Below are 55318 nucleotides of genomic sequence, written 5' to 3'. Positions count from 1 at the left end.
AATAGACGCTGCGCGTGCGATCCGCCACGGCCGATCATGCGGCTGAACACCAGGATTCGCTTCGTCGTGCTTGTCCTCGCTGGCCGTAGCAGGTTCAATGCGGTTCCCACGGATGGAGATTCTCCATGCCCCGCGTTCTCCCCCTCACCGCCCTGCTGCTGGCCGCATTGGCCAGCGCGCCCGCCTCCGCTTCGATCACGGTGGCCCCGCAGAAGCCATCGGCCACCGCCGATGCAGTACACGCGGCGTACGCCACGCGTTGGGATGAAGCCATCCAGCAGGCACGCGATGGCAACACGCTGGGTGCGCTGATCAGCATGGAGCGGCTGATGGAAGATCCGTTGCTGGACGACTTCGATGCCGAGCATCGCGGCCGCGCCTCGCAGGTCGCCGGCTGGACCGCGCTGATGCAGAAGAAGCCGGACCAGGCCCGCCGCTACCTGCAGCGGGCGCAGGAGGCCCTGCCGGAGGATGCACAGATCCTGCTCACCCAGGTGTCGGTGGAACTGTCGGACAACCAGCCGGCCGCAGCCACCACTTTCCTGGTGAAGGCACTGCAGCACGCCGACGCACCGCTGCCGATCGATCACCACGCCATCAACTACCTGCAGTACCGCCTGCGTGAGCAGCCGCAGAAGCGCATGGACCTGCTGCAGGCGCTGTTTGACAACGGCTGGAAGAGTGGCGGCCTGGAACCCACCGGGCTGTGGCTGGCGCTGGCCACGCTGCAGGCCGACAACGGCCGTGGCGACAGCATTCCGGCCACGCTGGCGCGCATCGACAGCCCGGCCGAGATCATCCGCCTGCGCAGCGACAAGCGCTTTGATCGCTATGTCGATCGCGGTGACGCGCGTTTCGATCCGGTGCAGGCGGCACAGCGCCACCTCGATGAACTGCGTGTTTCCGGCCTGCTCGACCGCGCACTGGACGCGCGCATGGCCGAGTTCAGCACCACCTTGCTGATGCTGGACCGCAACGAGGAAGTGCTGTCGTTGACCGAGGGCATGGCCGGTGCCGCCAGCAACGGCGAATCGCCTGCCGCTGCGGAGGCGGAATGGGTGGCCTGGCTGCTCAACAGCCGGCTCACCGCACTGCGCCGGCTGGGCCGCACCGATGAGGCACTGGCCACGGCGAAACAGGCCGCCCGCATCGGCGCGCTCGGCCCGGATGGTGTCGAGCACCAGATGAATGTCGGCTTCGTGTTCAGTTCGCTGGGGCGCATGCAGGACGCTGCGCAGGCAGTGAATGACATGCCGGGCCTCGCCGGTTACGGCAAGGCCGCACAGGCGCTGCTGCAGTTCGCCGCCGCCCGCGAGCGCGGCGATGCCAAGGCGCGCGATGCAGCACGCGCGGTGATCCTGGCCCAGCGCGACGATGCCCGCCTGTTCCATCGCGAAATGCTGCTGGAGGAAGGCGACCTGGACGGTGCCGCCGCCGTGCTGATCGAACAGCTGCGCTCGCCGGTTGAACGCGGTGAAACCCTGGCCAGCCTGCAGGACATGCGCACCTATCCGTCATTGCCGGGCGATGTGCGCATCGATGCCGCGTGGCGTGCACTCAAGCAGCGTGCCGACGTGCAGGCGGAGGTGGCACGCGTCGGCCGCATCGAGCGCTACGACCTGGTCAGCACTTCCACCTCGCGCTGAGCGGCTTTTTGTGTAGAGCCGAGCCGATGCTCGGCTGCAATTGGCGCAGCCGAGCATCGGCTCGGCTCTACAACGCCACGTGCAGGCAGCACCATCCGCTAGCGCGCCGGCACTTCGGTGCGGATGCCCATCGCTTCGCGGTAGCGCGCGTACAGCGCCATCACCTTGTCCACATAGGCCAGGGTTTCGGCGTAGGGCGGCACGCCCTTGTAGCGGGTGACCGCACCGATGCCCGCGTTGTAGGCAGCCGCCGCCAACGGGCGATCGCCGTTGTAACGGCGCAGCAGCGCGCGCATGTAGCGTGCGCCGCCCTCGATCGACTGCTGCGGCGAGAACGGATCGCGCACGCCATATTCCTGTGCGGTCTCCGGCATCAACTGCATCACGCCCTGTGCGCCCTTGCTGGATACCGCCAGCGCGTCGAAATTGCTTTCGGCATGGGCGATGGCACGCAGCCAGGCATCATCGACGCCGGTGGCCTTGGACGCGGCCTTGAACTGCCTGGCGTGCTGCGCGAGCTGCGGCTTGCCGACCTTGCCCAGGCCCTCGTGCGCCGGCTCGCCCGGCGGCGTGGCCACGGTGAACTTCAGGAATACCCGCGAGCCGGGCAGGTTGCGGGTGGAATAGACCAGCACGCCGTCCTGCTCGCGCTCGTACAGCACACCACTGAACACGCCCATGTTGCCCCACAGGTTCGGGGCCTGGATGGCGTTGTCGTCGATCTCCTTCGGCGTGCACCGCGATCCCGGCTCCGGTGCGGTGGCCAGGCTGACGGTGTTGCCCTGCACGCAGCGATAGACCGTGCGCGCGGCAGCCATCCCGGGCCACAGGATGGGCAGCAGCACCAGTGCAAGCAGGAGAGGTCGATGGAACATGGCGGCCGGATGATCCGGCCGCGCCCGCGAATGTTGGGTGAATGGGCGGTTGGCAGGGCTGCGCCCTGCACCCGTGGTAGTGCCGGCCGCTGGCCGGCAACCTCAACAGCAACAGCCGTTTTCCCGCGAGGAGGCGGGGTGGGTCCCGCGACCTGCCGGGGTCAGATCACGTTGCTGAGCAACGGGATCTGACCCCACTTCGGATCACTTCGCGGCCCTCCGGCGCACCCAATACCCCGCGCCCAGCAGCACGAACCACACCGGGCTGGCGATCAGCGCCTGGCGGGTGTCGCCCTGCAGGCTCAGCAGCACCAGCACGGCGGCGAAGAACACCAGGCAGGCCCAGCACATGGCAACGCCGCCGGGCATCTTGAAGATCGAGGCAGCGTGGCGCTCCGGGTAGCGGCGGCGATAGGCCATGTAGGCCACCAGGATCAGCGACCAGACGAAGATGAACAGCACCGTGGCCAGCGTCGTCACCAGGGTGAAGGCGGTCACCAGGTTCGGAATCAGGTAGATCAGCAGCGTGCCGCCCAGCAGGCACAGGCACGAGAACAGCAGGCCTCGGGCGGGCACGGCAGCGCGTGACAACTTCGACAGCCCGCGCGGGGCGTGACCCTCTTCGGCCAGGCCGTACAGCATGCGGCTGGTGGAGAAGATGCCACTGTTGGCCGAGGACGTGGCCGAGGTCAGCACCACGAAATTGATCAGGCTGGCGGCGGCGGGAATGCCGGCCAGCACGAACAGCTGCACGAACGGGCTCTTGTCCGGCACCACCTGGCGCCACGGGGTGACCGCCATGATCGCGATCAGCGCCAGCACATAGAAGATGATGATGCGCACCGGGATCGAGTTGATTGCCTTGGGCAGGTTGCGCTCGGGATCGGCGGTTTCGGCGGCGGTGGTGCCGACCAGCTCGATGCCGACGAAGGCGAACACCGCAATCTGGAACCCGGCGAAGAAGCCGACCAGGCCCATCGGGAACATGCCGCCGTCATTCCACAGGTTCGACAGCGACGCGGTGTGGCCGCTGGGTGAAGTGAAGCCCCACGCCACCAGCCCGGCGCCGGTGATGATCAGCGCACAGATCGCCACGATCTTGATCAGCGCGAACCAGAATTCCATTTCACCGAACAGCTTCACCGTCACCAGGTTCAACGCCAGCAGCAGCATCACGCAGGCCAGCGCCGGTTTCCAGGCCTCAAGCCCGGGGAACCAGAACTGTGCGTAGGCGGCAATCGCGATCACGTCGGCAATCGCGGTGACGATCCAGCAGAACCAGTAGGTCCATCCACAGAAGAACCCGGCCCACGGGCCGAGCAGGTCGGTGGAGAAGTCGATGAAGGATTTGTACTGCAGGTTGGACAGCAGCAGCTCGCCCATCGCACGCATCACGAAGAACAGCATCGCGCCGATGATCAGGTAGACGAAGACGATGGACGGGCCGGCCAGGCTGATGGTCTTGCCCGAGCCCATGAACAGGCCGGTGCCGATGGCACCGCCGATGGCGATCAGTTGCAGGTGGCGGTTGGACAGGCTGCGGCGCAGGTGCTCGGGGGGCGTGGCGGGCTCGGTCATGGGCGCGGGAAGGGGCGGGCGAAGCGTTCGACGGTAGTCCTCCGCGGCGCCGAGCGCCAGCGCCAGACGGCCCCATTGCGTCAAAGCAGGCCGCTTTCACCACAATGTGACCGAATACCGTATTGATCCCATTCCGCCCGGCCCGGTGCCATGCTCAGATAGCCGCACCTGCCCAAGGACCGGCCCGACCATGCGCCCTGCCCCGCCCGCCCTGCTGGAGCCCCGGCCATGAGCCGCCTGCGCGTCATCATCGGCGGTACCGCACTGGCCCTGCTGGCCGCTGCGGTGCCGATCGCGGTCATGGCCTACGCCACCTGGGACCGCGCGGTCAGCGTCGAACAGCAGCGCCTGCGCGACATCGCCGATCGCACCCTGCGCCGCTCCGACCTGTCCTACCAGGAGGCGCTGGCGGCGCTGAAATCCGCCGAAGCCGGTGCCTACGTGTCCTGCAGCCCCGAGCACATCCGGCGCATGCAGACCCTGGTAATGACCACCCCATCGATTGACCAGATGGGCTACTTCGAAGGAGGCAAGCTGCGCTGCACCTCCTGGGGGCCGTTCCTGTCGGATGTGGATCAGCCCAGGCCGGACCACGTCACCAGCGACGGCGCCGGCATCGCAGTGGACGTGCGCCCGGAAATCAGCGGGCGACGCCAGGTGCTGGCGATCCTGTATGGGTCCTACGACGCTCTGGTGGACCCACGCCGCTTCGTCGATGTCATCGCCGACCCGAATGTGCGGCTGGCACTGGCCAGCCCCGATGGACGCCTGCTGGCCAAACAGCCCGGCCTGGATCCGGACCTGCTGCAGGCACTGCTGCGCGACCCGGGCGAAGGCCTGGACCACACCACGCTGTTCGCTACCGCGCGCAACGAGGAATGGCTGGCCGTCGCCACTACACCGCGCACCGCGCTTGCCGCGGCCTTCCGCCAACAGGCCTGGCTGTACGTGCCGGCGGGCCTGCTGCTGGCCGCCGCCGGGGCCGGCCTGGTGATCTGGCTGTCGCGGCGCCGCCTTTCCCTGCGCGGCGAACTGGCCACCGCCATCCGTCGCCGCGAGCTGTACCTGCATTACCAGCCGATCATCGAACTGGACACCGGCATCTGCGTCGGCGCCGAGGCGCTGGTGCGCTGGCAACGCCCGGATGGCACCCAGGTGCGCCCTGACCTGTTCATTCCACTGGCCGAAGAGGCCGGCATGATCGCCGACGTCACCGACCTGGTGATCGAGAACGTGGTGCGCGACATGCGCGAGCTGCTGGTCGCCGACCGCAGCGCGCACATCGCGATCAACCTCGCCGCCGAAGACATCAGCAGCGGTCGCGCCCTGAAGATGATCTCCCGGCACATGGCCGGCAGCGGCATCCTGCCGCAGCAGATCTGGATGGAGGCCACCGAACGTGGCTTCCTCGATCTGGACCGCGCGCGCACCATGCTCGCCGCCGCCCGCCGCGCCGGCCACAGCGTGGCCATCGATGATTTCGGGGTCGGCTTCTCCAGCCTGCAATACCTGCAGCAGCTGCCACTGGATGCGCTGAAGATCGACAAATCATTCATCGATGCGATCGGTACCGAAAGCGCCACCAGCCCGGTCACGCCGCACATCATCGACATGGCCAAGGAGCTGGGCCTGTGGGTGGTGGCCGAGGGCGTGGAAACCGAAGCGCAGCTGGCCTACCTGCACAGCCGGCATGTGGAATTCGGACAGGGCTGGCTGTTCTCGCGGCCGCTGCCGCGCGATGAGTTCGTCGCCTTCCATCAGAAGCGGCAACAGCAGTACGGCGCTGCACGCGAACACATGCAGAACCCGCGCAGCGTGCCGATCGAGCAGGTACCGCTGGATTAGCAAGGCAAAAGCAAGGCCCACGGTAGTGCCGGCCGCTCGCCGGCACCGCGTCATCACTGATCAATAGCTACGCCCACGCCTTCGGCCGTGCCAGCAACCACGCGGCGGTCACCGCCAGCAACAGCAACGGCAGCCATCCCAGCTGGCGTGGGCCGCTGGCCTGCAGCAGCACCCCGCCTGCCACGCCGCCGGCCGCAATGGCCAGGTTCCAGCCGGTCACCAGCATCGATTGCGCCAGGTCCGCAGCGGCCCCGGCGCGCCGTGCCAAGGCGGTCTGGAACAGGGTCGGCACGGCGCCGAACGCCACGCCCCACAGGATCGTCGCCAGCAGCAGCGCGCTCGCCACGCCTGGCCACACCAGCAAGGCCAGCACCGGAACGATGAAACCGATCACCGCCGCCCACACCAGCGCATGCAGGTAGCGATCCACGCCCCAGCCGGCCATCGCGATGCCAGCAATCGCCGCCATGCCGAAAGCAAGCAACAGCCGGTCCAGCCACGCACCGGCACCCGCGTCGACGGCCAGCGGCTCGATGTAGGTGTACAGCACGTTGTGCGCCAGCACGTACAGCGCCATCACCAGCAGCGCACTGCGTACACCGGGCAGGCGCCACACGGTCGCCAGCGAAGTGCGTTGCCCGGCCCCAGCGGCCGGCAGCGCAGGCAACGCCCAGCGCGCGTAGGCCAGCAGCAGCAGACCCAGCACGCTCATCAACGCGAACGCCCAGCGCCAGCCGATCTGCTGGCCAAGCAGCGTTCCGGCCGGCACCCCCAGCGACAGCGCCAGCGGCGAACCGACCATCGCCACTGCGATGGCCCGTCCCTGCAGCGACGGCACCACCATGCGTGCGGCGTAGCCAGCCACCAGCGACCACAGCAATCCACCGCTCACACCGGCCAGGAAGCGCGCAGCCAGGATCAGCGCGTAACTGCTGCTCAACGCGGTCAGCGTATTGACCACCACGAAGCCGGCGATGGCCGCCAGCAGCAGCGGACGCCGTGGCAGGCGCTGGGTCAGCGCGGTCATCGGCAGTGCTGCCATCACCGAACCCAGCGCATACACGCTCACCAGCTGGCCGACCGCCGCATCACTCACGCCCAGGCTTTCGCCCATCGGCCGCAGCACACCCGCCGGCAGGGTCTCGGTCAACAGGGTGATGAAGCCACCACCGGCCAAGGCAAGCAGGCCCGCCCACGGCAGGCGCGTGGCCTCGCCGGCCGGACTGGCGGCATCGATGGCATGGCCGCTCATCGCGTTGCCCCCAGGTCGGCATAAATCGCATCGCGCAGGTCATCGACGAAAACGCCATCCATCCCTTCGTACAGGGTGTTGGTCAGCGCCACCACGCTCAGCCCACGCGACGGGTCGACGAACCAGCTGTGCCCGTAGACACCGCCCCAGCGCCAGCTGCCTTCGCGCTGTGGTGTGCCGCTGGCGGCGGCATCGCGCAGTACCGCAAAGCCCAGCCCGAAGCCCCAGCCGGCCGGTTCCGGCGGCCCCTGCTCGCCCACCTGCGGGCTGGCCATCTGCGCCGCCAGCGCGGGCGGCAACAGGCCGGAGCGTTGCACGTCGCGCAAAGCCTCCAGCACCGCCATCACCTCATCGGCGGTACCGACCAGGCCGGCGCCGGCCGAAGCGAACCGACTGGCGTCGGTGGCACGCGCGGGACTGAACTCGATGCCCAGCGTTCCCTCGAAAGGTGCGACCACCTCGCCTTCCTGCAGGCGATGCGGTTGCGGCCTGTCGCTCACATACGGCGTGGCCAGCCGCTCTGCATCGCGCGCAACGAACGCGGTGTCGCGCAGGCGCAACGGGGCAGCCAGCAGGCGCTGGAACAGCGCCTGCAGCGTTTCACCGGTCGCGGCTTCGGCCACCGCACCGGCCACGTCCACGCCCAACGAGTAAAGCCACTGGCTGCCCGGTGCGAACAGCAGTGGCACCTGCGCGATGCGGCGCACGTTCTCGGCCAGGGTCAACGGGTTGGCGTCCATGCCATCGCTGACGCCAGCGCGCGCGTAGGGTCCCTCCGCATCCGCCTCCAGGAAGCGATAGCCCAGTCCGCTGCTGTGGCTGAGCAGCTGGCGCAGGCTGATCGGCGGCGTGCTGCCATCGGCCAGCGCCGGGCGGAAGTCCGGCAGCCAGCGCTGCACCGGCGCGTCGAGGTCGAGCACGCCTTCAGCCACCAGGCGCAGGATCACCGTGGCCAGCAACGGCTTGCTGACCGATGCCAGCCGGAACAGCTGATCGCGCTGCATCGGCCTGGCCGACTCGCGATCGGCCAGCCCGCTCGCGCTGGCATGGCGCAGCACGCCGTGCTCGCGCACCAGCACCACCGCACCAACCAGGCGCAACGGATGGACCTGCTGCAGCAGCCGCTGCACCGAAGGCAGCGTCGGTGCAGGTTCAAGGGAAAGAGCGGCATTCATCATGGTGATCCGTGGGGAGAGGCCCGCCACGTTAGGCAGCGCGCGGCGCTGCAAAAAGCCGGTTGCCGCTCCGGGCATCATGGACCGTGCAGTCCGCAATCGGCATCATGCCCGGAACTGCAACGCCGCAAGGGCTGCCCGAGGCCCCGCACCACAGTGTTGCGATGGCCGCGCCGCGTGCCGCGATCACCCGCCCCTACCCTGCCGTTTTCATTGCCGGTACGCCCATGTCAGTCTTGGACAACCTCGCCAACCTGCAGACCTTCGTCCACGCCGCCGACACCCGCAGCTTCGTCGAGACCGGGCGCCTGCAGGGCATCTCCGCATCGGCCGCCGGCAAGTGCGTTGCGCGGCTGGAGCACGCACTGGGCGTGCGCCTGTTCCACCGCAGCACGCGCAGCATCACCCTCACCGCCGAGGGCCAGCTGTTCCTGGCGCGCTGCCGGCGCATCCTCGACGAACGCGATGCCGCGCGCACCGAACTGGCGCAACCGCACGCTGCACCGAGCGGCACGCTGCGGATCAGCCTGCCACTGGTAGGCGACCTCACCCTGCCGTTGATGGCCGAATTCATGGCCGCGTATCCGGACATCCGCCTCGACCTGGATTTCAGCGACCGGCTGGTCGATGTCATCGAGGAAGGTTTCGATGCGGTGCTGCGCGTTGGCGAACCCAGCGACTCGCGGATGAACGCACGCCGGCTGGGGGTATTCCCGCGGCGTGTCGTCGCCTCGCCGGGCTACCTGCAGCGTCGCGGCGTTCCACGCACGCCGGCCGACCTGCTGCAGCACACGTTGCTGCACTACCGCTTCCCCAGCACCGGCAAGCTGGAGCCGTGGCCGATCCACTGGCCCGACCACGAAACACCGCAGGAGCTGCCGGTGCACATGGTGGCCAACACCATCGAGGCGCGAGTGGCGCTGGCGCTGCGCGATACCGGCCTGGCCTTCGTGCCGGTGCACTCGGTACGCGATGCGCTGGCCGACGGCCGCCTGGTCACCGTGCTGGAGGATCATGTGCACTCCTGCGGCACCTTCCACCTGCTGTGGCCGTCGGGCCGACACGTATTGCCGAAGCTGCGGGTGTTCATCGACTTCGTCGGCGCCCGCCTGGACACCGTGCCGTAGCCGCGATCGATCCACCGCATGCCCGGCCCACCGTAGATCCACGCCATGCGTGGATGCTTCTTGTAGAGTCGAGCCATGCTCGGCGGTGCCAACCCGACCATTCAGCCAACCCCGCTATACTGGCCGCTCATTCCTCCCAGAGGCTCGCGACCAATGCGCCATTGATGCCGCCGTCTTCCCAACAGACGGCCTGACTCTTCCCGCCCCTGCGCGCAGGGGAGAACCCGGCAGCCATGGAGGTCGCATGACCACACATTCCCTCACGCTCGATCGCGTGTCGTATCGGCTGGCCGACGGCCGCCCGCTGTTTTCCGATCTGTCGTTTTCCTTCGATCCGGTCGCCACCGGTCTGGTCGGTGCCAATGGCACCGGCAAGAGCGTGCTCGCACGCCTGCTGGCCGGTCGGGTGCGGCCAGAGAACGGGCAGGTGCGCAGCAGCGGCCGCGTGTTCCTGTTGCCGACGCCCGGCTATCCCCCCGCCGGCACGGTCGGTGAACTGGCCGGCGTCGGCGCGGAACTGGCCGCGCTGCAACGCATCGAAGCCGGCAGCGTGGATGAGGCCGACTTCGCCTGCGTCGGCGACCATTGGGATCTGCGCGAGCGCCTGCAGCAGCAATGGCAGGCGCTCCGCCTGCCCGACGATCTCGATCCCGCCCAACCCGCCGCGCGTCTCAGTGGCGGCCAGGCCATGCAGGTGGCGCTGTCCGGCGCCTGGGCCAGCGGCGCCGATTGGCTGATCCTGGACGAACCCAGCAACCACCTCGATGGCCGCCATCGCCAACAGTTGTACGAACGGTTGCAGCAGTGGCGCGGCGGCCTGCTGGTGATCAGCCATGATCGCGAGCTGCTGGCGCAGATGCAGCAGATCGTCGAGCTCGACGCGCGCGGGCTGCATCGCTATGGCGGGCCGTGGCAGCACTACGCCGACGCGCGGGCCGCCGAACGCGAAGCGGCCGCCGCACAGCTCGACCACGCCCGCGCCCAGCACCGGCAGCAACAGCGCAGCGCGCGCGAGCAGCACGAACGCCAGCAGCAGCGCCAGGCACGTGGCAATCGCGATGCGAAGCAGGCCAACCAGGCACCGATCCTGCTTGGCCGGCAGAAACAGCGTGCAGAGGCCAGCCACGGGCGCGCGCAACAGGTACAGGCCGATCGTCTTCAGGCCAGCGCCGACCAGCTGCGCGCAGCGGCTTCGGCAGTTCACGCCGCGCCGGAGCTGGCGCTGTTCGCCGGTGACGGTGAACGCGGCAACGCACGTCTGCTGCAGGCGGAGTCGCTGGTGCTGCCGCAGGGTTGCAGTGCACCGTTGCAATTGGAGATCCGCCGCGGCCAGCGCATCGCCGTGGTCGGTGACAATGGCAGTGGCAAGTCCACGCTCCTGCGCGTGCTGGCCGGCCAGCTGCCTGCACGCAGCGGCATCGTGCAGCGCCATGCACCACTGGCGCTGCTCGACCAGCAGCTGCTGGGATTGTCCGGCGAACGCAGCATTCTCGACACCGTGCAGGCCGCCAACCCGGTGGCGGATGCGGGTGAACTGCGCACACGGCTGGCCCTGCTCGGGCTGGACGCGCAGCGCATCCAGCGGGCAGCCCATAGCCTCAGTGATGGTGAACGGGTGAAGGGCGCCCTGGCCAGCGTGCTGTATGCCGACCCCGCACCGCAGCTGTTGCTGCTGGACGAGCCCGGCAACGCACTGGACCTGAGCGCACTGCAGGCACTGGAAGAACTGCTGGCGGCGTGGCCGGGTGCCCTGATGATGGTCAGCCACGACCGGCACCTGCTGCAGGCGTTGCGGCCGACCCACGTGCTGCAGGTGGGCACCGGGGGTTGGCAGTGGCGTGACGGCTTGTAGATCCACGCCAAGCGTGGACCTGCTGCAGCAGCCGAACGTCGGCTCGGCTCTACAGGATTGTCCGCAACGGATCGCACTGTAGAGTCGAGCCATGCTCGACTCCGCCATGCATCCATCCACGCGTGGCCTATCGACCAGGGGTAGTGCCGGCCGCTGGCCGGCAACCCATGGATCCTCAGTGCACCGTCACCGCTTCCACACCGGGAATGCCTGCGGCAGCTGTTGCCACAGCAGCGGCCCCGCACGCAGTTCCTGATCGTTGAGCAGGCACGCGTCCAGCTCCGCACGCACCGCGCGCTCATCCATGTGCACGCCAATCACCACCAGCTCCTGGCGGCGGTCGCCCCACAGCGGGTGCCACAGCCGCTGCATCGCCGAATGCGCGGCCGCATCCGGGAAGTCTTCCAGACCCGGCAACGGAGCGCTCCAGCAGTCGGCCTGCTGCCGCGCCCAGCCCAGGTCGCTGTACGGCAGTGGCGTGGGCGGCAGCAATGGCGCGGTGTCCTCCAGCCCAGCCCGCACGCGATCACGCGCGGCGTACCAGAACCCCGCCGCCTGCGTCCGCGTCGCGGCGCCCACGGTGTTCAGCTCGCCCACCCAGTCCATCCGGTTGGCCAGCCAGAACCAGCCCTTGCTGCGGATCACGCCGGGCATCCCCGACTGCAGCGCGTGGGCGAAACGCGCGGGATGGAACGGTCGCCGCGAGCGGTAGACGAAACTGGCGATGCCGTACTCCTCGGTTTCGGGCGTGTGTTCGCCACGCAGTTCCTTCACCCAACCCGGCGCACGTTGCGCACGCTCGTAATCGAAGCGGCCGGTGTCCAACAGCTCGGCCAGGGGAACATCACCGAAGCGGGACAGCAGCAGCTTCGCGTCGCGGTTCAGGCCGCGCAACACGGCCAGCGTGTCCTGCAGCACGTCGTCATCCACCTGGTCGACCTTGCTGACCACGATCACGTCGGCGAACTCGACCTGCTCGCACAGCAGGTCGACCACCCCCCGGTCGTCATCCGGCCCGGCCTGCTGGCCGCGCTCGGCCAGGCGCAACGTGGAGCCGAAGTCGGCGAGAAACGCGCTGCCATCCACCACCGTCACCATCGTATCCAGGCGCGCGATGTCGCTCAGACTGAAGCCCTGCTCGTCACGTACCGCGAACGTGGCCGCCACCGGCATCGGCTCGCCGATGCCCGTCGACTCGATCAGCAGGTAGTCATAGCGACCGGCGTCGGCCAGGCGCCGCACTTCCTGCAGCAGGTCATCGCGCAGCGTGCAGCAGATGCAGCCATTGCTGAATTCCACCAGCGTCTCTTCGGTTCGGCGCAGCTCGGCGCCGCCCTCGCGCACCAGCTGTGCATCGATGTTGACCTCGCTCATGTCGTTGACGATGACCGCCACACGCAGGCCCTGGCGGTTACGCAGGATCTGGTTGAGCAGGGTGGTCTTGCCGGCCCCGAGGAAGCCGGACAGCACGGTGACCGGAAGGCGACGGTCGGCGCGGGAAACAGTGTTCATGTCGGAGCAGGTTGGCTGCGGAACGGAAATGTTACTGTATAACACTATCTTCGCAAGGAGCGTCCCCTGATGAAGTCGCCGTCTGCCGCCCTGCTCGATGCCGGCGCGGTCGCCCTGTCCAGCCTGTGCCTGCTGCACTGCCTGGCACTGCCGCTGCTTGCCGCCGCGCTGCCGCTGTTCGGCACGTGGGCCGAAGCGGAATGGGTCCACCTGCTGTTCGTGGCCATCGCCCTGCCGCTGACCGGCTACGCGCTGTGGCGGGCCGAACGCCGTCATCCGCTGCCGGTGCTGGCCTGGGCCACCGCCGGCGCCGGGCTCGGCCTGCTGCTGGCCGGTGCGCTGGCGCTGCCCTCGCACGACTGGGAAACACCGATGACGGTCATCGGCAGCCTGCTGCTGGCTGCCACGCACATCTGGAACGCGCGGCACCGGCATGGGTAGTGCCTGCCGCTGGCCGGCAACTGCGTGAGCTTCGGACGCAACCTGCAGTTGCCGGCCAGCGGCCGGCAACACCCGCTCATTTGCCGTAGCGGCGCAGCAGCTCGACCAGCACCTCGGCCTCGGCCGCCCGCTGCTGTGGGTCTTCGGCGCCGACCACATGCTCCTGCAGGTGCTCGTGCAGCAGCTCCATCAGCAGGCTGTGGGCGGCACCGCGCACGGCGGCGACCTGCACCAGCACGTCCGCACAGTCACCTGCTTCACCCTCGGGCTTGTCCAGCGCCTGCTCCAACGCTGCCACCTGGCCGCCGATACGGCGTACCCGGGTCAGCAGCTGCTTTCGATTCTTGTGTACATGGGCCATGGATGGATCGTATACCCTATGGGGGTATCCTTCCACCCTCTGGTCTTTCCATGCACCTGGATGCCCTCGCCGCCGCCCGTCGCCACGAACACCGCTTCGACGACGGCAACCCGCTGGCCGAACGCAATACCCGCCGCGCCCTGTGGCTCACCGTCAGCATGATGCTGGTGGAGATCGTCGGCGGCTGGTGGTTCAACTCCATGGCCGTGCTCGCCGATGGCTGGCACATGAGCTCGCACGCGCTGGCGCTGGGTCTGTCGGTGTTCGCCTACCGCTGCGCGCGCCGCTACGCGCACGACCCGCGCTTCGCCTTCGGTACCTGGAAGATCGAGATCCTGGCCGGCTATACCAGCGCCATCGCCCTGCTTGGCGTCGCCGCGCTGATGGCGGTGCAATCGCTGGAGCGGCTGTGGGTACCGGCACCGATCCACTACAACGAAGCCATCGCCATTGCTGCGGTCGGGCTGGGCGTCAACCTGCTGTGCGCCTGGTGGCTGCACGACAGCCCGGGCCACGTGCATCACCACCACGGGCATGACCATGGCCATCACCACGGCCACAACCACGATCACACCCATGCGCACGGTCACGACCTCAACCTGCGCTCGGCCTATGTGCACGTGCTGGCCGACGCCGCCACCTCGGTGCTGGCCATAATCGCCCTGCTCGGCGGCAAGCTGCTGGGCCTGACCTGGCTGGACCCGGTGATGGGCCTGGTCGGCGCCGTGCTGGTCACGGTGTGGGCGATCGGCCTGCTGCGCGACAGCGGCCGCATCCTGCTCGACGCGCAGATGGACGCGCCGGTGGTGGCCGAAGTACGCGAGGTGATCGAACAGGGCCCGTGGCCGGCGCGCCTGGCCGACCTGCACGTCTGGCAGGTGGGTCGCGGCAAGTACGCGGTCAGCGCCAGCGTGGTCACCAGTGACGCCACGCTGGATGCCGATACCGTGCGCAACGCGCTGGCGATCCATGAAGAGCTGGTGCACGTAACGGTGGAGATCCACCGCAGCTGATCCTGCGCGAATGCGGTCGAATCTGTAGAGCCGAGCCATGCTCGGCTGTCGCAGGCCATCAGCCGAGCACGGGCTCGGCTCTACAGTCAGAGCTTCAACATCATCCGCAGCAGGTACATCAGCAGCGGCAGCGCGCTCAGCACCGCACCGCCGATACCGATCCACGGCCAGCGCTCGCCGCGCACGCGCGAGGCCACCGCCAGGCCGCAACCCACCAGCGCCGCACCCAGCACGCCCACGCCCAGCCCCGCGGCCATGCCATTGCCACCCGCAGCGACCGCTGCCTGTGCCGCCACGGTGCCTGCCCCCCACCCCGCTGCAATACCCAGCCAACTGACCACGCCGCACCACGGTGCCTTGCCCTGCGCCATCCGAAAAACCCCTGTGTTCTTGCCGAATTTCTGTACGGGCCACGCCCGCATGCCGCCTACACTAGCCGCACCTGCCCTGTAGGGACATCCCATGCGCACGCTCCGCCTGCTGCTGCCCGGTGCCCTCCTGCTGCTCACTGCCTGCGGCGACGATGCACGGCTTCCCTTCTCCGCCGACCCATTGCAGGGCTGCTTCGCCACCAGCGCGCGCAAACCCGCCGACTTCCGCATCGACAAGGAAGGTGGCCAGTACTTCGTTTCCTTCAGCCGTGGCGAGCAGTGGCAGCGCGAACCCAATGCCCTGCACAAGGCCACGTCCAGCGAGATCAGCCGCTACTTCCGCGACGACGCCGACCAGATCGACAGTGCGCTTATCCGCATGGCCGGCGGCTTCGGCATCTTCCACTTCAACAGGGGCGCGACGCTGAAGGGCAAGGCCAGCGACAGCGACTACATGGCGCTGATGCTGATCGGGGCCGGGCCGGTGTATGCGGTGAAGTGCCCGTAATCCGCAACGATTCTGATAGCTGCCTGGAGCGGAGTGGGAACATCCTGTCTTCTTTGAGGATCGATGCGGATGCTGCTGTTCCTGCTGCTTGCGGCGAGCGCCCTGAAGACCCAGGGCGCCTATGACGAAGTCCGGGAACTGCCCGATGGCCAGATCCTGATAATGCGCACTCTGGATTGGGACCTCGGCGATGGCACGAAGGAGCGCGTTACCGTGCATTGGCTGCTGCAGGAGGACGGCCGCATGCGCTACGACTTCGATCGGCAGCCACCGCAAACCCAGGAGGTCCATCGCCGATCGTGCGCGCGGCAGGGCATGCAGCCGTCGCGTGGCGTCGGCATGATCGCGGGGGAAGGGACCACACACGGTTACAGCTGCACCAGCGCTAGCGTCGGGCCCACGCCCGACTCCTCCCTGCCTGCATCCACGCATGGCGTGGACCTGCTTTGACATCGGCTTGGCTCTACAACAGCTGCGGTACCATGCCCTTCCCCCGAACCGCCCCGGTACCCGCCGTGCCCCATTACACCGGCCCCCTGCTGACCCGCGACAGCGCCGATACCCTGCGCCGTGCCCATGACAAGGGCGCCGCCGACTGGCAGGGCTCGCTTGACCTCGGCCGCAGCCAGGACAGCGTGGCGCTGGATGCGGACGGCTTCCACTTCCGGGGCCAGCCCTACCCTTGGCCGGGCAAGCTGAAGGACCGCACGCTGTACTACTGGGATGGCGAGGAATTCGCGCCGATCTCGCGCTACAGCGGCTCGCTGATCAAGCTGGTGCCCACCGAATGGGGCGCACCGACCTTCGAGATCGACGGCATCAAGATGCTGCCGACCTCGAAGCTGTCGCCGTTCGAGGATGCACGCCGCAAGGTGGAGCTGGTCGCCCCGGCCGGCAAGGTCATCCTCGATACCTGCGGTGGCCTGGGCTACTTCGCCGCCTGCGCGCTGGAGGCCGGTGTCGGCCAGATCCGTTCATTCGAGAAGAACGCCGATGTGATGTGGCTGCGCACGCTCAACCCGTGGTCGCCGGATCCAGACTCGGCTGCCGCCGGTGGTCGCCTGCAGTTCAGCCACGGTGACGTCTCGCAGCAGATCGAACGGGTGGCCAGCAACAGTGTCGACGCAATCCTGCACGACCCACCGCGCTTCGGCATCGCCGGCGAGCTGTACTCGCAGGTGTTCTACGACCACCTCGCCCGCGTCATCCGCAAGGGCGGTCGCCTGTTCCATTACACCGGCGCGCCGAACAAGCTGACCAGCGGCCGCGACGTGCCGCGCGAAGTGGCCAAACGCCTGGAAAAGGCTGGTTTCAAGGCGGAACTGGCCCTCGACGGCGTGCTGGCCGTCAAGCGCTGAGCCTCACTCCGAATCAACCTTGGCCAGCTTCATCACCCACGCCGGCACCTCCGGTTCGCCGGCGTAGAAGTCCTTCGGCTTATTCTCCGCCATCGCCCAGCGATGCAGCCAGCTCGGGCCATAGCGGCCGTTGTAGCCTTCCGCACCCCGCGCATACGCCGGGTCACGCATCGCTTCGTCCAGTGAAATGAAGCGATAGCCGCGGCGCTTCGTGGCCGCCACCAGTTCGGCAAGGGTGGCCGCATTGAGCTCGTTGGCGTGCATCAGCCACACCTGCGGCAGCGCGTACCCCAGCAGCGCCTGCGACTGCTTCTCGTAGTAATCCAGCTTGTTCAGCATGTACGGCACGTAGCCCTTGCGCAGCTGCGCCAGCGTCGCGTCGCTCGCCGGCGAATCCGCCTGCTCGTTCATCACGTTGGCATAGGCGAACGCCCACACCCATTCCCCGTTGTCCACCGTCACCGGTGCCACGCGATAGCCATGCTGCTTGAAGAACGCCTCCATCTGCACGCGCTCATCCGCGGTGCGCCCGGCGCGCAGGTAGGGGTGGCGCATCCACTGTGGCGCCTGCCCCTTCTCGGCCAGCAGCGGCCGCAGCACCGTTTCGCCGCGCAGGAAATCCTTCTGGAACGCCGCCACGCCTTTCGCATTCAGATCCATGTGCGAGTACGTGTGGTTGCCCAGCACATAGCCAGCATCGCGCCAGTCGCGCAGCATCTGCACCCGCGCCGGCTGCACCTGTCCATTCACCTCAAGCTTGTTCTCATTGACGAAGCCCACCACCGGCACGCCGGCCTCGCGCAGCTGGGCCATCAACGCTTCGTGCCGCGCCTGCAGATCCGGCGGCACGATCTGGTCCAGCCGTGCCCATGGCAGATCATCGATGGTCACCGCGATACGACGGTCCACCTCGGCGGCGTGTACGGCCAGCGAATACAGCAACAACGGCAACGCACGCAGCAACAAGCGCATCGGGTCTTCCCTGGAGTGGCGAGGCGTCGACTGTAGCGCGATTGCCGCGCGCCGCCGAGCGTGCGCCCTGCATGTCTCGGATCCGGTCGGCCGCAGAGGCCCGTCAGGCCACTGCCGATCGTGCCGCCCGAACCCGCACGATCGCCCGCCACAGGGAGATGCCGCCCACCATCGTCGCCATCAGCAACGCCACCAGCACCAGCGCCAGGTCGTCCGGATTGCGCATCAGCGTTGCGTTCTCACGCGCCAGGATGTGGAACACCACGGACTGCGCCTGCACCAGCGGGGTATCGCCCTCCGCCACCAGGTCCATCAGGCATGCCGTGGGTGACAAGCGCGCCACGCTGTTCCATGCGTTCTCGTACAGGTGCAGCGTCCACCCGGCCAAGCACAGTGCGCCGCCATGCAGCAGCAGCAGCGCCACGTTCGCCGTGCGCAGCCCATCGCGCAGCCACAGCGCGCGGCTCGCGCACACCGCCATCGCACCCAGCAGCGCCAGCACGATGCCCGCCAATGGAATCCAGCTCAATGGCTGCCAGTCGTCCAATGCACCGGCGCGCGCCATCACCTGTTCGGCCATCTGCAACCGCGCCTGCTCGTCCGGGCCACCGCACGCCGCGGTGATCGGCTCCAGCAGCAGGTCGACGCGGCAATGGAAGAACCCGGAAGCCAGTGCAACGGACAGCAACGCGACCAGCTGCAGCATCAGCAGGATCGGCCCCTGCCCACAGATGCGGCGGATTCGGGAGGTGGCAGCGCTCATCGGTTCATCCATGACAGCAAAGAGCCATCCTAACCAAGCAGTTCGCACGTGTCGGCTGGCGGATGCGACACACACTACGCGGCGCCGTTACGATGGCACGGTTGTTTGAATGCGAATTTTCCTTGGTATTCCCGATGGTGATGCTGTACCTGATCGTACGAACGCTGCTGCCCCTGCTGGCATTCGTGCTCGCGTGGTGGCTGCTCGCGCGCCTGATCGACGCGCGCGCCGCCCGGCTGCCACGCGTCCCGTTGAACCTGCCGGCGCACAGCAGCAGCCCGCGCAGGAAGGATCGGCGCATCTACGCGCGCAAGCTGCAGCGCAAGCCGGGGCTGCGCACGGCGACCCGCGCCGCCGCCGCGCCGCGCAGTTGGCGCTTCGCCGCAGCTGTCCTGTCGATAGGCGTGCTGGCCGCCACTGTGGTCGCCATCCCCGATGGCGCGCGCTTCCAGGTGATGGTGGGCAATGTCGTTGGCTACCCGGGAACGATCATCGAGGTGCGGGTTCCCGCAGCAGCACAGCCTGTCGTGCTGCAGGCATGGCGCCCTGTACTGGCACGCCTGGGAAGGCCCGTAGCGATGCGCTATCCGATCGCTCGCACCGGCGGCGAGCATGAAGCCCATGCGGTCGTACCCGTGCAGGTACGGCTGCAGGGTGATCGCCTGCAGGTGGCCATCGCGCTGCCGGTAGACGCTGAAATGCTGCGCGCAGAATTGGCACGGCTGGCCGGGTTGCCAATCGAGGCCATTGACGTACAGCAACGCGAGGTTGCGCCGTGGAGGGAGGCGGACTGGCAGCCACTGCCCGGCCCTTAGAGGAGAGCCCATGCTCCGCTGCCCTTTGCCCCTTCCCCGGCTGGCACGCGCTGCGCGCGCCAGCCGAGCATCGGCTCGGCTCTACATCAAGCCCACACCCAGGTTATGGATCACGACCCACGCGGCAGCTTCGCCGCCCACATGTTGTCCACCAGGTTCGGATAGCGCCGCCCGTTCTCCTCGGCACGTTGCCGTGCCGCCGCCTTCTGCGCATCCGACAGCGGTTGCGACGTCTGGCCCTTGGGGTTGGGCTTCTTCCACGGGGGTGTCTTTGGCTCGCGCATCGCCGCAGCTTACCGCTTCAGGAAGTTCAGCAGCGCCAGATTGAAGCGGTCGGCGTGGCTGGTGTTGCAGCCGTGCGGTGCACCTTCCAGGATCACCACTTCGCTGCCCGCAATCGCCTCATGGGTGCGCTGGCCGGAGCCCTCGAACGGCACGATGGCATCGCTGTCACCGTGCAGGACCAGCGTCGGCACCGAGATCTTCTTCAGGTCATCCCGGAAATCGGTCGTAGCAAACGCCTTCATGCAGCCCAGCGCCGCCGCCTGGTCGGATTGATGGCACAGCGCGATCGCCGCCTGGCGCGTGTCTTCGGTCACCATCAACTGGCCGTTGGCGCTGAAGAAGTCGCGGGTGAAGTCATCGAAGAACGCTTCGCGGTCCTTCTCCAATCCGTTGCGCATTTCATCGGCCTTGTCCTGGGTCAGCGGCCCCTGCGGGTTGTCGTCACTACGCAGCAGGAATGGCGGCACAGCGGCCGCGAACACCACACTGTGCACGCGATCCTGGCCATGGTTGGCCACGTAGCGCGCCACCTCGCCGCCGCCCATCGAGAAACCGACCAGAGTGACGTCGTGCAGGTCATGCTCCTCGATCAGCCCCGCCAGGTCCGCCGCCAGCGTGTCGTAGTCATAACCTTCGGCCGGCTTGTCAGAGCGGCCGAAACCACGCCGGTCGTAGCTGATCACCCGATACTGGGCGTCGCGCAGGATCGCCACCTGCGTCCTCCAGGCATCGGCGGACAGCGGCCAGCCGTGGATCAGGATGACCGGGCGGCCATCGCCACCCGTGTCTTCAACGTGCAGGCGGATGCGGGAAGCAGGCATGGGCGCTCCTGTGGAAGGGAAGGAGTGCAGGCTAATGGCCGTCACCTGTGGCGGCTGTGAGGGAATCCCGGTCGCTCATGACATCCCCTGCACAGGCAACGCCCTCAAGGCTGGAACCGGGCCGCCAATATGGGCATTCATTCCGTGGCAGGGCCGTTTCGTCGGAAGCCGGCTGCAGTGGCCCAAACGCCATGCGAGCCTGCGTGAATCCTCCCTGGAGCCTCGCCATGCTGCTGCCCACCCTGACCCTGCTGGCCGCCGGCCTCGTTGTCGCGCCAGCGCCCGCCGACACCCTGCGCCTGCAGATCCGCCAGGCCGATACCCAGCTCTTCGCTGCGGCCTTCGAGGCCTGCGATGCCGACAAGGCTGCGGCGATGACGACCGACGACATGGAGTTCTTCCATGACAAGGATGGCAAGTCGGCCAGCAGCCGCGAGGACTTCCGCCACAGCGTGGCCAACCTGTGCAGCAGCGCGCGCGAGGGTGGCTGGCAGCTGCGCCGCGAGCTGGTGGAATCTTCGCTGCAGGTGTTTCCGCTGCACGATGAGCGAGCCCTGGAAATCGGCGACCACCGCTTTTACGAGCGCGGCAAGGACGGCGTGGAACGCTGGACCGGCCAGGCCCGCTTCATCCAGGTCTGGCGCCGCGTGGACGGGCACTGGCTGGCCGAACGGGTGATCAGCTACGACCATCGGCCGGCGGACTGACCTTTCCGGCGCCCTTCACCAGCCGGATCTATACTGGCGGGGTTCACCCCGCCCCACCGCTACCGTTCGATCGCCATGGCAGAGATCACCCCCAACCACCCCGACTACGGCCTCAACCAGCAGATCCGTCAGGGCGTGGCCGCACTGGACGCCCAGCATGGCCGTGCGTTCGACCAGACCAGCGAACGCCTGACCGCCAGCCTGACCGTGCTCGCCCGCGAACAGGGCCTGCAGCAGGTCGACCACGTGCTGGTCAGCAACGCCACGGCCCAGCACCCGGCCGGGCACAACATCTTCGTGGTGCAGGGCGACCCGGCCAACCCGGCGCACCTGCGCGCGATGATGCCGACCGCGGTGGCGGCGCAGACGCCGGTGGAGCAGTCGATGCAGAAGTTGGGGTTGGCCCCGCAGCAGCAGGCCGTGGGGTTAGTGCCCGAACAGCAGGCCCGTGAGCAGGAGCAGCAGCAGAACCCGGCACACCGTCTGGGCTGAGCCGCCTCCAGTGTTACTGGCGGCCCAGCGCGAGTACGTCGGCTCGCCGTGGCGCTTGCTGCGCTAGGCCATGCGCGGCCCGGACTGCTCCTGCACCTGGCGCTGCTGCAACGCGTCCTGCGTGCGCACCTGCGCAGACTGCGACAACTGCTCGGCGCGCTCGAACGAAGTTTCTGTCGGTGTCTGCGCAGCCACCGCTGTTGGCATGCCGGCGCGCAGCTGTGCCGGATCGTTGCGCTCGCCCTGCACGATGAAGATGTTCTGCGCTGCGTCAGCCTGCGCGGTGCGATCGCTCAGCAACACATGGTCGACCTGGGTCAGGCCGTTCGCTTTGGCCAGGACGTACAGGCTGGCGCTGATGTTCTCGCTGGTGGCGTCGAAGTCGCGGCCCCGCTCTGCATCAAGCCGGGCCACGCCCTGGTGGATCTGCGAGAGCAGCGGATCGTTACCGTGCCGGGCCAGACGATCACCGCTTCGTTCGCCCATGCCCTCAGCGTGAGCTCGCTGTCCGGAAACGGCGGATCAATGCTGTCCACGCCATGGATGTTGCGCAGCGGTCGGAATCCATCCTTGCCTGCCCCCTTGATGTCCAGGGGAATGCGGACATCCGGAAGAAGCTGCCCAGCAGGACCTCCCAGCGCGTTCACGTCGATACTTCTTTTCCGCTCGATACCTGCGTGGTTCAAGGCTTCCCAGGTGAAGTCCACGCAGTTGTGGCGTACGTCCTGATAGTGCTTGCTGAAGCCGAATTTCTCCGGGTCCGGTGGTGAGGTTGATTACTTTCCTGATGGTCGGGCGGCGTGTACCCGCAATTGGGCCGAGTAATGCTGCAATTCCGGCGTGGCCTGTACCGTGCGAACCTGTACGCGATAGCGGGTATCAGGCTCCACTGGCAGAGCAACCAGGCTCAGCGTGTACTGGCCGTCACTGCCCATGTGCGGCGACGTATACCGCCATTCGCTGGACGCATGCCATTCCGGAAGCGGCTCACCGGCATTGAGCACCCCGGCTTGATAGCTGTCGTAGGTGGGAACATCTTTCCAGGCATCAGCGCCCCATTGCTGCAGGGTTACCTCGAACGGGATCCTCATTGCGCCTACGTCAGGCTCGTCGGGCTTGGGCGTCTCTTGGCGCTGCAGCTCCAGCTCCACGGCGTAGGTGCGATGTGGGATGTAATTTCGCGCGTTCATCTCGAACTCGAAACTCACCCCTTGACCTGGCTGATCCACCGCGATCGGCTGGGCCAGGTCCAGTGGCTCGGGTGGGACAGGATCACGGGCGGAGCAGGCGCCCAGCCCAGCGCTCAACATGATCAACAGGCCGGCGCGCAACAAGCGGTGATTACCCAGCATGATTCAGACCCTTTGGCTCCCTGCCCTAGGGTTCAACCCTAGCGGGTTGGCGCTCGGCACTGCAACCCGGCAAAGAAAAAGGCAGGGTCGGCCCCCTGCCTTCTTCATGCGGCACGCTGCCGGGCGAGCCCGGCGTCAGCGCCTTACAGCTGAATCCGCGCCACGCTCTCGTCAGCGCCCTTGTCATCCTTCTCACCGTTCTTGATGCTCACGAACAGCACGTTGTTCTTCGCATCCAGCGCCAGGCTGTTCGGGTGGGTCGGCACCGTGTAGGTGGCCACCTTCTGGTAGCTGTCACTGTTGTATGCCGTCACCGTACCCGCTTCGCGATTGGTCACGTACAGGCGCTTACGCGGTGCATCCAGCAGGATGCCGAGCGGGCCGGCATCGGTCGGGATGCTGGCCAGTTCCTTGCCGGTGCTGCGGTCGAGCACCAGCACGCGCTGGCCAGGATGCTTGCTGACCAGGCCGCTGCTCTTGGCCTGGTAGCCACGCAGGAATTCCGAGCCCTGGTCGGTCACGAACAGGCGCTTGCCGTCCGGATCCAGCGCGATGTTCATCGGCTGCTCGGCGGCGATCCTGTGCTGCGCCACCACCTTGTTCGAATCGGTACCCACCACCACCAAGTCGGCCAGCAGGTTGCTGGTGTAGACGCGCTTGTTGGCCGCATCCAGTGCCAGGCCCGGCGCTTTCGCATTGCCCAGGCCGTCGATGGTGTTGATCACCTTCAGCGTGGTGGTATCGATCACGAACAGCACGCTGCTCACGTCCGGCTGGCTGCTGTGGCCGGTCACGTACAGGCGGTTGGCCGCGCTGTCGACCACCAGCTCGCGCAGGTCGTGGGTGTAGGCGGCCTTGCCGTCCTTGCCGGTCTTCTTCTCCATCAGCTGGAGGGTGCCGACGGCCTTGTTCTGCGCGGTGTCGACCACGGTCACCGACAGGTCCACGGTGTTGCCCACGTACAGGCGGTTGTGGGTGTCATCCAGCACCACGCCGAACGCCTTGCGCTCCAGCGGGATGCGGGTTTCCACGGCCAGCGTGGCCGGGTTCAGGCGCAGCACCTGGGCCGGGCCGGCGTCATCGCCGAAGCCGCCGGAGGAGGCCACGAACACGGCGTTCTGCTTCGGGCTGTAGGCCAGCTCGTACAGGCCCTTGGCCACGGCCTGGCGCTGTACGGCGGTGGTGGCGCTGGCGGCAGGTGCATTGTCGGCGAACGCGGAGGGCACGCCGAGACTGAGCGAAACGGCAACGGCCAGCGCGGCCGAGCGGAAAAGAGGAGTACTGAACATGCGAGCGTCCTTGAATGGGCACGGGAAGGTGTCCTGGCTCGCTGGGCCGTACTGCGACGGCCCGCCCCACATCTGTCTGCGCGGGGTGGGCTGGCTGGGGATGCGGGGGAATGGTAGCAGGTGGGGGGCGTGGCGTGCGCCGGCGCGGGCATGGCCGACGCTCGACCTCGATGCTGCGCCTGCCGCTATGCCATCCGTGGGCCGTGGCTCTGCTGAAGCTGCTGCTCCTCCTGCAAGCGCTGCGCGTCTCGCTGCGGCTCATTCTGCTGCAACTGCGCGACCCGATCGAACGAGGCCTCCACCGGTGCCTGCGCAGCCACCTCTGCCGGCATGCTGGCGCGCTGGTGTGCCGGGTCACTGCGGTTCCCCTGCACGATGAACAGCTTCGGTGCGGTATCACCGCGCTGCTCGCCCAGCACCACCTCGTCCACGCGCGAGAACTGCTGCTCCTTCGACAGCGCGAGCAGGCTGGCACTGACATTGCCGTTGCGCGCCCCGAAAGCGCCGAGGTCGGCCACCTGCTGGTGGATCTGGTTGAGGCGGGCATGATCGTCGTGCGCCGGGTCTGCGGGCGTGCCGCTTGCCGCGAGCGTACTGTTGCCGCGCCACTGCTCGCCGTTCTCGGTGAACATCCACTCGCGGAAGGTCTGCTTCGGCATCGGGTTCCACTGCACCTTGTCCAGCTCGCTGCCCTTCACCTGCTGCGGAATGGCGTTGACCGCGCGGATGTTGTCCAGGACCCTGGTAGCGCCCTCGTAGTTGCTGATCTCCCCGGCCAGCCCGACCGGGCGCAGGCCTGCGTGGTTCAGGGCACCCCAAGCGAAATCGGTGCACGCGTTGGAGAAGAAGTCGTACTCCATGTCGAAGCCGTGCTTCTTCGGGTCTGCCGAGAACTCGAGGATGCGGTCGTACTGCTCCTTGCTGATCTCGATCGTGCGCTCGAAGCGGGGCTTGTCGTAGACCAACACATCCATGTCATCGACTTTGCCCCTGTTCGGCTCGTCCTTGGTGCCTGCGTGGGTGAAACCCATGCTCTCCGGGAAGGGTTCACCCGAACGGCGCAGCGACAGGAACATGTGCCCCGCGAACGAGGGCTCCAGCAGAAACCTGTTTCCCTCAGCATCACGGCCGTAGCGCGGCGTGCCGGGGGCCGCCAGATGAATGGTTACGCTGTAGCGTTCGGCATCGTCCTTGTGCATGTTCACTTTCCTAGTGATTGATAGCCAACGATCAGTTCTGCTTTCAGGCCTTCCAGCTGGGGCCGATCCTCCACAAGGTCGACCCGCAGAACGTAGCGCCCGGGTGCAATGCCTCCGACCTGCGCCAACTGCAACGTGCGATAGAGCACCTCTTCAGAGTACAACCCGGCCTCGGCCAAGCTGTTGATGTCCACGCTCCCCGTCGTCAGGTCTGTTACCACGCCATCCTCCCCGATTTTCTGAGAATCGCGTCCATCGCGAGTACGCTGCCAGAGCTGCACAGGACCAGGTGCACCGCCATCAATACGCTCCAGGCGCAGCCGCGTTGGCAGCCGTCCGTGAGTGATCTTCTCCGAAGCATCCAGCAGCTGTCGCGCGTCGGTATCCTGCAGCCGCAACCCGATGTTCAGGATCGGAATGGCCGGCTTCTGGGGCGCCGGCAAATCAAACGTGACCTCGGCAATCCGACCGGCCTTCTGCAACTGCACGACCCGCGTGAACGGCACAACCGTGCGCACCTCGGCCTGAGCGCGCGTCAGCAGGGGCGGCGCAACCTCTGGCGCAGGTGACGCACGGCATGCCGCCAGCGCGGCCAGCACCGCCAGTACCACCAGCCCCCGCCGAACTGGACGCGTCATTGCTCCTTCAACCGCAGCGAATCGGCCACATCGGTCTTGGCCGCCACCTCGGTGGCGATGCTGGCGCGGCGGTGCCCCGGGTCGTTGCGGTCGCCCTGCACGATGAAGATGCTCTCGGCGGCATGGCTGTTCTGGGTCGGCCGGCTGAGCAGCACGTGGTCCACGCGCGAGAGGTTGTTCTGCTTGGCCAGCACCAGCAGGCTGGCGCTGATGCGCTGGCTGGCTGCATCGAACGGGCGGCCGTGCGCGGCGTCCAGCTCGGCCACTTTCTGGATCAGCTGCGAGAACAGGCGATGGTCGGGATGCGAAGGGTCCAACAGCGTGCCGGCCACTTCAATCGGCGTCGGCGGCGGCTCATCGCTGGCGCGGTCGCGCTGGCGATGATGCTCGGCCTCGCGCTCGGGCATCGCATGATGGGTTTCGGCATTCAGATCGCTGCCCGGGAACGGCGCGGCAATGCACTGGATTTCCGGCAGGTTGAACAGCACCGCGAACTCGCCCAGGTTGCTGCCGCCATCCAGCGTCGCCGGCAGTGGATGCAGGCCAGCGTAGTGCAGCGCCGCCCAGACGAAATCGCTGCAGCGGTTGATGGTGGCCGGGCGGTCCACATCGAATTCGAACTCGGCCGGTTCCTCGGCGAAATCACGCAGGCAGCCGTAGTGCTCTTCGGTGATTTCCAGGGTGCGGCTGTAGTACGGGTCCAGATGCTCGTCGGCATCGTCGTGGCGCACCTGCGCGTACTGCACGCCGGTGCGGGTTTCGCCCGGCACCTGGCGTGGCGGTGCGAAGCCGTAGCTGTGGGCCTCATCGCCCGCCACAACCTGCAGGTACATATGGCCGCGCGGCGAGATGCCCCCACTTTTCAGCGGGGTGCCGGGCGCGGCCAGATAAAGGGTTACGGTGTAGCGTGTTGCCTGCTCCATGCCTGTTCAGCCTTGATGGGTGCTGCGGTCCTGGGCGGATGATGGCATAGGTGGGATGGGAGGCAGGTAGAGGAATTGAGGACGCCGATCGCGACTTGATGAATATGTGAGCCAGCGTGCAGTACTGGACCCGGGCGTGAGCAAGGTTCCGGCAACGACTGGAGCTTGCCATTCCACCGATCTATAGTCGTTCCGATCATGCAAGGGAATCGCCCATGAGCAGAGCACCGGCTTGCCGGCTTGCCTACTTCGCCCTGGTGACCGTGCTCAGCACCACCGCCTGCGCGAAAGCCCCATCCACGGAAACGGGCCCGAACGAACCCCCCATGTCCGAAGCCGCAACCAGCCCCCGTACGGTGGGTGGACATACCTATACAACGGAGCCCGTAGAGGCACGAGTGGGCCCGCACCGCTTCATGTTCCCGGCCAACCTCTACTACAACCAGACGGGCCCCCTGGCCGATGGTGGCGTCATGCTCACCGTGTTCTGGCCGGATTTCGATGCAGCGCCTCCCGGTGATCGCCCGGTGCGCAGCACGCAGGACAGCCGACGGCAGGTGCTGGTCGAGCTTAGATACATCGATCGCGTTCCCATCCAGAACTATCTGGCACGTCGGTCCAGTAGCGAAGCCACCAGCGCGCCGGGATCACTGGAGCGAAGGGACCCGGTAGAGAACCTTGCGCTGCGCGTTGCACAACCCGAGCGCTGGGGTCTGACGCCGTATGCGATTGACCCATCGTTGATGGCAGCCTATGCAAAGGACTCGGAGGCTGCGCTGGGCAGGCCTTACGTGCACAACCCGGGAATGGAGCCAGACTGGTATGCGGCCCGCTCGGTGGAGGGCCAACTGACAACGTTCATCAGCTGCGACCCGGCAGACCGCATTCCTGACGGACTTGTAGCTCAGGGAAAGACACTTGAACGCGCCGGCGAAGGCCAGATCGCAATGTGCCGCCATTCCATCGTGGACGTGGGCGACAGCATCGCCATCGAGATGAACTATGCACGCGTCATGCTGAGCGACTGGCAGCGCCTGGAAACCAGCGTTCGTGATCTTCTGGAACGATATCGCGTTCAGCCGTGAACGATGGAGGTCCGGGCGCTCTTCATTCGGGTCGAACAGTACCTTCAACACCGTCAGGGACTCACCGATGGGCATCACAACGAAGGAGGCTTCGGCTTTGCTCTACGCCATCATGACCAGATTGCTTCGGCCGCAGCTACCTCGAGCTATGCCGCGCGCAGCTCACATTGGTGCTCTTTTCGGACTGTCAGCCATGCTCACGCTGACGTCTGCATGTGCGCGATCGCCGGATACGTCTGCCCTCAATGAACGTGCCGTTGCCGCAGATACGCATCCTGCCCCCGTCTCCATGACCGAGCTGCAGAAGCGGATTCTCGCCTATGCGGATTCGCTCAGGTCACGGGCGGATATCAGTCCGGACAAGTTCGGCACGGCGATCGGTGTGTCACTCGTGCCAGACGAAAAGGTCAGCATCAAACACATCGCGAAGGACCTGACAACAACGGACGGCTATAACTATGGGGTTACTTATCTATCGGTTGAGTCGGCACGTGAGTTCCCTAACCAAGAGGTGATCTTCTATCAGCTGGGCAAGCAGCCAGTGACAGATGCTCCGAATGGCGTGTGCTACTGGGAAGCCGAAAGTGCCGGACGAGCGCTCGAAGCCCTCGGATACAGGACCGGAGCAGAAGTGCCATTTCAGAGAGGGGGCATCAGGCAGTACCGGCGCCCCATCACCGGTGGTAACCAGGGTATGGATACCAGCCTGTTGACCTATCGTTCCGATGAAGGTGATACAGCGAGAACCTGCGTCTACGCGGTCCAGTTCGGAGGGGGAGACCGATGAATACGATCCCCCTCTATCGGCAGAATGCCGAGCTGACTTACCCGTGACACTCAGCGTACCGGCGGTGGCGAGGCTGCCTTACTTGGGCCTGCGCAAGTAAGCAACCAGCAGTTCCGGCTGGTACGGCTCAAGCTGTGGCAGAGGGGAGTGCAGTTGCACTTCAACCCGGTATCGGCCCGGCGACGGATTGCGTGCCCATGCGAAGGCCAGCTGTGCATAGTTGTCATCGGGTCGTTCCAGCCCAGCATTCTGCAGCGCCAGCACGTCAACATCCTCCAGCCACGCATTTGTCACTCGACCATCGGCGGGGATGGGAATTGTTCTGGCAGGTTCCCCAATGACCCATTCCAGCCGGTGCAAGGGCACGTCCTTCCATCCACTCGATTCCAGGCGCTGCATGGAAACCTTCGCCTGGAACCCGGACGCCCGAACATCGGCCAGTGCCCCAAACGCCGCGGTGTTATCCGTGCGGTCAACGCGAATGCCGATCATGAGCGTTGGAGAGGAATTTTTGCTGGGAGCAGCCACATCGAACTCGACCGTCAATGGTGCACCCATTGATGAGGTGGGCATGGCTCGCACAAGCGGCACCAGATCCGGACGATGGGCCGCTACTATCGAGCCTTCGTCGCGAGCCGCATCGGGCCGGCAGGCGGTAGCCAGAAGAACGAGTAGTCCCGCGAGCATGCAGATCCGGCGCTTTCCTTGTGGCGTCATCTTCACTCCTCCGTGCAGGTCGCCAGTGCAGCGCATGCCCTACTGATCACATGCTCGCCGCACGAATCTGGATGTCGTGCTGCACCCGCTGATCTTCCAGCTGCTGATCCATCTGATTCGCAAGCGCACGCTGATTCGCTTCACGGCTGACCGCATCGAACTGTTGCAGTGACTCTTCAACTGATGTCTGCGCCGCCAGCTCGGTCGGCATCGCAGCGCGCTGATGGGCCGGATTGCTCGGTTCGCCCTGCACTACGAACAGCGTGTGCCCTGCCGGGTGTTCGTGCGTGGCGTTGCTCACCAGCACATGGTCCACCCGTTCCAAGTCGTTGTCCTTGGCCAGCACCAGAAGGCTGACGGTCATGCGTTCGCTGACTTCATCGAAGCTGCGACCGTGCTTGGCGTCCAACGCCTCCACGCCCTCGCGGATCTGCTGATACAGCGCATGATCGGGATGGCCGGGCTGCGTGGGGTCCTGCAGCGTCCGGTTCGGGCCCGATGCCTCATCCGGTGCGGGCGCGGTCGGTTCAGGGCTTGGCGCTATCGTGGGCGCGGCAGGAACAGTGACAGCCGCAGTGACGGGCTGGTGGTCACCCAACGGAACCGGTTCGGGCTCTGGCACGTGTTGTGCCGCTTCCTGCTCCAAAGGCCATGGATCGCGCGCAGCCTCAGCAGGCAGCGGCTCCTTGAACGGCACCGGCTCGACCTCCTGCACTGCCATGTCCTGCTTTGGAGTGGGAGCGACCGCAGGCACCGGGGCCATCTGCTCCGGCTCCGATGCCTGCTCTGTGCGCTGCGTTGGCATCGCCTGCGTGGCCGCAGCCAGAGGCGGGGCGGCATGTGGCGTCGCGCGCTCAGGTGCGGCCTGCTGCGCCTGCATCGGCCCAGCCGGCTCCGGCGTCTGTGAGACCGTACGGTCTTCGGTGGGCGCCTCGCTGTTTGGATGGGGCTGAGGTTGGAGCTCCGCCTCACGCCGCGGCGGATCGCGCTGCTCGGCGTGCCGCTGAGGCTCGGGCTTATCCTGTGGGGCGGGCGTAGGCGGTGGCGTGACCGCCTTCGCGGGCGGCGCCGCCACAACCGTCGCAGGCGCGATGGGTTGCGCAGTCGCCGGCTCTTCAGGCCGCACTTCCGCGTTCCCATCCTGCTCGGATGGCTTGTCGCCATGTGCCACCTGCGCGGCTGCTCGTGCAGCCCGTCCTGCATCTACCTGCGCAGCACCCAGCCGATTGGCTTCCTGCAGTGCCTGCCGGTACGCCTCCTGCTCACCCGCCGACAGCGCAGCAATGCGCAGCTCGGGCGAGTCGGGCAACGGCGCCTGCTCATTGGCACGCGCGCGCACCTCATTCCATGCGGCCTGCAGCTCCGGCGTGCTGGTGGTCGCGACGGCGCGCGCCACGCCATCCTGGCCCACCTTGTAATGGGTGATGGGCCGAGAGGCGCCCGCGTTGCCCTCGGCTACAGGCCCCAGTTCCTGCAGCGTGAGCCCCGTAATGCCGTGCTGCTCGCGCGTGCGTGCCGTGGCCAGGGCAATGGCCTGCTCCCACGCCGGTGACAGTGCGACGCCCGCAGCGTAGTAGCTGTGGCGCAGCTCGTTCTGGTTCACCTCCGCCGCAGACGGCAGCGGCCGCGATTCCAATGCGGCAATAGTCTGGTTGAACTGATCGAGCGACGGCTGCTGGATGGTGCGGGTCAGCTCCAGCTCCAGCGCCATGTTCCCCTGTGCGATCTGGCCAGCATGGCTCCATTGTCCTACTTCATCGCGCTGGTAGAGCTGGTTGTCCGAGCCCTGGATGGCGTCGGGCCTGGCACGGGCCTGCCCCACCGCCTCCGGCACCAGCGGCACGAAGTCGCTGGCGCGGGTAGCGACGTAAGTCTCCAGGTAGCTGGCGGCAATCGCGGCCTTGCCGTTGGCGATGTTGTTCTCGATGCGCTGCACCGCCTCACGATTCAACTCGTTGGCGCGTTCGGGGCTGGCGGTCTGCGTCTCATACACACCCCGGTCGTTGGCACCGGACACGCCAATCTTGACCTGCCGCGTCCACTGTTCGGTCTGCGCATCGCGGTGCCAGTTGGGATTGTCCAGACGGCCCTCGCCGTCCTTCGCCGGAATGCTGAAAGGATCCTGCGGCGACGGCGCCTTGCCCAGCGCCAGCTCTACCGCTTTTACGTGGGCGTATGCGCCCAGCTCGCGGGCCTTCTCGTAACTGGCGCCCACACTGCGCTCAGCCGGATTGCCCAGGCCATCGCCCGCGCTGTCCATGACCGCCTGGCGGTCCCAATTGCGGCCATTGAACTGCCACGTCACGCCGGCCTTGTCGGTCTGCTGGTAGATGGCGCGGTTGTCGAGCAGATCGGCGCCCTTGTCGAACGCCTTGCTCATCAGCAGCGCATCGCCCGCGACGATGGCCGCAGGGACGAAGCTGGACGTGCCGATCACCGACGCGGTGGCCATGCCACCGACCCAGCCACCGCCGTTGCGCGCCAAGGCATGGGTGAGCTCGGACTGGGCGGCGGTGCCGTTGCCCTCTTCCAGCAGCTGGGAGGTGCGACGGGCGGTAACGACAGCGTCGGCGCCGGATGCGAGCAGGCCGCCGGAGCGGATAAGTTGGCTGGTGGAGGCCTCGCCGAGGAGGAGGTCCATGGTGATGCCGCCTTGCTGCAAGCGAGGCGCACGAATGCGATAGGCAGCCTCCTCACCTAGCACTCGCTCCACTTTCAGGATGCCCGGCTCCGACATGACAATCCGACCAGATTGTTGCGCATCGGAGATTGCCGCCGACAAGCTGTTCCTCTGAAGCTCAAGATCACTTCCTTTAGTCAGCTTAGTGCCGAACTGATCATGGACATCCAGCAAGGCCACAATGCGCGACTCAGTTCTGGTCACTAGAAGATGCATTCGCTCGTCTGGACGCATGCCAGTCAACGCGCCGTACTGCGAAGAGTGGACCTGCGCGTAGCGATCGACATTTCCGAAGAATGCCTGCGTCCGCGGCCTGATGGCATCTGAATCCATGCCAAGAGGGGCGTTCGTGTAAAGATCACCGTTGACTAGGCCAATCGTCATTGTGTCGCGAAGGCCGTTGACCTGAGCTGCCACGCGCTGCATCGCAGCCACGTCACCGCGAAGCGCAGCTTGGCCGTCTGGTGATGCCTCGATCAGCTCCAGAGAAAAGGTGATTCCGTTCTGATAGTCCTTGATCGGCCCCCCGCCATGAGGGGACACACCCATGGCAGCAGCGAGCTTCTTGTCTGCCGGCATGTAGAGCAGGTTCTCGAACACGTCCTTCTCAACGAGCTCTGCGTCCACCAATGCCTGCAGAAAATCGTTGTTATTGAAGGTTTGTTGCTCAAGCACATGGTGCTTCTGAAGAATCGGACTGTTGCGCGGCATAGAGCGACCTCTTCCTTGAGTTCAATCAGCGGGCTCAGATATCAGCTGCGTCCGTAAACGATAGTCCTCGCGACTCGCCCCTATCACCGATGCCGGCGGCCAGAATCGCATCGCGCAAAGCGCTGTCACAGAAAACCAGGTTCCCTGAGTACGGCGTTCGGAATATGTGCGCCTGGTTGATGACATCCTTTCGGAACGCCAGGGAACTTCCACCCCTGAGATCGTAAAACTTGCCTCCGGGATAGCCCTCGTCGCGAACAATGCGGAGCTTTGACGCAGCTTCATCGACCGCATCGATCACTCGGGTCACATCGCAGAGGAAGTAGCGCGGCCCTTCAGATCGATTGGCGAGGCGGTATTCGCTCTCCACAAACTCGAATCCGTTGGGATCGACAGAGACAAACGCGTTGCGCAAGCGCTCCGAGACGAGCCAGTAACCGCTCATTCCTCCTTCAAGATCTTCCGGAAGCCCCCCCTTCTTGGGCGAGTGAACCAACAGTGGTTTCTCTGCCAAAGGTGGAAATCCACCCCCTTCAGGACGGAGGATCAACCGTGGAGGTGTACGAAGTTTCTTCACATTCTCGAACACTACCCCGTGACCCTTTCCCCCGCGAGTGGTGTCCGGCATCAAGAGGAAGAATTCTCCGCGTCTGGGCTGAGTTGACTCCATTTGCTCCATGATATTCATCCCTTACAAAATCCTAATTGCTAGCCTAGAGCCAACCTGAAGGAGAGGAAAGTGACCTCCTTTCACTTACGTGAAAGCTGGCGCCACGCCTGCCGCACGTTGCCCCTGCGTGACATAGCTGTCGTACGTTCCCAACGCACCGAAGCTCCAAGAGCTGGCACTCCCCAGCTTCAGCTCCGCTAGGCCAACACCAGATCCCCATTGATCAGCGCCACCTTCACCGTGTCCTGCAGCATCCTCACGGCCTCCACTGCCCGAACGGTAGAACCTAGGTCGCCTTCAAGCGCCCCCTGCCCGTCTGGCGATGCCTCGATGGCAGCCAACTGCTGCAACATGCCCTGTGTGTAGGCATCAATCGGCTCCTGCACATAGCGCGCGCATCCCAGCTCATCTGCGAACGCCTGCTCAATGGGCAGGTACAGCCAATTGGGTGCAGAGTTGATGTCGAACTCGCCCGCCGCCTGCAGATGGCGAAGTAGGTTGCTTCCCGCAACGATCGTGGGACCGATGATCAACTGAGAATCGAACAGCGCGTCATTGTCTTCGATAGCAGCCATGGGTCTCCTTTCCTATGGATGTTGCGATGGGTAACTACGGTACTTTTTTACTCTGGCATGCATTGGTACGCAATCGGACCACAATGAAATTTTACCGACGGCCGACGGCGCGTCCCGCCGTGTGAGACGCATCGCAGCCACGCTCCTCTTCTCACTGGAGGATGCCCATGTTCAGAATCGACCCCACCTGGCTGCAAGCCTTCGACAAGGAGCTCCTCCACCTGTTCGCCATCGACCACCGCGATGCTGGCATGGATGAGTACCTGCTGGGCTGCTACGCAGACCTTCCGCCGCGCGAGGCGGCGCTGGCGTTCGGCAGCGACTACGACCTGGAGCGCGACGATGCGCTGTGGCCCCGGCCGGGCGTGGCGCTGCAAAGTTAAGCAGTGTCGCAATCGGCACACTGCGCGTATCAGCCCGGCGGGCTACGTGTCGTTTTCGGGATCCCGAACGGCTGCAAACCGTGCTTTTTGATGCGCATTCGGACGGTAACTTAACACCGGCCGAAACCACTGCACCGCAAGGGTTCTGCCACGCGCGCGCCATGCAACAATGCCGTAAGCGTCAGCATTTGCGGCCTCTGCGGCCTACGGTTTCTTGGCATCTCGCAACCATGCGAGTACACCTTGGCATGCCACCTCACACAGGGTGGCACGGGCGTCGAAAACCCGGTCAACAACCATGTGTTTGCGCTTGTCAGCCGGCGTCACGTTCGTGTGACGCCGGCTGGCAATCCGTTCGCGGTCCATGGCGGGCGGTGCGTGGGGGTCTTCGGACCCGCCGGATTGGTTGTTGACCGGTTTTCGAGCCTCGCATCGTCCGCCACTTTTATCGGTGGCGCTGCTGTCTGTCCTGTACGGAGCATTGCCATGAACACATCGGACTTCCGTTCCCTGCACGCGCAGTACGATCCGGACAACGCCGAACCCGAGCGCGAACGGTCCATCGATCCCAACGCCTTCGTCGCCACGCTACGCCGCATCGGGACCGGTGCAGCTGCGGATGGCCAGCCTTGGCCGGAACGGCATCAACTGCCTGGGCGGTGTCTTCAGTTGGCGAACGCGGATTGCGCGCTGGCGGGCCTGCGTGTGGTGGCGGAGCTGATGCTGGCCGCAGAGCGGACCCGGCAGAACGGCGCGCCCGAGGAGTACCTGGGGGATAGGGTGATGGAGGGGCTGAAGATGGCGTGTGTGGCGTTGACTGCGCAGACTATTGAGCGGTTACAGGTTCGGGAGTAGAGCCCAAGGCTTGAACCTCAAGCAATAGGCTGCGGGCTGTTGTCGCGGCCCCCATTGTCCGTCGTAGCTGATCTGCAGGACTTCCAATGAAGTCTCTGACGTACGCATTACTTTGTTTGGCAGCGCTGATTGGTTCAGCGCTCGCCCACTTCCACCTGCCCCAAGGCCATTTAGAGCTGAAGACCTACCCCAAGGTCTCGGGTGCCGCGTTTGCTGTCATGCGTGAGAACGCCCTTGACCTAGTGGCTGAAGATGCAGAGCTAGGTGCCGGACGCTTTGCGGCCAGATACTTCGAGCTCACTTGCCGAGGTGAGCCCGCTCTTCTAGTGGACAATTCCTCATCACAGCTGCTCATCATAGGCTTCATAGGCCGAGCCAGTGAGACGCCTTGCGATCAACCTCTACTCCAGCGCTGGAGTAGCCGACTACTTCCGGCCGACTAGGGCTTTGCAACTGAACTCCACATACGAGACGTACCGACGGGCCTGAATAGTCTGTGGTTTACGCTGGCAGCGCTACGCTCTTCCGTCCCAAGCCATTTGCAGCTCATTGTGTCGTTTACGGCATACTTCCCCCAGGGCGCCTCGTGCAGCCAGGTACAGGGGAAGACTGTGAGCAGGTGGACTGAAGACGAATTGGCTGCTGCCGTTGAGGCGTATCGCCAAATGGAGGCGCGTCTCGCCAATGGATCAGGCCTTGAGAAGGCCAGGGTCTATCGGGAACTCGCGGAACGCCACGGACGCACAGCCAAGGCGTGGGAGTACCGCATGCAGAACATCTCCCATGTTCTGGATCAGGCAGGCAAGCCGTGGCTACCCGGGCTTCTTCCAGCTTCGAACGTAGGTGCGAATGTTGAGCCGAAACTTGCCAAGCTCCTTGGGCTTTCTGGTGAAGCGCTCACATCGGTCTCCGGTCCCACAAGGGAACTGTTGGAGCAGGAGACTAAAGCGGCGGAAGCATCTGGCAGTTTCTCCCCAACAGACGAGGTTGACGAAAAGCAGCGCGTGCTCGCGGCTATTGTTCGGCGCCGCGGACAGCCTGCGTTCCGCAAGGCACTACTGGAGGCGTACGGCGGTTGCTGCGCTATGACGGGGTGCAATGTGGTCGATGCGCTTGAGGCGGCCCACATCCGTCCCTACTCCGGCCAATCGAGTAGCGTGGTCAGCAACGGCCTGCTGTTGCGCGCGGACGTTCACACCCTTTTTGACCTCTACCTTATCGCCGTAGATCCTGTGTCCTTGCGGGTGTCTCTGGCGCCTGCATTGCACCAGTCAAGCTATAGTGACCTTGTCGGCAAGGAACTAGCCACCCCAGTTTCAGCGATGCTTTCAGCCAGCCCTGATTCGCTAGCCTGGCACCGGTCACAGTGTGCCTGGGCGTAGAGCTCCCCCGCTTGGTCGTCTCAGCTCGCGAGACAACAGATGGAGATCCTTTGCTTGCTGATTCCACTTGCCTCACTTGATGTATAGATCATTTAATGGGGTTTGAATATGGTCGAGTCCTCTCCGAATAGACGTGCATAAAGCTCGAATGCGTACCGGTCGGTCATGCACGCCACAAAATCACAAACCACCCGCCGCATTCCGCCCGCACCCGCTTGCTTCGCAATATCGTAGCGCCGCCGCCAATCCCCCGGAAGAAGCGTTCCCTCACTTTCAAACAGAGCCTCAAAAATACTGGAGACAATATCCTTCCCTCGATGCTCTACGACCGAAAGGAGCGGTGATCGAATCACAAGCTCGAAATTCATATGCTTCAATAGTTCAACTTCAAGCAATTGAGCGCGGGCAAGCTTCACACTTGAGAGCGCTGGATGCTTGTCGTTACTAATTAGTTCGATCCCACCAATCAATCGACCAACACGCTCGGCAGTGTAACCACTCCTAAATAGCGGATCACTAATAAATCGAGAATCCCTATTGTAGGCATAAACAGACTCAATCAATCCGCGATATTTTGATTTAACCAAACCACCACGATCCGGCGGCGAAAAGTCCGAGAAAATCTGATTAAGAGATTCAATAACCTCCTCCATTCCGGAAATTTCCTTATACCCGAAACTACGAAGTGCCGCATTGGTCTTCTTGATCACTTCAATACGAACAATTTCATTATTAACTATTTCATTCAGCAGCTTTAATGGCGAATAGAATCCCGCATGCAGACTGTCTTCAAGATCGTAAGTTGAGTATGCAATATCGTCCGCAATATCCATGATTGCGCATTCTATTGTCTTGAATTTAGCATCAGGATCAAGCCCAGGAGCCACCGCAGATTTTATATCCTTGACGAGCCTAAGCTCGGAGGCGTAATAGCCCTTCTCCAACCTGGCGCCCGCGTAGCGCTCTATTGGAATACATGAATCATACTTAAGTACTGACGCAAGGGTTCTATATGTAAGATCAAGCCCAAACTCATCAGTTACTCGCCCGCCTCTTATAGTTACGAGCTTCCGTTCCACATTGGTAAGGATACGAAGTGTTTGCGCATTCCCTTCGAATCCGCCACTCGACAACATTAACTCGTCAAGCGCATGCTCGCCATTGTGCCCGAATGGAGGATGTCCAAGATCATGAGCAATTCCCGCGAACTCGAGTAAGCTCTCGTCAATCGATGCATCATCACCGAATGCTGACTTTACTTGCCCAGAATTGAGAGTGAGGGCGAGGCCTCGTGCAATTTGAGCCACTTCGAGCGAGTGGGTCAACCGATTCCTAAAAAAGTCAGACTGACCGCCAGGATAAAGCTGAGTTTTCCCCTGCAGTCGCCGAAAGGACGGAGCATGTAAGAGCCTTGCGTAATCCTTCTTGAAAGGCCCCCATGCACTCTCATCCTCACGCGTTCCGGGTTTCCCCGAAGGCCTAGAAAACTGAGCACTTCCCGCATAAATCGCGTTCATTCATCCCCTCCTTGGATCGAATCGATTCTATTTAGTTTTTTTGGCCGCCGAACTCAGAGCCTTGGGTTTAGGCTTCGCTGCACTTCGTTCGACACTTCTAACAGCGCCACCCAACGCAACATGGAATCCCGACATCTGCTTCTCGAGAACCATGGCCATATATTTTCCTGAAGTTGACCGGTGTGCATTCTGATGCTTCTTTAAGTCTGCCACGGCATGCGTCTCCTATAGGTCATGTTGATCCTACAACATCGGACAGCGCGAGTCTGTGAGATGTGGCGGTGCTTCACATAAAAATAAAGGGGCGACCTTTCGGCCGCCCCTACTACTTTGAACGAGTTACCTATCAAACCCCAACAGGGTTAGCCTTCTCCGGATCAATCTTGTACTGCTTGATCGCCCGAGCCACATCCTTCGCGGTCATCTTCCCTTCCTTCGCCAGCGCCGCAATCGCGGCATGGGCGATGTAGTAGCGATCAACCTCAAAGAACCGGCGCAGGTTCGCACGCGTATCCGACCGGCCGAAGCCATCCGTACCCAGCACCGTGTAGCTCATCGGCACGAACGCACGGATCTGGTCCGCATACGCACGCACGTAGTCGGTGGCGGCAATCGCCGGGCCCTGGCGGCCTTCCAGCAGCTGGGTCACGTAGGCCTTGCGCTGCTCACCTTCCGGATGCAGGCGGTTGGCACGTTCCACGTCGAAACCATCGCGGCGCAGTTCGTTGAAGCTCGGGCAGGACCAGATGTCGGCGGTCACGCCGAAGTCCTTGTCCAGCAGCTCGGCAGCGGCAATGGCTTCGCGCAGGATGGTGCCCGAGCCCAGCAGCTGCACGCGCAGCTCGCCCTTCTTCGGCTTGCCGGCGTCGGTCAGCAGGTACATGCCCTTGACGATGCCTTCGGCCGCGCCTTCCGGCATGTCCGGGTGGCTGTAGTTCTCGTTCATCAGGGTGACGTAGTAGTACTCGTCCACCTGGTCTTCCATCATGCGCTTGGTGCCGTGCTGCAGGATCACCGTCACTTCGTAGCCGAAGGTCGGGTCGTAGCTGCGCACGTTCGGGATGCCACCAGCCACCAGGTGGCTGAAGCCATCTTCGTGCTGCAGGCCTTCACCGTTCAGCGTGGTGCGGCCGGCGGTGCCGCCCAGCAGGAAGCCGCGGGTACGCATGTCCGCCGCCTGCCAGGCCAGGTCGCCCACGCGCTGGAAGCCGAACATCGAGTAGTAGATGTAGAACGGCAGCATCGGCACGTTGCTGACCGAGTAGCTGGTACCGGCGGCCATCCACGAGGCGATGGCGCCCGGCTCGCTGATGCCCTGCTGCAGCACCTGGCCGCTCTGGTCTTCGCGGTAGAACATCAGCTGGTCGGCGTCCACCGGCTTGTACTTCTGGCCGAACGGCGCGTAGATGCCGATCTGGCGGAACAGGCCTTCCATACCGAAGGTACGGGCTTCGTCGGCCACGATCGGCACGATGTGCGGGCCCAGTTCCTTGTCGCGCAGGGTGATGTTCAGGCTCTGCACGAACGCCATGGTGGTGGAGTAGCTGCGCTCGCCGCTGCTCTTCAGCAGGCGCTCGTAGGCTTCCAGCTTCGGCGCCACGAAGGTCTTGTCGGCCTTGCGGCGGCGCTGCGGCAGGTAACCGCCCAGCGCGGCACGGCGTTCCTGCAGGTACTGCACTTCCGGCGAATCCGGGCCCGGGTGGTAGAACGGCACCTGGCCATCGGCCAGCTGCGCGTCGGTTACCGGAATGTTGAAGCGGTCGCGGAAGTGGCGCACCGCTTCGTCGTCCAGCTTCTTGGTCTGGTGGGTCGGGTTCAGTGCCTCACCGGCGCTGCCCATGCCGTAACCCTTCACGGTCTTGGCCAGGATGACGGTCGGCATGCCCTTGGTGTTCACGGCCTGGTGGTAGGCGGCGTACACCTTGTGCGGGTCGTGGCCACCACGGTTCAGGCGCCAGATGTCGTCGTCGGAAAGGCCGGCGACCATCGCGGCGGTTTCCGGGTACTTGCCGAAGAAATGCTCGCGGGTATACGCGCCGCCGAAGGCCTTGCAGTTCTGGTATTCGCCGTCGACGGTTTCCATCATCAGCTTCTTCAGGACGCCGTTGGTGTCCTTGGCCAGCAGGGCATCCCAGTAACCGCCCCACAGCAGCTTGATCACGTTCCAGCCGCCGCCACGGAACACGCCTTCCAGTTCCTGGATGATCTTGCCGTTGCCGCGCACCGGGCCGTCCAGGCGCTGCAGGTTGCAGTTCACCACGAAGATCAGGTTGTCCAGGCCTTCACGGCCGGCCAGGGCGATGGCACCCAGGGTTTCCGGCTCGTCGCTCTCGCCGTCGCCGATGAAGCACCACACCTTGCGGTCGGACTTCTCGATCAGGCCACGGTTTTCCAGGTAGCGCATGAACTGCGCCTGGTAGATGGCGGCCAGCGGGCCCAGGCCCATCGACACGGTCGGGGTCTGCCAGTAGTCCGGCATCAGCCACGGGTGCGGGTACGAGGACAGGCCACCGCCGTCCACTTCCATGCGGAACTTATCCAGCTGCTCTTCGCTGATGCGGCCTTCCAGGAAGGAACGTGCGTAGATGCCCGGGGCGCTGTGGCCCTGGATGAACAGCAGGTCGCCCGGGTGGTTTTCGCTCGGGGCGCGCCAGAAGTGGTTGAAGCCCACGTCGTACAGGGTAGCGCCGGAGGCGAACGAGGCGATGTGGCCGCCCAGGTCACCCGGCTTGCGGTTTGCGCGCACCACGGTGGCCATCGCGTTCCAGCGGATGATCGAACGGATGCGCCATTCCAGCTCGGCGTTGCCCGGGCTCTTGGCCTCGAACTGCGGTTCGATGGTATTGACGTATTCGGTGGTGGGAGAGAACGGCAGGTAGGCGCCCGAACGACGGGTCAGTTCCACCATGCCTTCCAGCAGCTGATGCGCGCGCTCGGAGCCCTCGACATCAATAACGGCCTTCAACGACTCGATCCACTCCTGGGTTTCCACAGGATTCGGGTCGTTGTTCAGCACCTCGTTCAACCAGTTCATTAGCGCTCCCATAACCGCACGCACGCGCGCGACTGTTGTATAGATTTCTAGACCGCAAAGTGTAGCGCACCAAGGGCTTTCGTCACTTGGCTACGCAGGCGTATGGATGCAACCGGCCAGTGTCCGCAAGGGGCTTGCCGGGCCCGCTGATGGCCCTGCGGCAGGCCTTGGCGGCGGCGCGGGCTGTCGCTTGCGGGCCGCTGCGCCCATGCGCAGGACGCAGTGTTACTGCTGCCGATGACGGTTGTAGGGCAACTCCGGAACCACCGTAGGTGGGCGCCGGGCAGCGGTTCTGAACCGGCGACAACATGTCGCACCTGCCTCTGGATCGCTGCCGGCGGCGGGCCCAGGGTGGGTCGCGAGTGATGGGCCCGATGGCCCTGCTCCCTTCCACAGCATCGCCGGGGCGCCTCGCAGGGGGCGCCCTTTTTGCTGTGCGCACGAAGGTCCGTGGCCCAAATCGCACCTGCTTGTGGCCGGATCGGATGTTGTCGCTTTCGACATATCGATATATCGTTTGCGCACTCGTTTACCGATATATCGAAATGAGCCGTACCGCTTCTGCCAGAGCCCGTTCCACCGATCCGGATGTGCCGCGCCGCAACGGCCAGCCGCGCGTCCTCAGCCGCGGCGACCTGCGCCTGCTGGTGCTGGCCCTGATCGGCGAGCAGCCTCGCCATGGCTACGAGCTGATGCAGCTGATCAGCAACCAGTTCATGCAGGCCTACACGCCCAGCGCCGGCACCATGTACCCGCTGCTGGCCAGCTTCGAGCAGGCCGGCTGGATCGAGGCCGAGGAAGTGGATGGCAAGCGGATCTTCCGCATCACCGCTGCCGGCGAGTTCGAGCTGAAGGTGCAGCGCACCCAGGTACGCCTGGCGCAGCGACGTGCCTTCGACCGTGCCCGCGAGATCACCAAGGCCTCGCTGCCGCCGCCGCTGGCCACTGCCCTGCGCGAGTTCAAGCGGGCGCTGGTGCATCACCACGGCCGCTGGGCCGAGGGCGAGGCGGACGAAGTGGCGGCGCTGCTGACGCGGGCCTCGGCCCTGCTCAACGGTACGGCCGGTAGCGAGCAACCACCGACTTCAACGACCCAGCCAGACTGAATCCAGCCAGGTCCTCCCCTACGCCGCGCGCCCCCGCGCGACACCTTTACAGGTATCCCCATGACCGAACACAACAACACGCGCCTGCGCCTGGATGTGCGCTTCCGTGAACTGACCGTGCTGCGCACTGAAGAGGTCACCCCGCACATGCGCCGCATCGTGCTGGGTGGCGACGACCTGGCCGGCTTCGATTCGCCCGGCGCCGACGACCATATCAAGCTGTTCTTCCCCAACGCTGCGGGCGAGATGGTGCTGCCGGTGCTGACCGCCGAAGGCCGCAGCTACCCGGCCGGCAAGGAGCCCTCGCCCGCCCGCGACTACACCCCGCGCTGGTGGGACCACGAGACCGGCGAGCTGGCCATCGACTTCGTGCTGCACGACCAGGGCATTGCCGGGCCGTGGGCCGAGCGCGCACAACCCGGCGACGTGCTGGTGATCGGCGGCCCGCGCGGCTCGTTCGTGGTGGCCGACACCTACGACGCCTACGTGCTGATCGGCGATGAAACCGCGCTGCCGGCCATCGCCCGTTGGCTGGACGTGCTGCCGGACGGCGCCGAGGTGCAGGCCTTCATCGAAGTGCGCGACGAGGCCGAGCGCCAGGACCTGCCGCAGTACGAGAACGTGCGCATCCACTGGCTGGAGCGCAATGGCTTCCCGGCGGCCAGCAGCACCCTGCTGGAAGACATGCTGACCGACTTCGAGGCCCCGGACGGCGATGTCTTCTACTGGATCGCCACTGAATCACGCCGCGCACGGATGATGCGCAAGTTCATCGAAGGCCACCTGGGCGTGCCGCGCGACTGGATTCGTTCCACCGGCTACTGGAAGGCCCACCCGGACGAAGCCGACGGCGATTGATCAAAAGGCGGTGGGTGCGGACCGTTGGTCCGCACGCCCTCCGAAGGGTAGTGCCGGCCGCTGGCCGGCAACCTCATGAACCCTCGACAGGAACCTGCAATTGCCGGCCAGCGGCCGGCACTACCGTCTGCCGCATCCACCCGAACCGCTGCGCGGCCCAGATCTCCAGCGCCACCAGCAGGGCGATGATCAACAACGGCAACAGCAGCCCGAAGTACACGCCGGGCATCATGCCGTTGATCTGCGCCTTCACCAGCCGCAGCACGCCACGGGTGTGCAGCAGCTCATCGACGTGCATGGTCAGCGCCTCGCGCACCACCTTGGGTTCCAGGCCGAGGCTACCGGCCCTGTCCACCAGCGTGTCTTCCACCATGCTGCGCAGCAGGCCCTCGCGCACCTTGCCGATCACCCAGCCGGTGCCGCGTGCCAATGGGCCGTTGCCAAGACGGTCCAGGCCAGGCAGCGGATGTTCACTGAGGTAGGCAGAAGCCACGGTATCGGCCACATCGCCCACCGTGCCCTGGCTGCGCAATGCCCCGCGCATGCGTGGGTCGTCCAGCGAATCGGTAAAGCCTTCGCTCCAGCCTTCCACCAGGGTCTGCAGGTGCGGCTGGAAATGATCGAGCTGCTTGAACAGCGCGCGGTGCGCACCGGCAGTGAAACCCAGCTGCAGGCCGAAGAAGGCAGTGGCCAGCGGCAGCAGCACCACGTAGCTGGCCAGCAGCCAGTGATGCCAGCGCTTGCGCCGCTGCAACCAACCACGGCGATGCAGCCAGCGCCAGCCGAGGATGCCCAGCACCAGGCCGAGCAGCGTACCGAGCACGCTGCCGCCCACCAGGTCGAGCACGCTCAGGCCCGACCAGAATTCGTTCAACCAGTACTGCGCGTCCTGCATGGGTCTTCCTTCCGTGGGTGATACCGCAGCCATTGTAGAACCGAGCCCACGCTCGGCTGCTCTCCGCTCCGCCATCGGAAAACCGTGTGCTGGGCGCGATGAGCCGAGCGTGGGCTCGGCTCTACAGGTATTCCGCCGCCCGGTTCAACGCATCAGCCGGCAAGCAATGCGACAATCGCGCTCCTTTCCTGCAGCAACGAGGCCCATATGGCCAAACTGACCCTGGCCAGCGTGGACGCGCTGCGTACCCGCTTCGCTGATGACGCTGCCTGCGACGCGGCCCTGGCCGCCTTCGCCGATACCGCTGCACTGCGCGCGCCGCTGCGCGAGCTGGTGGAAGCACAGCACCGCTACCTGCAGGCCGAATTCGAAGTGGCGCAGGTGGCCGACGTGCTGCGCCGCGACCAGAAGTACGCGCCGGTGGGTCGGCCTTCGATCAACATCGTGCAGCTGCGCAAGCAGCAGGCGGCCACCAAGCAGGCGGCGCTGATCGCCCGCCAGGTGGTGGCACAGGCCGCGCAGACCTTCGTGCGCGTAAGCGGGCTGGTGGTGAAGGCCAAGCAGAGCCCGAGCGAAGCGTGTGGCGTGTGGTTGGGCGCGCTGCGCTGAAGGATCGTGCGGACCAACGGTCCGCACCCACCAGATGCAGGTTGGCACCTGCCGGGTAGTGCCGGCCGCTGGCCGGCAACCCCATCGGCATCGGGTGCCTCGCATGCAGAACCCAAAAAGAAGGCCCGCTTTTCAGCGGGCCTTCTGCCTTCTCACGACGAGTGAGCTGGGTGCATCAAGCGGCCGGCTTTTCGCCGGTGGCTTCGGTGGTGATGCGGATCTTCACTTCATCGCTGACGTTCGGGGCGTAGGCGCCGACGCCGAAATCGCTGCGCTTCAGGGTGGTGGTGGCATCGAAGCCAGCCGCCGGAACCTTGGCCATCGGGTGTTCGCCGCCACCGTTGACGGTGACGTCCAGGGTGACCGGCTTGGTGATGCCCTTGATGGTCAGGTCGCCGGTGACGGTCAGCTTGTTGGTGCCGGCCGCTTCCACCTTGGTGCTCTTGAAGGTGGCATCGGCGAACTTGGCGGCGTCGAAGAAGTCGGCGCTCTTCAGGTGCTCGTCGAACTTGGCGGTGAAGCTGTTCAGGCCGCTCAGCGGCAGCTTCACTTCCACGGTGGACTTGGTCACGTCTTCGGCGTTGTACACCAGGGTGCCTTCGACGTTGCCGAAGTGCGCGCTGGGGTTGGAGAAGCCGAAGTGGCTCCACTGCGCCAGCACGTCGGTGTGGCTCGGGTCCAGCTTGTAGGTGCCCGAGGCGATCTTGATCGCTTCGGCAGCCGGCGCCGCGGCGGCGGCATCAGCCGCCGGGGTGGCAGCCTGCTCGGTGGTGGCCGGGGCGGCGGCATCGGCAGCCGGGGCAGCGGTGTCGGCCGGCTTGGAGCAGGCGGCGATGGCCAGGGTCAGGGCCAGCGGCAGCAGCAGTTTACGGGTGGCGCTCATCTGAGGAACTCTCCGGATCGTAGGGTGGGTACACGGTGCAGCAATGGCCCGCTGCGGAACAGCGGGCCCGAAATCGATACAGCGACTTACGCGATGCGCGCCGCTTCGTCGAACGACAGGCGCGGCAGGCGCGGGAACAGGCCCGCCGGATCACCGTAACCCAGGTTGACCAGGAAATTCGACTTGATGGAGGTGCCGGCGAAGAAGGCTTCGTCGACCTTGGCCGGGTCGAAGCCGGACATCGGGCCGGCATCCAGGCCCAGCGCGCGCGCAGCCAGGATCAGGTAGGCACCCTGCAGGCTGCCGTTGCGGATGGCGGCTTCGTGGCGGCCTTCCTGCGGGCCATCGAACCAGGCCTTGGCATCGGTGTGCGGGAACAGGTACGGCAGCTTCTCGTGGAAGTCCAGGTCGAAACCGATGATGACGGTGACCGGCGCAGCCATGGTCTTGGCCAGGTTGCCTTCGGAAAGCGCCGGGGCCAGCTTGTCCTTGGCCTCCTTCGAGGTGACGAAGACGAAGCGCGCCGGCGTGGTGTTGGCCGCGGTGGGACCCCACTTCACCAGGTCGTACAGTTCCTTCAGCAGGCTCTCGGGGACCGGCTTGTCGAGGAAGGCGTTCTGGGTGCGGGCCGTACGGAACAGCTGGTCAAGGGCAGCGGCGTCGAGCGCGTGGGACATCGGTGGATCTCCAGGGCGGCGAAAGGAAGTCAGTGCCCGCGGGCGGCGCGGGGCGAAACGACGAGCCGCAGTGTAGAGTGTCGCGACTGTTGCAACACCCAGCAGGGCTGAAACGAATTAATGCCAATGGTGAAACGATCGAGCGCGCCATGGACGGTCACTGACGGCCGTGCGGGCAATGTCCGCCAGGCGGTCGCGCTGGCCTCGGCACTGCGCCAGGGCACCCACCGACCGCTGCTCCTGCAACCGCGCGCACCCTGGCGCTGGCTGTCGCCCCGGCGCCTGCCCGGCGATGTGAATGGCTACGGCGAGGCCTTGGCGACGCTGGCGGCTGAGGCGCCGACACTGGCGATCGGCTGTGGTCGCCAGGCGGCCGGTGCCCTGCGCGTGCTGCGTGCACGCGGCAGCCAGGTGGTGCAGATCCTCGACCCGCGCATCGGCGCCCGCCATTGGGACGTGGTGGTGGTGCCCGAACACGACGCCCTGCGCGGCAGCAATGTGCTGACCCTGCTCGGCAGCCTCAACCCGGTGGACGACGACTGGCTGGCCTGGGGTCGCGCCGCGTTCGCCGGCTTCAGCACCCTGCCCGGTCCGCGCACCGCACTGCTGGTGGGCGGGCCGACGCCGCTGGCGCCGTGGGACGAGACGGCGATGGTCGGTGTTTTCCAGGCGCTGGCCGACCAGATCCGCAGCGAAGGCGGCAGCCTGCTGGCGACCACCTCGCGCCGCACGCCGCCGGCGTTGGCCGAGATCCTGCGCGCGAAGTTCGCCGACCTGCCGCACGTGATCTGGGGCGACGGTGGCGACGGTACCAATCCCTATGGTGGCCTGCTCGGCTGGGCCAACCGCGTGGTGGTCTCGCCCGATTCGGTGAACCTGCTCTCTGAAGCCTGCGCCACGCGAATGCCGGTGATGGTGGCGCTGGCCGATACCGCGCAGGGCCGGCTGGCCCGGTTCCAGCAGCAGCTGCGCGAACGCGGACGCTTGCAGCCGCACTGGCTGGACTGGCAGTACGACCGCATCGAGCCGCTGCGCGAAACCGCGCGGATCGCGGCGGAAGTGAAGCAGCGCCTGGCCTTGGGGTAGTGCCGGCCGCTGGCCGGCAACGCTGTGCGCATTACCGGACATCCTGCCGATGCCGGCCAGCGGCCGGCACTACCGGGATGCACAGCGATTTCTGAACATTTCAATCTGCCCATACCGTTAGAGTCCGGTGTCCCCCACCGGATCGAATGCCTTCATGCGTACCCTGCTCCTGCTGCCCCTGGCCCTGCTCGCCGCGTGTTCGACCGCGCCCACCGAGCTGGACCCGATCTCCTATCAATGCCAGCAGCAGCTGGATGCGTACCGCGAACAGCCGGCGCTGCGCGATCCGAAGACGGGCGAGCGCCCGCCGCTGCCGATCGCCCCGATCAGCGATGCCTGCGACAGGGAACTCCAGCGCAAGGGCGTGGATCGCCCGCTGCGCTGAGCAGCGTATGATCGGCGCGCGGGCCTGCCCGCCGTTGAAGGTACCGACATGGATCGTTTTTCCCGCCTGCGCCGCGCCGCGCTGCTGATCGCCAGCCTGCTGGCGACCGCACCGGCCTGGGCCGACAGCACCGCCTGCCGCGAGCGCTACCCGAGCGTGGCGTCGCAGGCGGCGATGCTGGACGTGGCCTGGACCACCGCCGAACGCCTGGACGCGCTGCCCGATGTGGACGTGGTGGTGGCCGCGCGCGGTGGCCAGGACCTGAGCCGCTACGGCCTGCGCCACAGCCACCTGGCCTTCCTGCTGCGCGAGGACGACGGCCGCTGGCGCGCGATGCACCTGCTCAACCGCTGCAAGACCGACAGCTCGCAGCTGTACCACGAGGGCCTCGGCAACTTCGTCGGCGAGAGCGGCGGCCATACCGACCTGCGCATCGGCGTGCCGTCGGCCCCCTTGCGTGCAGCGCTGCGCGCGATGCTGGTGCCGCCCTCGATCCAGCCCAAGGCGCTGCACGAAACAAGGTACAACGTGGTCGCCTACCCGTTCGCCACCGACTACCAGAACTCCAACCAGTGGGTGCTGGAAGTGCTGGCGGCGGCGATGGCGCAGACCGAAGGCGCGCCGGCCATCGTCAAGCGCGAACAGGCACAGCAGTGGCTGCGCCAGCAGAAGTACCAGCCCAGCGTGCTGCATATCGGCCTCGGCAAGCGCGTGGGTGCGCGCCTGTTCGTAGCCAACGCCACCACCACCGACCATCCAGCCGGCGAACGCATCTCCGGCAACTATTCGGTGGTGACGGTGGAATCGGTGTTCGACTTCCTGCACCAGCGCAGCCAGCTGCAGCAGGAACTGGTGATCCCCCATGTGCCGGTGGCCGGTGCCACCGCCGCCACGCCCTGAATCCCGCAAGGAGAACGACATGCGTCCGCTGCTTACCTCTGTGTTGTCGACGGTGATCGTCACCGGCCTGGCGTGGTCGACGGCCGCCCACGCCGAACGCCGCATCGTGATCATCCATGACCCGGGCCCGCAGGGACCGAGCCTGGAAATGTCCACGCAGATGGTGGCCTCGGCCCGCGCCGCAGCAGCGAAGGAAGCCCAGGATGCGGCCGATGCCGGCCAGCCGCTGGCCCGCCCGCAGCAGATCAAGCTGCCGCAGATGGAGGTGAGCGCAATCGCCACGACCGTCGATGGCCGCCGCGAAGTGCTGCTGCGTGATGCCAACGATCCGCAGAACACCGCATCGATGCAGTATCCGCGCGGCGTCGGCGACCCGGCCGTGCAGTTCACCGTGGGCCAGACCGTGAACTTCGAGCCGACCGGCGCCGACCAGGGCTGGCAGCTGAAGGACAACCAGGGCCGCCCGCTGGAATACCTGCCCGAGGCCACCGGCCCGCGCGATATCTTCGATACCCGGCGCTGAGCCGCCGTCCCCACGCTGACCAGGAGGTCTCCATGTTCCGCTGCCTGCGCGTTCCCGCTTCTGCCCTGCTGCTCTCCGCGCTGCTGGTGCCCACCGTCCATGCCGGCGCCGCGCCGCAGTTGAACAGCAGCGAGGCCAGCGTGCTGATCACCTCGCTGATCGTGGTCTCGGTGCCGCTCGCTGCATCGGCGGGCCTGTCCGAACTGTCCAAGGCGCCGTTCAAGGCCAGCGAACGCAATGGCAGGGTTGCCCGCACCAAGGCGGTGCCACTGCCGCCGATGGAAGTGAAGAAGGTGGAGATCACGGCGGCCGGCGAGCGCCAGGTGCAGCTGCAGGTGCCCGACAAGGCCGATCAGACCGCCACCCTGCGCTGGCCGGCGCGCGTGCATGAAGACCAGACGGCGGCCTTCGTGGTCGGCCAGCAGGTACATTTCGACCCCACCGAGGCCGGTGCCGGCTGGACCGTGAAGAGCGCACAGGGCCAGGCACTGGCTTACGTCCCCACCGCCTACGCCGCGGGCGATGTGATGAGCGAAGCGTTGTAAAGCTGAACAAGCGGTTTTGGCTTTGCCGCGGGCCGGGCGGATAATGGGCGATCCCCTTTGTCCCCCTGGCTCGCCATGTCCGTGCGTCCTGCCCCTGTGTTTGCCCCGCTGACCGCCCGCGCTCTGGTGCTGGCGGTATTGGCGATGGGCGCGGTGGTGCTGCTGTCCAACGTGCTGGTGCAGTACCCGATCAATGACTGGCTGACCTGGGGCGCCTTCAGCTATCCGGTCGCGTTCCTGGTCAGCAACCTGATCAACCGCCGCTTCGGCCCGGGCCCGGCGCGCCGCGTGGCGTGGATCGGCTTCGCGGTGGCGGTGCTGTTGTCGATCTGGGTGGCCACCCCGCGCATCGCCGTTGCCTCGTGCTCGGCCTTCATCGTGGCGCAGTTGCTGGACATCACCGTGTTCGACCGCCTGCGCCGCGGCAGCTGGTGGCGCGCACCGATGGTGGCCACGACCTGCAGCGCGACGGTGGATACCACCATTTTCTGGTCGATCGCATTTGCCGGTTCCACCCTGCCGTGGGTGAGCTGGGCCGCCGGCGACCTGGCAGTGAAGCTGGCGATCGGCGTCTGCCTGCTGGCCCCGTTCCGCGCGCTGCTGTGGAAGATGGCGCCGCTGCGCGCCGCCAGCTGAACGCACATGCTCTGGTAGGTGCCGACCGTTGGTCGGCACGCTCCATCAGAGTTCATCACCGCTGACAGAGTGTGCCGACCAACGGTCGGCACCTACCAACAGCGGATCATCCCCGGGCAATTGCTCTGATGGGTGCACCCACTCACCCGAACGGCAGCTCCGCCGCTCTGCACGCCGAAGTGATCGCCGCACACGCGTCTTCAATCGCGGGCGTGGTCGGTGCCAGTCGCGGGCGACGGTCCAGCGTGCAGGCCAGGCCCACGTCGAGCAGCGTGGCATGCGCGCCATGCAGTGCTTGCGCAGTGTCTTCCGGCAGGAAACCGGCAACCGCCAGCGCATCGATCAGCGACGGCGTGTCGCGTGGCTGCAGCAACGCCGCATGCTGCGCACTACGCGCCAGCACGCCGGTCTGCAGCAGGAACTCCAGATCCACCACGCCACCGGCCCCCTGTTTCAGGTCCAGCCGCGCGGCATCGCTGCGGTCCAGTTCAGTGCGCATGCGGCCGCGCATCTTCAGCACATCGGCATACAGCGTGGCCGGATCGCGCTCACGACCCAGTGTCTGTGCACGCACCTGTTCGAAATCGGCCAGCAGACTGGCATCACCGGCCACACCGCGTGCGCGCACCAGGGCCTGGTGTTCCCAGGTCCACGCGCGTTCGCGCTGGTATTCGGTGTAGCTGGCCAACGAAGACACCAGTGAACCCTTGCCACCGTCCGGGCGCAGGCGCACGTCGATGTCGTACAGGCGCCCGGCGGCGGTGACCGCACCAAGCAGCGCCATCACCTTCTGTGCCAGCCGTGCATACCAGCGCCCCGGTTCCAGCGGACGTGCGCCATCGCTGGCCTCCACGCCAGCCGGGTTGTCGTGCAGGAACACCAGGTCCAGGTCGGAACCGAAGCCCAGCTCAAGCCCGCCGAGGCTGCCGTAGCCGATGATCGCGAAACGTCCACCGGGAATCCCGCCGTGCGCGGCGCGCATGTCCGCCTCGGCCATCGCCAGCACGGTGGTGACCACCGCCTGCGCCAGCTCGGCCAGTTGCCGCGTGCTGTCCACCGCACCCTGGCGGCCATCCAGCGTGGCCATCGCCATGCGGAAGCTGAGCGCCAGCCGCGTCTCGTTGAGCCAGCGCAGTGCGGATTCGGGATCTTCCACCGCCAGCACCTGCTGGCACTCGGCCAGCATGCCGGCCGCATCGGGCATCGGCCCGGACACGCGCACGTCCAGCAGTTCGTCCAGCAGCAGCGGGTACGCGGCCAGCCGCTCGGCCAGCAGCGCGCTGCGCGCCAGCACATCGACCAGACGCGCCAACGCGCTCGGTTGTTCGTCCAGCAGCGCGAGATAGCTGGTCCGGCGCAGCACGGCCTGCAACAGGCCGAGCACACGCTTGAGCGCGGCGTCGGGTTGCGGCGAACGCGTGGCCGCATGCAGCAACGCGGGCAGTACGCGATCCAGCCGCGCACGCGCCGCATCGGATAATGACTTCACGCCGGTGCCCTGCGCGAAGTCACGCAATGACTGGTCGGCGCCATTGGCATCGAGGAAACCGGCTTCGGCCAGCAACGGCGCGTTGCTGCCCTCGGGCAGGCTACGCCAGTAATTGGCCAGCGCGTCGGGCGCGGCCTGGCCCTTGCGCGGTGCCAGCAGCGCGGCGAATTCGGTGCTGACCCGCTGCTGCTGTTCGGCCAGCGCCGCGCGCAGCACGTCCCAGTCCGGGTAGCCGAGGCCGACGGCGATGCGCTCGCGGTCCAGTGCATCGCTGGGCAGCACGTGGGTCTGCGCATCGCGCAGCATCTGCAGGCGGTTCTCCAGGCGGCGCAGGAACAGGTAGGCCTCGCGCAGCGCACTGCCGTCCTCGGGCGCGATCTGCCCCGCAGCCACCAGCGCGTCCAGCGCCACCAGCAGGCGGCGCTCGCGCAGCGCAGGTTCGCGGCCACCGCGGATCAGCTGCAGCGCCTGGCACAGGAACTCGATCTCGCGGATGCCACCGGCGCCGCGCTTGATGTCTTCGTGCAGCTCGCGGCGCGCGACTTCGGCGGTGATCGCCGCCTTCATCTCGCGCAGGCCATCGAGCGCAGTGAAATCCAGGTAGCGGCGGTACACGAACGGGCGCAGGGTCTGCAGCCACGCTTCACCGGCCTCGATATCACCGGCGACCGCGCGCGCCTTCAGCCACGCATAGCGCTCCCAGTCGCGGCCTTCGCGCTGGAAGTACTGGTCCATCGCCGCGAACGACAGCGCGACGCGGCCGGCGCTGCCGAACGGGCGCAGGCGCAGGTCGACGCGGTGGCTGAAGCCATCGACGGTGGTTTCGTCCAGCAGCTTGGCCAGGCGCTGGCCAAGGCGGGCGAAATACTCTTCGGCGGCCAGCGCGCGCGGGCCGTCGGATTCGCCGCCGTGCGGATAGGCGTAGACCAGGTCGATATCGGAACTGAAGTTGAGCTCGCCGCCGCCAAGCTTGCCGAGGCCGAACACCACCAGCTGCTGCGCGGCGCCTTCGCCATCGCGGACCACACCGTGGCGCTGGGCGAATTCCTGCTGCAGCGCGTCCAGCGCCAGCCGCAGGCAGTCCTCGGCCAGGGTGGTGGCGCCGGCCAGGGTCTGTGCCACGTCGTCCAGGCCGGTCAGGTCGCGCCAGATCAGCCGCGTCGACATGGCAGTACGCCAGCGCCGGATCTGCGCCGGCCAGTCGCTGGGCTGCAGCGGATCGAGCACCGGTGGCGGGATCGGCGGGCAGCCGGGGGTAGCCAGCTGCGCCAGCAGCGCCGGTTGCCGCACCAGGGTGTCCAGCGCGAAGTCGCTGGCCACCGCCAGTCGGGTCAGCAGCGGCAGCAGTTCGGCAGGAACGGGCTCGGGCAGGACCTGGGCCAGGCGCGCCAGGGCGCGGTCGACAAGGGGCTGCAGCAGGGCGGGCAGGTCAGCGGGGGCAAGAGTCATGGACGGATTGTATCGACCCGGTCGGGACGCGACGGACCCGGTAGTGCCGGCCGCTGGCCGGCAGATCCGCTGATCACACCGAAGGTTGCCGCGGTTGCCGGCCAGCGGCCGGCACTACCGATAATGGAGGCCGCGCATTCATACTGGGCGACAGGCAATAAAAAAGCCCGCTTGCAGCGAACTGCCAGCGGGCTCTGCTCCCTCCCCCACGTCGGGATGCAGGGCCATCGTGCGGGCTGCGAAAGCACTTTGCACGCTGCACTGCAAAACAGAACCGGTGGGTATGGGTGAGCCCCTGGGGGAAAAGCCATTCCACGAAGGTAGAACCCCCCGTACGGATGAGGATGGCCGATAATCGGGATTCCCCCCAGAAACACTGTCGTCATGTCTGTTGATCGCATCGCCAACGCGCGTCTCCGTGACCGCGTGGTCTCCGCCGAGGCCGCAGCCGCGCTGATCCAGCCCGGTGAAACCGTGGCCATGAGCGGCTTTACCGGCTCCGGGTATCCCAAGGCCGTTCCCGTCGAACTGGCCCGCCGCATCGAAGCGGTGCATGCCCAGGGCAATCCCTTCCAGATCAAGCTGATGACCGGCGCCTCGACCGCGCCGGAACTCGATGGCGCGCTGGCCAAGGCCGATGGCATCGCCATGCGCATGCCGTTCCAGAGCGACCCGGATGCGCGCAACCGCATCAACGAGGGCAAGCTGGATTACATCGACATCCACCTCAGCCACGTTGCCCAGCACGTGTGGTTCGGCTTCTACGGCGAGATCGACACCGCGGTGATCGAGGTCTCGGCCATCCGCGAAGATGGCTCGCTGGTGCCCTCCACCTCGGTCGGCAACAACAAGACCTGGCTGGACCTGGCGAAGAAAGTGATCGTCGAGGTCAACGAATGGCAGCCGGCCGGCGTCGACGGCATGCATGACATCTACTACGGCACCGCGCTGCCGCCGCACCGCAAGCCGATTCCGCTGGTGAACGCCAACGACCGCATCGGCGATACCGCGCTGCGCTGCGACCCGGACAAGATCGTGGCCGTGGTGCGTACCAACGGGCCGGACCGCAACAGCCCGTTCAGCCCGATCGATGCGACCAGCGAACAGATCGCCTCGCACCTGATCGAATTCCTCAAGCACGAGGTGAAGAAGGGCCGCCTGCCGCCGAACCTGCTGCCGTTGCAGTCGGGCGTGGGCAACATCCCCAACGCGGTGCTGGCTGGCCTGGCCAAGAGCGGTTTCCGCGACCTGGCCGCGTTCACCGAAGTGATCCAGGACGGCATGCTCGACCTGCTGCGCGACGGCGTGCTGAGCTACGCCTCGTGCACCGGCTTCGCGCTGAGCCCGCAGGCGAATGAGACGTTCAAGGAGAACATCGATTTCTACCGCGAGCGCATCATCATGCGCACGCAGGAAATCTCCAACCACCCGGAACTGGTGCGCCGCCTGGGCTGCATCGGCATGAACGGCATGATCGAGGTGGACATCTACGGCAACGTCAATTCGACGCACGTGATGGGCACGCGGATCATGAACGGCATCGGCGGTTCCGGTGACTTTGCCCGCAACGGTTTCCTGTCGGCGTTCCTGAGCCCGTCCACCGCCAAGAACGGCACCATCTCGGCGATCGTGCCGATGGCCAGCCATGTCGACCACACCGAGCACGATGTGTCGGTGATCGTCACCGAACAGGGCCTGGCCGATCTGCGCG

General features: G+C 65.9%; 54 protein-coding genes (1 of these 54 running past the window's edge). 27 read left to right on the top strand and 27 right to left on the bottom strand.

Annotated features, from left to right (window positions below):
* Nucleotides 1–125 precede the first annotated feature (125 nt).
* Nucleotides 126–1646 (top strand): tetratricopeptide repeat protein, encoded by a 1521-nt coding sequence (locus AC5P7X_RS17965; protein WP_053499016.1) that lies wholly within the window; start codon nt 126–128, stop codon nt 1644–1646.
* Between the two features lie 98 nt (nt 1647–1744).
* Here AC5P7X_RS17965 and AC5P7X_RS17960 read toward each other — a convergent pair whose 3' ends face one another.
* Complete coding sequence (locus AC5P7X_RS17960) at nt 1745–2521, bottom strand: lytic transglycosylase domain-containing protein (protein WP_053499015.1); 777 nt, start codon at nt 2519–2521, stop codon at nt 1745–1747.
* A 204-nt stretch (nt 2522–2725) separates the two neighbouring features.
* Complete coding sequence (cycA, locus tag AC5P7X_RS17955) at nt 2726–4099, bottom strand: D-serine/D-alanine/glycine transporter (RefSeq protein WP_005415083.1); 1374 nt, start codon at nt 4097–4099, stop codon at nt 2726–2728.
* Between the two features lie 228 nt (nt 4100–4327).
* Between cycA and AC5P7X_RS17950 the strand changes: the two genes are divergently transcribed.
* Nucleotides 4328–5944 carry an EAL domain-containing protein gene (locus AC5P7X_RS17950; RefSeq protein ID WP_005415082.1) on the top strand — a complete coding sequence of 539 codons (1617 nt, stop codon included), beginning with the start codon at nt 4328–4330 and terminating at the stop codon, nt 5942–5944.
* A gap of 67 nt (nt 5945–6011) precedes the next feature.
* Here AC5P7X_RS17950 and AC5P7X_RS17945 read toward each other — a convergent pair whose 3' ends face one another.
* A complete protein-coding gene (locus tag AC5P7X_RS17945; protein ID WP_005415081.1) occupies nt 6012–7196 on the bottom strand; it encodes an MFS transporter in 1185 nt (394 codons plus the stop codon).
* Nucleotides 7193–8371, bottom strand: coding sequence for a serine hydrolase domain-containing protein (locus tag AC5P7X_RS17940; protein WP_495215237.1), 1179 nt, complete (start codon nt 8369–8371; stop codon nt 7193–7195). The genes AC5P7X_RS17945 and AC5P7X_RS17940 overlap by 4 nt, the downstream gene beginning before the upstream one ends.
* A 227-nt stretch (nt 8372–8598) precedes the next feature.
* Here AC5P7X_RS17940 and AC5P7X_RS17935 point away from each other — a divergent pair, with 227 nt between their 5' ends.
* Nucleotides 8599–9498, top strand: a complete 900-nt coding sequence (locus AC5P7X_RS17935) for a LysR family transcriptional regulator (protein ID WP_032953875.1) — start codon at nt 8599–8601, stop codon at nt 9496–9498.
* Between the two features lie 244 nt (nt 9499–9742).
* A complete protein-coding gene (locus AC5P7X_RS17930) occupies nt 9743–11350 on the top strand; it encodes an ATP-binding cassette domain-containing protein (protein WP_235642935.1) in 1608 nt (535 codons plus the stop codon).
* 186 nt (nt 11351–11536) lie between these two features.
* On the opposite strand, the gene AC5P7X_RS17925 is transcribed toward AC5P7X_RS17930, so the two are convergent.
* A complete protein-coding gene (locus AC5P7X_RS17925; protein WP_346607805.1) occupies nt 11537–12862 on the bottom strand; it encodes a GTP-binding protein in 1326 nt (441 codons plus the stop codon).
* A 69-nt stretch (nt 12863–12931) separates the two neighbouring features.
* Here AC5P7X_RS17925 and AC5P7X_RS17920 point away from each other — a divergent pair, with 69 nt between their 5' ends.
* Entirely contained in the window at nt 12932–13303 is a 372-nt protein-coding gene (locus tag AC5P7X_RS17920) for a MerC domain-containing protein (RefSeq protein WP_138953128.1), read from the top strand.
* A gap of 76 nt (nt 13304–13379) precedes the next feature.
* Here the strand turns inward: AC5P7X_RS17920 and AC5P7X_RS17915 are convergent, their stop codons facing one another.
* Nucleotides 13380–13664 carry a metal/formaldehyde-sensitive transcriptional repressor gene (locus tag AC5P7X_RS17915; RefSeq protein ID WP_106550496.1) on the bottom strand — a complete coding sequence of 95 codons (285 nt, stop codon included), beginning with the start codon at nt 13662–13664 and terminating at the stop codon, nt 13380–13382.
* Nucleotides 13665–13714: 50 nt separating this feature from the next.
* Here AC5P7X_RS17915 and dmeF point away from each other — a divergent pair, with 50 nt between their 5' ends.
* Entirely contained in the window at nt 13715–14677 is a 963-nt protein-coding gene (dmeF, locus tag AC5P7X_RS17910) for a CDF family Co(II)/Ni(II) efflux transporter DmeF (protein ID WP_495215236.1), read from the top strand.
* 86 nt (nt 14678–14763) lie between these two features.
* Here the strand turns inward: dmeF and AC5P7X_RS17905 are convergent, their stop codons facing one another.
* A complete protein-coding gene (locus tag AC5P7X_RS17905; RefSeq protein ID WP_053498999.1) occupies nt 14764–15048 on the bottom strand; it encodes a hypothetical protein in 285 nt (94 codons plus the stop codon).
* Nucleotides 15049–15139: 91 nt separating this feature from the next.
* Between AC5P7X_RS17905 and AC5P7X_RS17900 the strand changes: the two genes are divergently transcribed.
* The 3 genes from AC5P7X_RS17900 to AC5P7X_RS17890 all read left to right on the top strand — a co-directional run bounded on the left by AC5P7X_RS17900 (nt 15140) and on the right by AC5P7X_RS17890 (nt 16914).
* Nucleotides 15140–15556 (top strand): hypothetical protein, encoded by a 417-nt coding sequence (locus tag AC5P7X_RS17900; protein ID WP_070490089.1) that lies wholly within the window; start codon nt 15140–15142, stop codon nt 15554–15556.
* 69 nt (nt 15557–15625) lie between these two features.
* The gene (locus AC5P7X_RS17895) at nt 15626–16006 is read left to right on the top strand and encodes a hypothetical protein (RefSeq protein WP_070490103.1); all 381 of its coding nucleotides are present in this window, start codon (nt 15626–15628) and stop codon (nt 16004–16006) included.
* 32 nt (nt 16007–16038) lie between these two features.
* On the top strand, nt 16039–16914 hold the full coding sequence (locus tag AC5P7X_RS17890) for a class I SAM-dependent methyltransferase (protein ID WP_206621041.1): 876 nt from the start codon (nt 16039–16041) through the stop codon (nt 16912–16914).
* A 3-nt stretch (nt 16915–16917) separates the two neighbouring features.
* On the opposite strand, the gene AC5P7X_RS17885 is transcribed toward AC5P7X_RS17890, so the two are convergent.
* Together AC5P7X_RS17885 and AC5P7X_RS17880 are read right to left on the bottom strand one after the other, a co-directional pair.
* Complete coding sequence (locus AC5P7X_RS17885) at nt 16918–17886, bottom strand: polysaccharide deacetylase family protein (protein ID WP_206621040.1); 969 nt, start codon at nt 17884–17886, stop codon at nt 16918–16920.
* A 103-nt stretch (nt 17887–17989) separates the two neighbouring features.
* The gene (locus tag AC5P7X_RS17880) at nt 17990–18649 is read right to left on the bottom strand and encodes a hypothetical protein (protein ID WP_171956381.1); all 660 of its coding nucleotides are present in this window, start codon (nt 18647–18649) and stop codon (nt 17990–17992) included.
* A gap of 134 nt (nt 18650–18783) precedes the next feature.
* Between AC5P7X_RS17880 and AC5P7X_RS17875 the strand changes: the two genes are divergently transcribed.
* Nucleotides 18784–19464, top strand: a complete 681-nt coding sequence (locus tag AC5P7X_RS17875; protein WP_495215235.1) for a hypothetical protein — start codon at nt 18784–18786, stop codon at nt 19462–19464.
* 110 nt (nt 19465–19574) lie between these two features.
* Here the strand turns inward: AC5P7X_RS17875 and AC5P7X_RS17870 are convergent, their stop codons facing one another.
* Together AC5P7X_RS17870 and AC5P7X_RS17865 are read right to left on the bottom strand one after the other, a co-directional pair.
* The gene (locus AC5P7X_RS17870; RefSeq protein WP_181452208.1) at nt 19575–19748 is read right to left on the bottom strand and encodes a hypothetical protein; all 174 of its coding nucleotides are present in this window, start codon (nt 19746–19748) and stop codon (nt 19575–19577) included.
* Between the two features lie 9 nt (nt 19749–19757).
* Entirely contained in the window at nt 19758–20570 is an 813-nt protein-coding gene (locus tag AC5P7X_RS17865; protein ID WP_070490081.1) for an alpha/beta fold hydrolase, read from the bottom strand.
* A 227-nt stretch (nt 20571–20797) separates the two neighbouring features.
* On the opposite strand from AC5P7X_RS17865, the gene AC5P7X_RS17860 reads away from it, so the two are divergent.
* Together AC5P7X_RS17860 and AC5P7X_RS17855 are read left to right on the top strand one after the other, a co-directional pair.
* Nucleotides 20798–21277: a nuclear transport factor 2 family protein gene (locus AC5P7X_RS17860; RefSeq protein ID WP_171957909.1), complete on the top strand. Its 480-nt coding sequence runs from the start codon at nt 20798–20800 to the stop codon at nt 21275–21277.
* Between the two features lie 75 nt (nt 21278–21352).
* Nucleotides 21353–21769 carry an XVIPCD domain-containing protein gene (locus AC5P7X_RS17855; RefSeq protein WP_171957908.1) on the top strand — a complete coding sequence of 139 codons (417 nt, stop codon included), beginning with the start codon at nt 21353–21355 and terminating at the stop codon, nt 21767–21769.
* Nucleotides 21770–21832: 63 nt separating this feature from the next.
* Here the strand turns inward: AC5P7X_RS17855 and AC5P7X_RS17850 are convergent, their stop codons facing one another.
* The 6 genes from AC5P7X_RS17850 to AC5P7X_RS17825 all read right to left on the bottom strand — a co-directional run bounded on the left by AC5P7X_RS17850 (nt 21833) and on the right by AC5P7X_RS17825 (nt 27170).
* Complete coding sequence (locus AC5P7X_RS17850; protein ID WP_495215234.1) at nt 21833–22255, bottom strand: XVIPCD domain-containing protein; 423 nt, start codon at nt 22253–22255, stop codon at nt 21833–21835.
* 290 nt (nt 22256–22545) lie between these two features.
* A complete protein-coding gene (locus tag AC5P7X_RS17845; RefSeq protein ID WP_253136856.1) occupies nt 22546–23121 on the bottom strand; it encodes a hypothetical protein in 576 nt (191 codons plus the stop codon).
* A 143-nt stretch (nt 23122–23264) separates the two neighbouring features.
* Nucleotides 23265–24410, bottom strand: coding sequence for a YncE family protein (locus tag AC5P7X_RS17840; protein ID WP_495215233.1), 1146 nt, complete (start codon nt 24408–24410; stop codon nt 23265–23267).
* Nucleotides 24411–24595: 185 nt separating this feature from the next.
* On the bottom strand, nt 24596–25609 hold the full coding sequence (locus AC5P7X_RS17835) for an XVIPCD domain-containing protein (RefSeq protein ID WP_495215232.1): 1014 nt from the start codon (nt 25607–25609) through the stop codon (nt 24596–24598).
* A 2-nt stretch (nt 25610–25611) separates the two neighbouring features.
* The gene (locus AC5P7X_RS17830) at nt 25612–26247 is read right to left on the bottom strand and encodes a hypothetical protein (protein WP_495215231.1); all 636 of its coding nucleotides are present in this window, start codon (nt 26245–26247) and stop codon (nt 25612–25614) included.
* The gene (locus tag AC5P7X_RS17825) at nt 26244–27170 is read right to left on the bottom strand and encodes an XVIPCD domain-containing protein (protein WP_495215230.1); all 927 of its coding nucleotides are present in this window, start codon (nt 27168–27170) and stop codon (nt 26244–26246) included. The genes AC5P7X_RS17830 and AC5P7X_RS17825 overlap by 4 nt, the downstream gene beginning before the upstream one ends.
* Before the next feature lie 326 nt (nt 27171–27496).
* Here AC5P7X_RS17825 and AC5P7X_RS17820 point away from each other — a divergent pair, with 326 nt between their 5' ends.
* Both AC5P7X_RS17820 and AC5P7X_RS17815 read left to right on the top strand, forming a co-directional pair.
* A complete protein-coding gene (locus AC5P7X_RS17820; protein WP_495215229.1) occupies nt 27497–28255 on the top strand; it encodes a hypothetical protein in 759 nt (252 codons plus the stop codon).
* A 193-nt stretch (nt 28256–28448) separates the two neighbouring features.
* On the top strand, nt 28449–29042 hold the full coding sequence (locus AC5P7X_RS17815) for a hypothetical protein (RefSeq protein WP_495215228.1): 594 nt from the start codon (nt 28449–28451) through the stop codon (nt 29040–29042).
* 78 nt (nt 29043–29120) lie between these two features.
* On the opposite strand, the gene AC5P7X_RS17810 is transcribed toward AC5P7X_RS17815, so the two are convergent.
* The 4 genes from AC5P7X_RS17810 to AC5P7X_RS17795 all read right to left on the bottom strand — a co-directional run bounded on the left by AC5P7X_RS17810 (nt 29121) and on the right by AC5P7X_RS17795 (nt 34395).
* Nucleotides 29121–29759 carry a hypothetical protein gene (locus AC5P7X_RS17810; RefSeq protein ID WP_495215227.1) on the bottom strand — a complete coding sequence of 213 codons (639 nt, stop codon included), beginning with the start codon at nt 29757–29759 and terminating at the stop codon, nt 29121–29123.
* Between the two features lie 46 nt (nt 29760–29805).
* Nucleotides 29806–33150, bottom strand: a complete 3345-nt coding sequence (locus tag AC5P7X_RS17805) for an XVIPCD domain-containing protein (RefSeq protein ID WP_495215226.1) — start codon at nt 33148–33150, stop codon at nt 29806–29808.
* A gap of 34 nt (nt 33151–33184) precedes the next feature.
* The gene (locus tag AC5P7X_RS17800; RefSeq protein ID WP_235642969.1) at nt 33185–33829 is read right to left on the bottom strand and encodes a DUF1629 domain-containing protein; all 645 of its coding nucleotides are present in this window, start codon (nt 33827–33829) and stop codon (nt 33185–33187) included.
* 188 nt (nt 33830–34017) lie between these two features.
* Entirely contained in the window at nt 34018–34395 is a 378-nt protein-coding gene (locus AC5P7X_RS17795) for a hypothetical protein (protein WP_111177640.1), read from the bottom strand.
* A 167-nt stretch (nt 34396–34562) separates the two neighbouring features.
* On the opposite strand from AC5P7X_RS17795, the gene AC5P7X_RS17790 reads away from it, so the two are divergent.
* The 3 genes from AC5P7X_RS17790 (at nt 34563) to AC5P7X_RS17780 (ending at nt 37015) form a co-directional block, all read left to right on the top strand.
* On the top strand, nt 34563–34778 hold the full coding sequence (locus tag AC5P7X_RS17790) for a hypothetical protein (protein WP_235642957.1): 216 nt from the start codon (nt 34563–34565) through the stop codon (nt 34776–34778).
* 486 nt (nt 34779–35264) lie between these two features.
* Nucleotides 35265–35633: a hypothetical protein gene (locus tag AC5P7X_RS17785; protein ID WP_495215225.1), complete on the top strand. Its 369-nt coding sequence runs from the start codon at nt 35265–35267 to the stop codon at nt 35631–35633.
* Nucleotides 35634–36268: 635 nt separating this feature from the next.
* Nucleotides 36269–37015 (top strand): HNH endonuclease, encoded by a 747-nt coding sequence (locus AC5P7X_RS17780; protein WP_495215224.1) that lies wholly within the window; start codon nt 36269–36271, stop codon nt 37013–37015.
* A 92-nt stretch (nt 37016–37107) separates the two neighbouring features.
* On the opposite strand, the gene dgt is transcribed toward AC5P7X_RS17780, so the two are convergent.
* Entirely contained in the window at nt 37108–38532 is a 1425-nt protein-coding gene (gene dgt / locus AC5P7X_RS17775; protein WP_495215223.1) for a dGTP triphosphohydrolase, read from the bottom strand.
* A 346-nt stretch (nt 38533–38878) separates the two neighbouring features.
* Nucleotides 38879–41566: a pyruvate dehydrogenase (acetyl-transferring), homodimeric type gene (gene aceE, locus AC5P7X_RS17770; protein WP_206620641.1), complete on the bottom strand. Its 2688-nt coding sequence runs from the start codon at nt 41564–41566 to the stop codon at nt 38879–38881.
* 545 nt (nt 41567–42111) lie between these two features.
* Here aceE and AC5P7X_RS17765 point away from each other — a divergent pair.
* Both AC5P7X_RS17765 and AC5P7X_RS17760 read left to right on the top strand, forming a co-directional pair.
* Nucleotides 42112–42672 (top strand): PadR family transcriptional regulator, encoded by a 561-nt coding sequence (locus AC5P7X_RS17765; protein ID WP_495215222.1) that lies wholly within the window; start codon nt 42112–42114, stop codon nt 42670–42672.
* 60 nt (nt 42673–42732) lie between these two features.
* Complete coding sequence (locus AC5P7X_RS17760) at nt 42733–43530, top strand: siderophore-interacting protein (RefSeq protein ID WP_495215221.1); 798 nt, start codon at nt 42733–42735, stop codon at nt 43528–43530.
* A gap of 73 nt (nt 43531–43603) precedes the next feature.
* Here AC5P7X_RS17760 and AC5P7X_RS17755 read toward each other — a convergent pair whose 3' ends face one another.
* Nucleotides 43604–44425, bottom strand: coding sequence for a hypothetical protein (locus AC5P7X_RS17755; protein ID WP_495215220.1), 822 nt, complete (start codon nt 44423–44425; stop codon nt 43604–43606).
* A gap of 207 nt (nt 44426–44632) precedes the next feature.
* Here AC5P7X_RS17755 and AC5P7X_RS17750 point away from each other — a divergent pair, with 207 nt between their 5' ends.
* A complete protein-coding gene (locus tag AC5P7X_RS17750; protein WP_005415048.1) occupies nt 44633–45034 on the top strand; it encodes a hypothetical protein in 402 nt (133 codons plus the stop codon).
* Nucleotides 45035–45209: 175 nt separating this feature from the next.
* Here AC5P7X_RS17750 and AC5P7X_RS17745 read toward each other — a convergent pair whose 3' ends face one another.
* Together AC5P7X_RS17745 and AC5P7X_RS17740 are read right to left on the bottom strand one after the other, a co-directional pair.
* On the bottom strand, nt 45210–45917 hold the full coding sequence (locus tag AC5P7X_RS17745) for a YceI family protein (protein ID WP_005415047.1): 708 nt from the start codon (nt 45915–45917) through the stop codon (nt 45210–45212).
* 86 nt (nt 45918–46003) lie between these two features.
* Nucleotides 46004–46594, bottom strand: a complete 591-nt coding sequence (locus tag AC5P7X_RS17740; protein ID WP_005415046.1) for a malonic semialdehyde reductase — start codon at nt 46592–46594, stop codon at nt 46004–46006.
* A gap of 126 nt (nt 46595–46720) precedes the next feature.
* Between AC5P7X_RS17740 and AC5P7X_RS17735 the strand changes: the two genes are divergently transcribed.
* The 6 genes from AC5P7X_RS17735 (at nt 46721) to AC5P7X_RS17710 (ending at nt 50669) form a co-directional block, all read left to right on the top strand.
* Nucleotides 46721–47680, top strand: a complete 960-nt coding sequence (locus tag AC5P7X_RS17735; protein WP_070490028.1) for a mitochondrial fission ELM1 family protein — start codon at nt 46721–46723, stop codon at nt 47678–47680.
* Nucleotides 47681–47834: 154 nt separating this feature from the next.
* Entirely contained in the window at nt 47835–48065 is a 231-nt protein-coding gene (locus AC5P7X_RS17730) for a hypothetical protein (RefSeq protein WP_005415044.1), read from the top strand.
* Between the two features lie 48 nt (nt 48066–48113).
* On the top strand, nt 48114–48965 hold the full coding sequence (locus tag AC5P7X_RS17725; protein WP_206620646.1) for a DUF2145 domain-containing protein: 852 nt from the start codon (nt 48114–48116) through the stop codon (nt 48963–48965).
* 19 nt (nt 48966–48984) lie between these two features.
* Nucleotides 48985–49488, top strand: a complete 504-nt coding sequence (locus AC5P7X_RS17720; RefSeq protein ID WP_053499060.1) for a hypothetical protein — start codon at nt 48985–48987, stop codon at nt 49486–49488.
* A gap of 32 nt (nt 49489–49520) precedes the next feature.
* A complete protein-coding gene (locus AC5P7X_RS17715) occupies nt 49521–50033 on the top strand; it encodes a hypothetical protein (protein ID WP_235642966.1) in 513 nt (170 codons plus the stop codon).
* 75 nt (nt 50034–50108) lie between these two features.
* Nucleotides 50109–50669 carry a queuosine precursor transporter gene (locus tag AC5P7X_RS17710; protein WP_065179558.1) on the top strand — a complete coding sequence of 187 codons (561 nt, stop codon included), beginning with the start codon at nt 50109–50111 and terminating at the stop codon, nt 50667–50669.
* Nucleotides 50670–50811: 142 nt separating this feature from the next.
* Here the strand turns inward: AC5P7X_RS17710 and glnE are convergent, their stop codons facing one another.
* The gene (gene glnE / locus AC5P7X_RS17705) at nt 50812–53607 is read right to left on the bottom strand and encodes a bifunctional [glutamate--ammonia ligase]-adenylyl-L-tyrosine phosphorylase/[glutamate--ammonia-ligase] adenylyltransferase (RefSeq protein ID WP_495215219.1); all 2796 of its coding nucleotides are present in this window, start codon (nt 53605–53607) and stop codon (nt 50812–50814) included.
* 384 nt (nt 53608–53991) lie between these two features.
* Between glnE and scpC the strand changes: the two genes are divergently transcribed.
* Nucleotides 53992–55318, top strand: partial view of a succinyl-CoA:acetate CoA-transferase ScpC gene (scpC, locus tag AC5P7X_RS17700; RefSeq protein WP_005407828.1) — the 5' portion only. It continues 188 nt past the right edge of the window; the window shows 1327 of its 1515 coding nt (coding positions 1–1327); the start codon lies at nt 53992–53994; its stop codon lies beyond the right edge, outside the window.

This window comes from Stenotrophomonas sp. YJH_SMC_53 (assembly GCF_059369995.1).
This window is presented reverse-complemented; position numbering and strand designations above follow the sequence as displayed.

Bases quoted from the DNA above. Each gene is read 5' to 3' on its own strand.
- AC5P7X_RS17965 (WP_053499016.1), top strand. From the start codon at position 126: ATGCCCCGCGTTCTCCCCCTCACCGCCCTGCTGCTGGCCGCATTGGCC.
- AC5P7X_RS17960 (WP_053499015.1), bottom strand. From the start codon at position 2,521: ATGTTCCATCGACCTCTCCTGCTTGCACTGGTGCTGCTGCCCATCCTG.
- cycA (WP_005415083.1), bottom strand. From the start codon at position 4,099: ATGACCGAGCCCGCCACGCCCCCCGAGCACCTGCGCCGCAGCCTGTCC.
- AC5P7X_RS17950 (WP_005415082.1), top strand. From the start codon at position 4,328: ATGAGCCGCCTGCGCGTCATCATCGGCGGTACCGCACTGGCCCTGCTG.
- AC5P7X_RS17945 (WP_005415081.1), bottom strand. From the start codon at position 7,196: ATGAGCGGCCATGCCATCGATGCCGCCAGTCCGGCCGGCGAGGCCACG.
- AC5P7X_RS17940 (WP_495215237.1), bottom strand. From the start codon at position 8,371: ATGAATGCCGCTCTTTCCCTTGAACCTGCACCGACGCTGCCTTCGGTG.
- AC5P7X_RS17935 (WP_032953875.1), top strand. From the start codon at position 8,599: ATGTCAGTCTTGGACAACCTCGCCAACCTGCAGACCTTCGTCCACGCC.
- AC5P7X_RS17930 (WP_235642935.1), top strand. From the start codon at position 9,743: ATGACCACACATTCCCTCACGCTCGATCGCGTGTCGTATCGGCTGGCC.
- AC5P7X_RS17925 (WP_346607805.1), bottom strand. From the start codon at position 12,862: ATGAACACTGTTTCCCGCGCCGACCGTCGCCTTCCGGTCACCGTGCTG.
- AC5P7X_RS17920 (WP_138953128.1), top strand. From the start codon at position 12,932: ATGAAGTCGCCGTCTGCCGCCCTGCTCGATGCCGGCGCGGTCGCCCTG.
- AC5P7X_RS17915 (WP_106550496.1), bottom strand. From the start codon at position 13,664: ATGGCCCATGTACACAAGAATCGAAAGCAGCTGCTGACCCGGGTACGC.
- dmeF (WP_495215236.1), top strand. From the start codon at position 13,715: ATGCACCTGGATGCCCTCGCCGCCGCCCGTCGCCACGAACACCGCTTC.
- AC5P7X_RS17905 (WP_053498999.1), bottom strand. From the start codon at position 15,048: ATGGCGCAGGGCAAGGCACCGTGGTGCGGCGTGGTCAGTTGGCTGGGT.
- AC5P7X_RS17900 (WP_070490089.1), top strand. From the start codon at position 15,140: ATGCGCACGCTCCGCCTGCTGCTGCCCGGTGCCCTCCTGCTGCTCACT.
- AC5P7X_RS17895 (WP_070490103.1), top strand. From the start codon at position 15,626: ATGCTGCTGTTCCTGCTGCTTGCGGCGAGCGCCCTGAAGACCCAGGGC.
- AC5P7X_RS17890 (WP_206621041.1), top strand. From the start codon at position 16,039: ATGCCCTTCCCCCGAACCGCCCCGGTACCCGCCGTGCCCCATTACACC.
- AC5P7X_RS17885 (WP_206621040.1), bottom strand. From the start codon at position 17,886: ATGCGCTTGTTGCTGCGTGCGTTGCCGTTGTTGCTGTATTCGCTGGCC.
- AC5P7X_RS17880 (WP_171956381.1), bottom strand. From the start codon at position 18,649: ATGAGCGCTGCCACCTCCCGAATCCGCCGCATCTGTGGGCAGGGGCCG.
- AC5P7X_RS17875 (WP_495215235.1), top strand. From the start codon at position 18,784: ATGGTGATGCTGTACCTGATCGTACGAACGCTGCTGCCCCTGCTGGCA.
- AC5P7X_RS17870 (WP_181452208.1), bottom strand. From the start codon at position 19,748: ATGCGCGAGCCAAAGACACCCCCGTGGAAGAAGCCCAACCCCAAGGGC.
- AC5P7X_RS17865 (WP_070490081.1), bottom strand. From the start codon at position 20,570: ATGCCTGCTTCCCGCATCCGCCTGCACGTTGAAGACACGGGTGGCGAT.
- AC5P7X_RS17860 (WP_171957909.1), top strand. From the start codon at position 20,798: ATGCTGCTGCCCACCCTGACCCTGCTGGCCGCCGGCCTCGTTGTCGCG.
- AC5P7X_RS17855 (WP_171957908.1), top strand. From the start codon at position 21,353: ATGGCAGAGATCACCCCCAACCACCCCGACTACGGCCTCAACCAGCAG.
- AC5P7X_RS17850 (WP_495215234.1), bottom strand. From the start codon at position 22,255: ATGGGCGAACGAAGCGGTGATCGTCTGGCCCGGCACGGTAACGATCCG.
- AC5P7X_RS17845 (WP_253136856.1), bottom strand. From the start codon at position 23,121: ATGCTGGGTAATCACCGCTTGTTGCGCGCCGGCCTGTTGATCATGTTG.
- AC5P7X_RS17840 (WP_495215233.1), bottom strand. From the start codon at position 24,410: ATGTTCAGTACTCCTCTTTTCCGCTCGGCCGCGCTGGCCGTTGCCGTT.
- AC5P7X_RS17835 (WP_495215232.1), bottom strand. From the start codon at position 25,609: ATGCACAAGGACGATGCCGAACGCTACAGCGTAACCATTCATCTGGCG.
- AC5P7X_RS17830 (WP_495215231.1), bottom strand. From the start codon at position 26,247: ATGACGCGTCCAGTTCGGCGGGGGCTGGTGGTACTGGCGGTGCTGGCC.
- AC5P7X_RS17825 (WP_495215230.1), bottom strand. From the start codon at position 27,170: ATGGAGCAGGCAACACGCTACACCGTAACCCTTTATCTGGCCGCGCCC.
- AC5P7X_RS17820 (WP_495215229.1), top strand. From the start codon at position 27,497: ATGTCCGAAGCCGCAACCAGCCCCCGTACGGTGGGTGGACATACCTAT.
- AC5P7X_RS17815 (WP_495215228.1), top strand. From the start codon at position 28,449: ATGCTCACGCTGACGTCTGCATGTGCGCGATCGCCGGATACGTCTGCC.
- AC5P7X_RS17810 (WP_495215227.1), bottom strand. From the start codon at position 29,759: ATGACGCCACAAGGAAAGCGCCGGATCTGCATGCTCGCGGGACTACTC.
- AC5P7X_RS17805 (WP_495215226.1), bottom strand. From the start codon at position 33,150: ATGCCGCGCAACAGTCCGATTCTTCAGAAGCACCATGTGCTTGAGCAA.
- AC5P7X_RS17800 (WP_235642969.1), bottom strand. From the start codon at position 33,829: ATGGAGCAAATGGAGTCAACTCAGCCCAGACGCGGAGAATTCTTCCTC.
- AC5P7X_RS17795 (WP_111177640.1), bottom strand. From the start codon at position 34,395: ATGGCTGCTATCGAAGACAATGACGCGCTGTTCGATTCTCAGTTGATC.
- AC5P7X_RS17790 (WP_235642957.1), top strand. From the start codon at position 34,563: ATGTTCAGAATCGACCCCACCTGGCTGCAAGCCTTCGACAAGGAGCTC.
- AC5P7X_RS17785 (WP_495215225.1), top strand. From the start codon at position 35,265: ATGAACACATCGGACTTCCGTTCCCTGCACGCGCAGTACGATCCGGAC.
- dgt (WP_495215223.1), bottom strand. From the start codon at position 38,532: ATGAACGCGATTTATGCGGGAAGTGCTCAGTTTTCTAGGCCTTCGGGG.
- aceE (WP_206620641.1), bottom strand. From the start codon at position 41,566: ATGAACTGGTTGAACGAGGTGCTGAACAACGACCCGAATCCTGTGGAA.
- AC5P7X_RS17765 (WP_495215222.1), top strand. From the start codon at position 42,112: ATGAGCCGTACCGCTTCTGCCAGAGCCCGTTCCACCGATCCGGATGTG.
- AC5P7X_RS17760 (WP_495215221.1), top strand. From the start codon at position 42,733: ATGACCGAACACAACAACACGCGCCTGCGCCTGGATGTGCGCTTCCGT.
- AC5P7X_RS17755 (WP_495215220.1), bottom strand. From the start codon at position 44,425: ATGCAGGACGCGCAGTACTGGTTGAACGAATTCTGGTCGGGCCTGAGC.
- AC5P7X_RS17750 (WP_005415048.1), top strand. From the start codon at position 44,633: ATGGCCAAACTGACCCTGGCCAGCGTGGACGCGCTGCGTACCCGCTTC.
- AC5P7X_RS17745 (WP_005415047.1), bottom strand. From the start codon at position 45,917: ATGAGCGCCACCCGTAAACTGCTGCTGCCGCTGGCCCTGACCCTGGCC.
- AC5P7X_RS17740 (WP_005415046.1), bottom strand. From the start codon at position 46,594: ATGTCCCACGCGCTCGACGCCGCTGCCCTTGACCAGCTGTTCCGTACG.
- AC5P7X_RS17735 (WP_070490028.1), top strand. From the start codon at position 46,721: ATGGTGAAACGATCGAGCGCGCCATGGACGGTCACTGACGGCCGTGCG.
- AC5P7X_RS17730 (WP_005415044.1), top strand. From the start codon at position 47,835: ATGCGTACCCTGCTCCTGCTGCCCCTGGCCCTGCTCGCCGCGTGTTCG.
- AC5P7X_RS17725 (WP_206620646.1), top strand. From the start codon at position 48,114: ATGGATCGTTTTTCCCGCCTGCGCCGCGCCGCGCTGCTGATCGCCAGC.
- AC5P7X_RS17720 (WP_053499060.1), top strand. From the start codon at position 48,985: ATGCGTCCGCTGCTTACCTCTGTGTTGTCGACGGTGATCGTCACCGGC.
- AC5P7X_RS17715 (WP_235642966.1), top strand. From the start codon at position 49,521: ATGTTCCGCTGCCTGCGCGTTCCCGCTTCTGCCCTGCTGCTCTCCGCG.
- AC5P7X_RS17710 (WP_065179558.1), top strand. From the start codon at position 50,109: ATGTCCGTGCGTCCTGCCCCTGTGTTTGCCCCGCTGACCGCCCGCGCT.
- glnE (WP_495215219.1), bottom strand. From the start codon at position 53,607: ATGACTCTTGCCCCCGCTGACCTGCCCGCCCTGCTGCAGCCCCTTGTC.